Below are 57,671 nucleotides of genomic sequence, written 5' to 3' on the forward strand. Positions count from 1 at the left end.
CCACATGTCGAGGACGTCGCTGATGCTGACCGACATGAAGTGGGCGCCCAGCTCCCCGGCCACGGCGCGCGCGATGAACGTCTTGCCGCAGCCGGGCGGCCCGTACATCAGCAGTCCGCCGCGCAGGCTCTTGCCGTAGAGCTTGCGCAGCTCGGGGTTGCGCATGGGGGCGAGGAAGGCGGCTTCGAGCCGCTGCTTGACCTCGTCCATGCCGCCGACATCGGCCAGGCGCACAGCGGTGCGCTCCACCTCCCACGCGGAGGTCTCACCGGGGTCGTCGGAGCCGTCGGCGGCCATCGGCTTGTGCGGCCCGGGGGCTTCGTCGCGGTTCTCGGGGTCCTCGTCGTCGGCGGCGTCGGTGTCGGTGTCGGTGTCGTCGGGAGATTCGACGAAGCGCGGCGGGACGACGTCCGCCAACTCGCCCTCGGCCCGCCGCCAGTCGTACGAATCGTCACCGGACGCGGGGCCGGAGGCGGCGGGCGGCGTCGCGGGCTGATCCGCCGGGGCGGGGGCCGGGGCCGGGGGCGCCACGGCGCGCGCCATCAGGGCCTGCGCTTCGGCGTTCCCGGGATCGCGCTGAAGAGCGGCGGCGACCTCGGCTATCGCGTCCTGCCCGTGCCCGCCCTCCAGCAACAGCCCGGCCAGGTGCAGCCGCAGGGGTACGTCGTCCGGGGCGGCGGCGACGGCCGCGCGCAGGCTCTTGATCAGCAGTGACTCGTCCGGCATGGTCCACAGCTTATGCGGACCCTATTTCCCGGCTTCGGTGGTCCTCCGGTCCCACGGATGAGAGGCGGTGGCCTCGTCCCAGGGGTGGGTGCGGTCCGCCGTGGGGCCCGCGGTGCCGTCCGCGGGGGGCGCGGTGCCGTCCGTACCGCTCCCGGTGTCGTCGCCGCCGTCGCACTCGCCGATCACCTTGGCCTCGAAGACCGTGGCTCCCGCGATCTTGCCGCTCAGGTCGCCGCGCACACAGTGGTTCTCGCGCACATAGGTGACCTTGCCGCCGACCCCGATCGCCTTGTCGTCCTCGGTCCTGCCGCGGCAGTCCACGGAGGCGTCCGTCGTGCCCGCGTCACCGGCCCCGGAGGCCGAGGCCCCGGCCGTGGGGCGGGCCTTCAGATCCGCGTTGCACGTCATCCAGCGCACCCCGACGCCGCCCCGCTCCAGCGCGGAGGTGGCGACCTTGTCCGTGGTGACCGAGACGGAGATCGCGGTGACCCCGCCGTCCCTCGGCTCGCACCCCGTCATCGCGACGGCCGCGGCCACCGCGGCCACGGCCGCCAGCAGCGGCCGTCCGTGCCGTACATGATGACTCAATACCCCCATAGGGGACAGGTTCCCATCACGCACCGCGAACCGGAAGACCATCGTCGGCCATGAGCGGGTTCCGTCAGCCCCAGCGGCCGGTGCGTCCCAACAGGAGCGCGGCGGCGGCCGTTCCGGCCGTGGAGGTGCGCAGAACGCTCGGGCCCAGCCGGTACGGGCGTGCGCCCGCGGCGGCGAAGGCCGCCAACTCCTCGGGCGAGACGCCCCCTTCGGGGCCCACGACCAGCACGATGTGGCCCTCCTGGGGCAGCTGAGCCGTCGCCAGGGGGTCGCTGCCCTCCTCGTGGAGCACGGCCGCGAGGTCGGCATCGGCCAGAAGTCGAGCAACCTCCTTGGTCGTCATCGCGTCCGCGACCTCGGGGAAGATCAGCCGACGGGACTGCTTGCCCGCCTCGCGCGCGGTCGACCGCCACTTGCCGAGCGCCTTCTGCCCGCGCTCGCCCTTCCATTGGGTGATGCAGCGGGCGGCCGTCCACGGGACGATCGCGTCGATGCCCGTCTCGGTCATGGTCTCCACGGCGATCTCGCCGCGGTCGCCCTTGGGCAGCGCCTGGACGACGGTGATCCGCGGGCTCGGCGCCGCCTCATGGCGTACGCCGTCGACGTCGACCAGCAGCCGGTCCTTCCCCTCGACGGCCGCCACGGTGCCCGATACGCCCGTACCGGCACCGTCCGTGAGGACCACGGCCTCACCGGCCCGCAGCCGCTTCACCGACACCGCGTGCCGCCCCTCGGGGCCGTCGAGCGCGATACGGGCCCCCGTGGCCGCGTCCCGGAGGGAGTCGGCCACGAACACGGGGGCGGTCACGACACCACGCCTCGCGGGTCCTGGAGCCCGTACGCGGACCCCGCCGCGCCCAGCTCCACCGCCAGGGTCTCCACCAGCCGCGCGGCGGGCAGGTCGCGCGCCAGCCGGTGCCCCTGCCCCGCCCACAGCGCCATGGCCTGCGGATCGCCCTCCTTGGCCGCCGCCTTGCGCAGCCCGGAGGTCAGGTGGTGCAGCTGGGGGTAGACGGCCGGGGCGTACGGGCCGTGGTCGCGGATGAACCGGTTGACCAGTCCGCGGGCCGGGCGGCCGGAGAACGCCCGGGTCAGCTCGGTCCGGCCGAACAGCGGATCGGTCATCGCCGCCTTGTGCAGGGCGTTCGCCCCCGACTCGGGGCAGACCAGGAACGCGGTGCCCAGCTGTCCCGCGGCCGCGCCCGCGGCCAGCACCGCGGCGATCTGCGAGCCGCGCATCAGCCCGCCCGCCGCGATGATCGGGATCTGCACGGTCTCGCGCACCAGCGCGACCAGCGACAGCAGCCCGAGCACGGCACCGGGCGCGTCGTCGGCCGGGTCGTTGCGGAAGCCGCCCTGGTGGCCACCGGCCTCCACGCCCTGGACGCAGACGGCGTCGGCGCCCGCCCACTGGGCGGTCTCCGCCTCCACCGGCGAGGTCACGGTGACGATGGTCCGGGTGCCCACCCGGGCGAACGCGTCCAGCACGGCGCGGGTAGGACAGCCGAAGGTGAACGAGACCACCGGGACCGGGTCGTTCAGCAGGATCGCCAGCTTGGCGTCGTACGCGTCGTCGGAGCCGGACTCGGGGTCCCCGAGCATCGTCTGATAGCGGGACGCCTCGCCCGCGAGGCGGTCGGCGTAGACCGCGACGGCGGCCGGGTCGCCGGGCGCCTGCGGCATGAACAGGTTGACACCGAAGGGGCGGCCGGTCAGCCCGCGCAGCTGGTTGATCTCCCCGTGCATCGCCTCCGGCGATTTGTAACCGGCGGCGAGGAAGCCGAGGCCCCCGGCCTCGCAGACGGCGGCGGCGAGCTGGGGGCAGGAGGCCCCGCCCGCCATCGGAGCCTGCACGATCGGGTACCGGGCGAGATCGGTCAGCGCGGAGGACATGGGCACATGGTGCCATGCCCTCCGCGGTGATCCATCACCGGATCAGCGGCCGTCGAAGACGCTCACCATCTGCGCCTACCGACCGTTGAACGCGTCCTTCAAGCGCGAGAACAGCCCCTGCTGCCCCGGCTTGGCCGCATCCCCCGGGGGCCAACCCCCGGACCCCCGGCCGGGCGCCTACCGACCGTTGAACGCGTCCTTCAAGCGCGAGAACAGCCCCTGCTGCCCCGGCTTGAACTCCCCTGTCGGCCGCTCCTCGCCACGCAGCTTGGACAGCCGCCGCAGCAGCTCCTCCTGCTCCGGGTCGAGCTTGGTCGGGGTCGTCACCTCGACGTGCACGATGAGGTCGCCACGGCCGCCGCCGCGCAGATGGGTGATGCCGCGCTGGTGCAGCGGGACCGACTGGCCGGACTGGGTGCCGGGCCGGATGTCGATCTCCTCCAGGCCGTCCAGCGTCTCCAGCGGCACCTTGGTGCCGAGGGACGCCGCGGTCATCGGGATCGTCACCGTGCAGTGCATATCGTCGCCGCGCCGCTGGAAGACCGGGTGCGGCACCTCGTGGATCTCCACGTACAGGTCGCCCGCCGGGCCGCCGCCCGGGCCGACCTCGCCCTCGCCCGCGAGCTGGATCCGGGTGCCGTTGTCCACACCGGCCGGGATCTTCACGGTCAGCGTGCGCCGCGAGCGGATCCGCCCGTCGCCCGCGCACTCCGGGCACGGGGTCGGCACCACGGTGCCGAAGCCCTGGCACTGCGGGCACGGCCGCGAGGTCATGACCTGGCCGAGGAAGGACCGCGTCACCTGCGAGACCTCACCGCGGCCGCGGCACATGTCGCACGTCTGCGCCGAGGTACCCGGCGCCGCGCCCTCACCGCTGCAGGTCGTGCACACCACGGCGGTGTCGACCTGGATGTCCTTGGTGGTGCCGAACGCGGCCTCGCTCAGCTCCACATCGAGGCGGATCATGGCGTCCTGGCCGCGCCGGGTCCGGGACCGCGGGCCGCGCTGCGAGGCGGTGCCGAAGAAGGCGTCCATGATGTCGGAGAAGTTGCCGAAGCCCGCGCCGAATCCACCGGCGCCGCCGCCCGCGGCGGAACCCGACGGGTCCCCGCCCAGGTCGTAGACCTGCTTCTTCTGCGGGTCCGACAGGACCTCGTAAGCGGCGTTGATCTCCTTGAACCGCTCCTGGGTCTTCGGATCCGGGTTCACATCCGGATGCAGCTCACGTGCGAGCCGGCGGAATGCCTTCTTGATCTCGTCCTGCGAGGCATCGCGCTGCACGCCCAGGACTGCGTAGTAGTCCGTCGCCACTTACGACTCCGCCAGGATCTGTCCGACGTAACGTGCCACTGCGCGTACCGCTCCCATCGTTCCGGGGTAGTCCATGCGGGTCGGTCCGACCACGCCGAGTTTGGCGACGGCTTCGTCGCCCGAACCGTAGCCGACCGCGACGACCGAGGTGGAATTCAACCCCTCGTGAGCATTCTCATGCCCAATGCGCACGGTCATACCCGAGTCTTGCTCGCCGAGCAGCTTGAGGAGGACGACCTGCTCCTCAAGTGCCTCCAGCACGGGCCGAATCGTCAGGGGAAAATCATGCACGAATCGCGTGAGGTTCGAGGTGCCGCCGATCATCAGCCGCTCTTCGGTCTCCTCGACAAGCGTTTCGAGCAATGTCGCCAGCACGGTCGAGACCGTCCCCCGGTCCTCCTGTTCGAAGGACTCCGGAAGATCCTGCACCAATTGCGGCACATCCGCGAACCGCCGCCCCACGACCCGGCTGTTGAGCCGGGCCCGCAGATCCGCCAGCGAGTCGTCGCTGATCGGAGCCGGGCAGTCCACCACGCGCTGCTCGACCCGCCCGGTGTCGGTGATCAGCACCAGCATCACCCGGGCCGTGGCCAGCGGCAGCAGCTCCACATGCCGCACCGTCGAACGGGTCAGCGACGGATACTGCACCACCGCGACCTGCCGGGTCAGCTGCGCCAGCAGCCGGACGGTGCGCCCCACCACGTCGTCGAGGTCGACGGCGCTGTCCAGGAAGTTCTGGATGGCGCGCCGCTCCGGGGCGGACAGCGGCTTCACTCCGGCCAGCCTGTCCACGAAGAGCCGGTAGCCCTTGTCCGTGGGGATGCGCCCGGCGCTGGTGTGCGGCTGGGCGATGAAGCCCTCGTCCTCCAGCGCGGCCATGTCGTTGCGCACCGTGGCCGGGGAGACCCCCAGCCGGTGCCGCTCGGTGAGCGCCTTGGAGCCGACCGGCTCCTCGGTGCCCACATAGTCCTGGACAATGGCACGCAGCACTTCGAGTCTGCGTTCGCTGAGCACCCCGCGCACCTCCAGTCCAGCCGTGTCATCAGGTCGTCCGTCTGGCACTCAATGGTCACGAGTGCCAGAACCCCTCAGCCAGTGTACGGCGGGGTGCGGTGGCCACGGCAAGAGCCGCCCCCCGCCGGTGCCCCGGCCACACCTCACGCTATCGCTGTTGGAGCTAGCGTCTCGGTATGAAGACGTGTTGGGAAGAGGCCGGGTGGGAAGAGCTCGCGCCCGATGTCGCCCGCCGCAGGCTGCCGGACTGGGACTGCACGGTCGGCGTGATCGTCGGCCGTACGGACGTCCTCGTGGTGGACACCGGCTCGACGCTGCGCGAGGGCGCGGCGCTGCGGGCCGAGATCACCCGGCTGACCGGCCGACGGCCGACCCGGATCGCGCTCACCCACCCGCACTTCGACCATGTCCTGGGCACGGCCGCCTTCGCGGGCTGCGAGGTGTACGGGGCCACCGGTCTCGACGGTCTGCTGCGCCGCGAACGGGACGCGCTGCGCGAGGACGCGGTACGGCACGGGGTGGCCCCCGGTGCCGCCGCCGAGGCCGTCGACCACCTCGTACCGCCCCATCACGCGGTATCCGGGGAGATCAGCCTCGACCTGGGCGGGCGGTCGGTGCTGCTGGCGAACGTGGGCCCCGGGCACACCGCCCATGACCTGGCCGTTCTGGTGCCGGGCCGGACGGAGGTGGTGTTCTGCGGCGATCTCGTCGAGGAGTCGGGCCCGCCCCAGGCCGGATCCGACGCGATCCCCGCCCACTGGCCCGCCGCCCTCGACCGGCTGATCGCCCTCGGCGGCGAGGACGCGCGGTACGTCCCCGGCCATGGGTCGGTCGTGGACGCGGCCTTCGTACGTGACCAACGCGACGAACTGGCCGCGCGCTTCGGCGTGTCACGGTAACGACCCGTTCCCGTCGGCCGGCCGCGCTATCGTCATCCGGATGCGCAGCCGACAGTACGAATCGGATCTGACACCGCCCTGGAAGCGGCAACAGCCCGCCCCCGAGGTCCCCGCGGACCCGGACCTCGTGGTCGAGGAGGTCACCACGGGGTTCTGCGGTGCGGTGATCCGCTGCGAGAAGACCGCGCAGGGGCCGACGGTCACTCTGGAGGACCGCTTCGGCAAGCATCGCGTCTTCCCCATGGAGCCGCGCGGCTTCCTCCTGGAGGGCCGCGTCGTCACCCTCGTACGCCCGCGCGCGGCGGCCCCCGGCACGCCGCAGCGCACGGCCTCCGGTTCGGTCGCCGTCCCCGGCGCCCGCGCACGGGTCGCCCGCGCCGGGCGCATCTATGTGGAGGGCCGCCACGACGCGGAGCTGGTGGAGCGGGTCTGGGGCGACGATCTGCGTATCGAGGGCGTCGTCGTGGAGTATCTGGCGGGCGTCGACGACCTGCCCGCCATCGTCCGCGACTTCTCCCCCGGCCCGGACGCCCGGCTCGGCGTCCTGGTGGACCATCTGGTGGCCGGGTCCAAGGAGTCCCGTATCGCCGAGCAGATCACCGACGAGAACGTCCTGGTCGTCGGGCACCCCTTCATCGACGTGTGGGAGGCCGTGAAGCCGTCCTCGCTGGGCATTCCCGCCTGGCCGACGGTGCCGCGCGGCCAGGACTGGAAGACGGGCGTGTGCCGCGCCCTGGGCTGGCCGGAGAACACGGGCGCGGCCTGGCAGCGGATCCTGTCCGGCGTCCACTCCTACAAGGATCTGCGGCCGGAGCTGCTGGGGCGGGTGGAGGAGTTGATCGACTTCGTCACGGCGCCCGAGGCCGACTAGTCCACCACGTCCCGCACCACCGCGTCGGCCAGCAGGCGGCCCCTGAGGGTGAGCACGGCCCGGCCCTGCCCGTAGGGCTCCGGCTCCAGCAGGCCGTCCTCCAGCGCCCGCGCCGCGGCCGCCGCACCGGCCGGGCGCAGCAGCTCCAGCGGGCACCCCTCGGCCAGCCGCAGTTCCAGCAGGATCCGCTCCACCCGGCGCTCCTCGTCGGACAGCAGCTCGCGCCCGGCGCCCGGTGAGCGGCCCTCGCTGAGCGCCTGCGCGTACGCCCCGGGGTGCTTGACGTTCCACCAGCGCACCCCGCCGACGTGGCTGTGCGCGCCGGGTCCGGCGCCCCACCAGTCGGCGCCGCGCCAGTACAGCTCGTTGTGGCGGCACCGGCCCTCGGGCGAGGTCGCCCAGTTGGAGACCTCGTACCAGGCGAAGCCCGCCGCCGACAGCGTCTCCTCGGCGATCAGATACCGGTCCGCGTGCGCGTCGTCGTCGGTCATGGGCACCTCGCCGCGCCGGATCCGGCGCGCCAGCTGGGTGCCCTCCTCGACGATCAGCGCGTACGCCGACACATGGTCCGGGCCCGCGCCGAGCGCCGCGTCCAGCGAGGCCCGCCAGTCGTCGTCGCTCTCGCCGGGGGTTCCGTAGATCAGGTCCAGATTCACATGATCGAACCCGGCGGCCCGCGCCTCCGCGACGCACCGCTCGGGGCGCCCGGGGGTGTGGGTGCGGTCCAGCACCTTCAGGACGTGCTGCCGGGCGCTCTGCATCCCGAACGACACCCGATTGAACCCGGCCTCCCGCAGCGCCTCCAGATACCGCGGATCGACCGATTCCGGATTGGCCTCGGTGGTGATCTCGGCCCCGTCCGCCAGCCCGAACTCGTCCCGGATGGCCCCGAGCATCCGCCCGAGGTCCCCGGCCTCCAGCAGGGTCGGTGTCCCGCCGCCGACGAACACGGTCTCGACCGGCCGCGGGTCGTCCCCCAGCACCTTCCGCGCGAGCCGCACCTCCTCCGCGACCTGGTCGGCGTAGTTGTCCCGGGAGGCGAGCACCCCGCCGGAGCCGCGCAGCTCGGCGGCGGTGTACGTGTTGAAGTCGCAGTACCCGCAGCGGGTCGCGCAGTAGGGCACGTGCAGATAGAACCCGAGCGGCCGCCCCGCCGCTCCGGCCAGCGCGCCGGGGGGCAGCGCGCCGTCCTGGGGCATGGGGACGCCGTCGGGCAGTACGGAAGGCATACGCCCCATTGTCCGCCATGCCGAGGCGCGCCCCGCACCTCCGGCGGGCGCCCGCCTCCTACAGCGCTCTGAGCACCAGCATCGCCAGGTCGTCGTCCGGCGGCTCCACCGCGAACTCGTCCACCGCCCGCCGCACCCGCTCCGCGACCTCCCGGGCGCTCAGCCCCGCGCAGCCCGCGAGCACCGCCGCCAGGCCGTCCTCGTCGTCGAACTGGCGGCTGCCGGAGCGGTGCTCCGTCACCCCGTCCGTCACGCACAGCAGCGTCTCGCCGGGCGCCAGATCGAACGTTTCACTCTCGTACGCGGCGTCCTCCACCACGCCGAGGAGTATCTGCGGCACGGCGACCGTTCGTACCGTTCCATCGGGCTGGAGGAGCAGCGGCAGCGGATGGCCCGCGCTCGCCAGCGTGCACCGCACTCCGCCCTCGCTGCCCTGCCCCAGCGGCACCAGCTCCCCGTACAGGAGCGAGAGGAACCGCGCCGGGCCGCCGCCCGGCGGCAGGCCGGCGCCGCCCGGGTCGGCGCCGCCCGCCGCCTCGACCGCCTCGCCGACGGCCTCCTCGCCCAGCAGCTGGTTGAGGCGGTCGAGGACCTCCCCCACGGTGTAGCCCTCGCGGGCCAGCAGCCGCAGCCAGGGCCGCACCAGGCCGGTCACCACGGCCGCTTCCGGACCGTTTCCGCAGACGTCGCCGAGCACGAAGCACCAGCGCCCGTCGGCGGCCGGGAAGACGTCGTAGAAGTCGCCTCCGGCCGAGATGTCGCCGGTCGGCTCGTACACGACGGCCGACTCGACGCCGGGGATCCGGGCGATCCCGGACGGCAGCAGCCCGCGCTGGAGCACCCGGCTGATGGTGGCCTGGCGCGTGTAGCGCCGGGCGGAGGCGAGGGCGAGCGCGACGCGGCGCGTGAAGTCCTCGATCAGGCCGACCACTTCGTCCGGCATGCGGACGAGCCCGGCCCGCCCCAGCAGCAGCGTGCCCAGCGCGCGGCCGCCCGCGATCAACCGGCAGGCGAGCGCCGCGCCGCCGGGCCCGTACGCCGCGGGGTCGGCCGGCCACGGCCAGTCCACGGCGCCGCCGCGCGCGGTCGCGGGCAGTTGCGGCGGCTCCTTCTCCAGCACCTGCCGCAGCCCCTCCATGCGGCTCTCGCTGGCGTGCCAGACCCGGGCCAGCCGCGGCGGCCCGCTGCCGGTGTCGAGCCAGACCGCGCACCAGTCGGCGAGCCGCGGCACCAGCAGCTGTCCGGCGAGCGAGGTGACCATCTCCTCGTCGAACTGCCCGGCGAGCAGGTCGGACGCCTCGGCGAGGAAGGACAGCGCGCCGTGCCGGGTCCATTCCGGATCGGCGCGGCGGGCGGGCACCCGGCGCGGCGCGGGGGCGACGATCTCGGTACGGCGCGTGGCCCACGGGGGCGCCAGGCCCCCGGCTCCGGGCTCCTCGGGCACCGGCTGTTCGGCGGCGGCCGAGACCGACACCTGGAACCACACCGTCTTGCTGGCCCGCCGGTACGTCGTCCCCCACGCTTCGGCGATCTCGGCGACGAGCCGCAGCCCATGGCCGCCCGCGCACTCCGCGCCGTCCGCGTCGGGCGGCGGATCGCCGCGCAGCACCCGGGTGGGGTGGTGGTCGGTCACCTCCACGACGAGGGAGGGCGGTTCGCCCTCGTGGCTGGACACATCGAGCGCGCAGCACACCTCGACCGCGGTGCCCGCGTGCACCACGGCGTTGGTGACCAGCTCGCTCACCAGCAGCACGGCCTCGTCCGCGACCCGGTCGGTGATCCGGTCGGCGGCCGGTACGTCGAGTGCGGCCCATTCGGCGAGCGCGGCACGCACGAACCGGCGTGCCGCGGAGGCCGCGAGCGGGCTGCCGGGCAGGCTCGCTCGGGCCGAGGCGCTGGTACGGACGGGCCCGAATCCCCCGACCGGCAGAGCCACCCCGCCTGCGGATGCAGACGGGGTGGAAGATGACGTCCCCACTGTGCGGCTCCTGAGAAGCTCCGTCATATGCGCCGTAACCCGGCACGGACAGAGTGACAGACGGACCGCAGTTATATGCACCGAGTCACGCAAGTTAACTGTGTTGAGGGGAAAAATCGTGCGTACGCCGGGCCTGTTCCGGTAAGGGACTTCCGGGCCGGACTCGGAGGGGGACGCCCGTCAGCGGCGGCGCTCAGGAGCGTGCGTCAGGCCTCCCGCGTACCGGCGTACATGTCCTCGATCAGGGCCTTGTACTCGCGTTCCACCACCGGACGCTTCATCTTCAGACTCGGCGTCAGCTCGCCGTGTTCCACATCCAGATCACGCGGCAGCAGGCGGAACTTCTTGATCGTCTGCCACCGTTGCAGCCCCTCGTTGAGCCGCCGCACATAGCCGTCGATCAACTCCCGCACCGCCTCGGTGTCCACGACTTCGGCGTAGGACTTCCCCGCCAGGCCGTGCTCTTGCGCCCAGCCCATGAGGGTCGGTTCGTCGAGGGCGATCAGCGCGGTGCAGTAGTTGCGGTCGGAGCCGTGCACCAGGATGTTGGAGACGAACGGGCACACCGCCTTGAACTGGCCCTCGACCTCCGCCGGGGCGACGTACTTTCCGCCCGAGGTCTTGATCAGGTCCTTCTTGCGGTCGGTGATCCGCAGATAGCCGTCGGGGGACAACTCCCCGATGTCGCCGGTGTGGAACCAGCCGTCGGACTCCAGCACCTTCTCGGTCAGCTCGGGCAGCCCGTGGTAGCCCTGCATGATGCCGGGGCCGCGCAGCAGCACCTCGCCGTCGTCGGCGAACCGCACCTCCGTGCCGGGGAACGCCTTGCCGACCGTACCGGTGCGGTAGTCCGGCGGGTTGAGGAAGCTGGCGGCGCTGGACTCGGTGAGCCCGTACCCCTCCAGGATGTTGATACCGGCGCCCGCGAAGAAGTAGCCGATCTCGGGGGCCAGCGCGGCCGAACCGGACACGGCGGCGCGCAGCCGCCCGCCGAACGCCTCGCGCAGCTTGGTGTAGACGAGCTTGTCGGCGGCGGCGTGCTGGGCCCTGAGGCCGAACGGCACGGACGGGGTGCCGGTGCGGCGGAAGTTGTCCTGGGAGACCTTGGCGTAGTCGCGGGCGATCCCGGCCGCCCACTGGAAGATCTTGTACTTGGCGGCGCCGCCCTCGCGGGCCTTCTGCGCCACCCCGTTGTAGACCTTCTCGAAGATCCGCGGCACACCGCACATATAGGTGGGCCGGACCACCGGCAGATTCTCGATGATCTTGTCGACCCGGCCGTCCACCGCGGTGGTGTGTCCGACGTAGATCTGCCCCGCCGTCAGCACCTTGCCGAAGACATGCGCGAGGGGCAGCCACAGGTACTGCATGTCGTCCGGGTAGAGCAGCCCCTCCTGGGTACCGATGGCGATGGCCATGTACGACCAGGAGTCGTGCGCCAGCCGTACGCCCTTGGGGCGGCCGGTGGTACCGGAGGTGTAGATGAGCGTGGCCAGCTGATCGGCGCGCAGCGCGTCCGTACGCTCCCGTACGGCGTCGGGGTGCTCGTCCAGATGCGCCGCACCGCGCTTCTCCAGCTCGGCGAGGGAGAGCACCCAGCCCTCCGGGTCGTCCTCCGAGGGCGCCGCGCCCTCGGCCTCGATCACCACCACGTGGGCGAGGTCGGGCAGCTCGTCGCGCTTCTCGCGGACCTTGGCCAGCTGGGCGGCGTCCTCGGCGATCAGGACCCGGCTACCGGAGTCGGCGAGGATGAAGGCGGTCTCCTCGGCGTTGGTGCTCGGGTAGACCGTGGTGGTCGCCGCGCCCGCGCACAGCACTCCGAGATCGCCGAGGATCCATTCGACGCGGGTCGAGGAGGCGAGCGCCACCCGTTCCTCGGGGCGGACGCCGAGGGCGATCAGCCCGGCGGCGATGGCGAAGACGCGATCCGCGCTTTCGCGCCAGGTCAGCGGCCGCCACTCGTCGGGACCCCGGCCGGAGGCGGGCGGCACGGGATAGCGGTACGCCTCCTTGTCCGGCGTCGCCTCGACCCGCTGGAGGAAGTGCGTCGCCAGGGACGGCGGCCGGTTCTCGAGCAGATTCTGGGTGTCGGTCACGGCATCCTCCGGGGCCCGCCTCAGTGCTTGGTGACTCGCGAGTAACCTTCGCGTGGCGATCAGCGTAAGGGCCGAAACCGTACTGCGTAAGGGGTTCCGGGCCACGTAGTTCAAAAGAGGAAGGGCTGTGGGGACACCCTTACGTATCGAGCGTCACACGAAGACGGGCCCGGCGCTTCCTGCGCACCGGGCCCGCCGACTGCTCCTACTTCTTGCCCTTGCTGTCGCCGCCGCCACCGTCGTCGGAGGACAGCACCGCGATGAAGGCCTCCTGCGGCACCTCCACGCTGCCGACCATCTTCATCCGCTTCTTGCCTTCCTTCTGCTTCTCCAGCAGCTTCCGCTTACGGGAGATGTCACCGCCGTAGCACTTGGCGAGGACGTCCTTGCGGATGGCGCGGACGGTCTCCCGGGCGATCACCCGGGAGCCGATGGCGGCCTGGATCGGCACCTCGAAGCTCTGCCGCGGGATCAGCTCGCGCAGCTTGGCGACCAGCCGGACGCCGTACGCGTACGCCTTGTCCTTGTGGGTGATCGCGGAGAAGGCGTCGACCTTGTCGCCGTGCAGCAGGATGTCGACCTTGACCAGGTCGGACGCCTGCTCGCCGGTGGGCTCGTAGTCGAGCGAGGCGTAGCCGCGGGTCTTGGACTTCAGCTGGTCGAAGAAGTCGAAGACGACCTCGGCGAGCGGGAGCGTGTAGCGGATCTCGACCCGGTCCTCGGAGAGGTAGTCCATGCCGAGCAGCGAGCCGCGGCGGGTCTGGCACAGCTCCATGATCGCGCCGATGAACTCGCTGGGGGCGAGGATCGTGGCCCGTACGACCGGCTCGTGCACCTTGTCGATCTTGCCCACGGGGAACTCGCTGGGGTTGGTCACCGTGTGCACGGCGCCGTCCTCCATATCCACCCGGTAGATCACGTTGGGCGCGGTGGCGATCAGGTCGAGATTGAACTCGCGCTCCAGGCGCTCACGGATGACCTCCAGGTGCAGCAGCCCGAGGAAGCCGACGCGGAAGCCGAAGCCGAGGGCGGCGGAGGTCTCCGGCTCGTAGACCAGCGCGGCGTCGTTGAGCTGGAGCTTGTCCAGGGCCTCGCGGAGCACCGGATAGTCCGAGCCGTCGAGCGGATACAGGCCCGAGAACACCATCGGCTTGGGGTCCTTGTAGCCGCCCAGCGGCTGCTCGGCACCCTTGGTGAACTGGGTGATCGTATCGCCGACCTTGGACTGGCGGACGTCCTTCACACCGGTGATCAGATAGCCCACCTCACCGACGGACAGCCCGTCGGAGGCGGTCATCTCGGGTGAGTTGGTGCCGATCTCCAGCAGCTCGTGGGCGGCGCCGGTGGACATCATCCTGATGCGCTCACGCTTGTTGAGCGTGCCGTCCACGACCTTCACGTACGTCACGACACCGCGGTACGCGTCATAGACGGAGTCGAAGATCATCGCGCGGGCGGGCGCGTCCTTGACCCCCACCGGCGGCGGGACCAGCCGCACCACGGTGTCCAGCAGCTCGTCGACACCCTCGCCGGTCTTGGCGGAGACCTTGAGCACGTCGGAGGTCTCGCAGCCGATCAGATGCGCCAGCTCGGCGGCGTACTTCTCGGGCTGGGCGGCCGGGAGGTCGATCTTGTTGAGGACCGGGATGATCGTGAGCTCGTGCTCCATCGCCAGGTAGAGATTGGCGAGGGTCTGGGCCTCGATGCCCTGGGCGGCGTCGACCAGCAGGACGCAGCCCTCACAGGCCGCCAGCGAACGCGAGACCTCATAGGTGAAGTCCACGTGGCCAGGGGTGTCGATCATGTTGAGGACGTGGGTGACCGGCTTCGGGTTCCCCTGCTCCTCGGTCAGCGCCCAGGGCAGCCGGACCGCCTGGGACTTGATCGTGATGCCGCGTTCGCGCTCAATGTCCATGCGGTCGAGGTACTGCGCGCGCATCTGTCGCTGCTCGACCACGCCGGTCAGCTGAAGCATGCGGTCGGCAAGCGTCGACTTGCCATGGTCGATGTGCGCGATGATGCAGAAGTTACGGAGCAGAGCCGGGTCGGTACGGCTCGGCTCCGGCACATTGGTAGGGGTCGCGGGCACGCAGCGTCCTGTATCTAGGCGGGACTCGGTGTTCTCGGTTCCCCCATGGTCCCATGAACGGCAACCGCTTCCGGGTTTGGGAGGCCACCAGCGCTGCTGGTAATCTGGCGGACTGTGTCTTACGCGCTGCTCTCGCGCGGGACACAAGCGCACGACAGACAGCGAAAACCAACGAACCTGCGAAGGCTCTTACGTGGCGAACATCAAGTCCCAGATCAAGCGGAACAAGACGAACGAGAAGGCGCGTCAGCGCAACAAGGCCGTCAAGTCCGAGCTGAAGACCGCCATCCGCCGGACCCGCGAGGCCGTGGCCGCCGGTGACGCCGAGAAGGCCACCGCCGCCGCCCGCATCGCCGGGCAGAAGCTCGACAAGGCCGTCAGCAAGGGCGTGCTCCACAAGAACAACGCCGCCAACAAGAAGTCGGCTCTCGCGCAGCGGATCGCCGGCCTCAAGGGCTGACCCTTCCGGGCCACCCGCACGGGTGACCCACCGGGGCGACGCATCGCCCCTCACCCCGCCGTGGGGAACGTCCGAGCCCTCTACCTCGGATCACGGACAGCCTTCGTAGTACGCCACGCTACGTTCAATGCCCCCGGGCCCACTCCGGGGGCATTGCTGTGTCCGGATCCGTGTCCCTCCCGTATCCGGATCGTCCCTGCGCAGCGCGGGGTTTTTGGTGTTTCTTCGGGTATGTTCACGTCATGTCGATACCGGGGGAGACACCCAATCCGTACGGGCCGCCGCAGCCACCTCAGCCGCCGCTCCCGCCACAGCAGAACCCTCAGTCTCAGCAGCCTCCTCAGCAGAGCGCGCCGCCGCCCGGCTCCTACGGACATCCTCAGCCTTCGCCGCACGCCCCGGCGTACGCGCAGCCGACCATGCCGGGGGTGCCCGCGGTACCCGCGATGCCCGCGGGACAGCTGGGCGGCGGGTACGGGCCGTACGCCGCTCCCGCGCCGCCCGTCCCGCCGCCGCCCGGCGGCGGGGCCGGAGGCGGAAAGGGCTGGCTGTGGGCGCTCGGCGGGGCCGTGGTCGCCTCGGCCGTCTGGGCGGGTGTGGTGTTCGCGACCGGAGGGTTCGGCGGCGAGCCGAAGGCCGACCTCGCGGGCTACGGCTACACGAGCAATCTGTGCGCCTCCACCGATCTCGAGGCCATCGAGGACGCCGGATACGAGCAGAAGGACACCAGCGGGTCGTCGAATCCGCGGCACAGCGGCTCCCAGGACCCGGCCCTGGACACGATGTCCTGCCAGATCGACTTCGAGCCGACCGACGGGTCCAGCAGCGACTACTCCTCGGAATGGTTCTCCACGACGGCCGGTCTGCACCGGAAGACCGATCCGGAGCCGGAGTTCGAGGCCCAGTACCGGCAGTACGAGGATCAGCGGACCGCCAGCTCCACCTACAAGGTGAGCGAGGTGGACGGCCTCGGCGACGAGGCGTACGTCGTCACGCAGCAGAGCACCGGCAGCAGCAACACCGGGGCGTATGTGATCCTCGGCGTGCGGGAGGGCTGGACGACCTACCAGTCGACGTGGTCGGAGTACGTATCCAGCTCATCGAGCGCCGACGCCATGACAGCGCAGGAGGCCACCGAGATGCTCGAAAAGAGCGCCCGGGCGACCCTGGCGAAGCTGAAGGAAAAGGGCTGAGGCAGGGCTGAGGACCGCGGGGTCTCCAGCCTGTCGACGCTAGGAACGCCCCGCGGTTCTAGGAACGCCCCGCGCGGGCGGCACGGGCGATGGCGACGACGGCCTTCTCCAGGGCGTATTCCGGATCGTCGCCACCGCCTTTGACACCCGCGTCGGCCTCGGCGACCGCGCGCAGCGCGATCGACACCCCGTCCGCCGACCAGCCGCGCATCTGCTGCCGCACCCGGTCGATCTTCCACGGCGGCATGCCCAGGTCACGGGCCAGATCACCGGGGCGGGCGCCGCGCGGGGCGGAGGCGAGCTTGCCGATGGCGCGGACGCCCTGGGCCAGGGCGCTGGTGATCAGCACCGGTGCCACGCCCGTGGCCATGGCCCAGCGCAGCGCCTCCAGCGCCTCGGCCGCCCGCCCCTCGACTGCGCGGTCGGCGACGGTGAAGCTGGACGCCTCGGCCCGGCCCGTGTAGTACCGGCCGACGACGGCCTCGTCGATCGTGCCCTCGACATCGGCGACGAGCTGGGACACCGCGCTGGCCAGCTCGCGCAGATCGCTTCCGATAGCGTCCACCAGCGCCTGGCAGGCCTCCGGCGTCGCGGACCGGCCGGTGGCGCGGAACTCCGACCGGACGAACGCCAGCCGGTCGGCGGGCTTGGTCATCTTCGGGCAGGCGACCTCGCGCGCCCCGGCCTTGCGGGCGGCGTCGAGCAGCCCCTTGCCCTTGGCCTGACCGGCGTGCAGCAGCACCAAGGTGATCTCCTCGGCGGGGGCGCCGAGATAGTTCTTCACGTCCTTGATCGTGTCGGCCGACAGATCCTGTGCGCTGCGCACCACGACGACCTTGCGCTCCGCGAAGAGCGACGGGCTGGTCAGCTCGGCGAGGGTGCCGGGCTGCAGCGCGTCGGGCGTGAGGTCGCGCACATCGGTGTCGGGATCCGCGGCGCGGGCCGCCGCCACGACCTGCTGCACGGCGCGGTCGAGCAGCAGGTCCTCCTGGCCCACGGCGAGGGTCACCGGGGCGAGGGGGTCGTCGGTCGTCGTCTTCCTGGCCATCGCGGACCAGCATCCCACGGACCGCCGACAGCCCGGTCTTCTCCATGGCCGACAATGTTCGGGTGATCGATGGAGGACTGAACGGCGTACGGCATGTGCTGGTGCTCCCCGACCGCGACGCGGCGGAGGAGGTGGCCGAGGCGCTGCCCGAGCGCTTCGGCGTCGCGGAGGAGCCCCAGTTGGTGCGCGACGCCCTCGCGGGTGAGGACGACGCCGAGGACGCCCAGTGGCTGGTGGTCGTCGAGGACCCGGCCGCGCGGCTGGACTCGGCCGCGCTGGACGCCTTCGCCGAGGAACACGAGGGCTGGCTGGAGACCGACTGACCGGCCGGGCGCGACCTGTCCCGGTTGGTCGTCCCCGAAGCGGTCGCCCGCGGTCCGCAGCCCGCCGTCCGCCACCTGGCGCCCGACGCCCGGCGCCCGCTACCCGGTGACCAGTGCCAGTGCGAAGCCGTCGTACCCCTTCTCGCCGACCGTCTGCACCGCCGTCGCCGTCAGCCGGGGCTCCCGCGCGATCAGCTCCGTGAAGCGCCGCACGCCCTGGACGCGGGGATCCGTGCTGGCGGGGTCGGCCACCTCCCCGTCCCGCACCACGTTGTCCCCGATGATGAGACTTCCGGGGCGGGTGAGCCGCAGCGCCCAGGCGAGGTAGTCGGGGTTGCCGGGCTTGTCGGCGTCGATGAAGACCACGTCGAAGGGGCCGTGCCCCTCCTCGGCCAGCCGGGGCAGCGACTCCAGCGCCTTGCCGGTGCGGATCTCGACGACCTCGCCCAACCCCGCCCGCTCCACATTGGCCAGCGCCACCTCCGCGCTCCGGGGGTCGGCCTCCAGGGAGACCAGCCGCCCGTCCTCGGGCAGCGCCCTGGCCAGCCAGATCGTGCTGTACCCGCCCAGGGTGCCGATCTCCAGGACGGTGCGCGCCCCCTGGATCCGGGCCAGCAGATGCAGCAGCTTCCCCTGATTGGGCGCCACCTGATGCGGCGGCAGCCCGGCGGCCGCGCTGTGCTCCAGGGCGGCGGCCAGGGCCGGATCCGACGGTGCCAGAAGGCCGTTGAAGTAGTCATCGACCTTGGTCCACTGTGCGAGCGACATGAGCGAGCTTCCTTTCGGAACCGACTGAGTCCGCACCGGGAACCTACTGCGCACCACGCGGATCGCCGGGCCCGGACGGCGAATTTCCGTCTGCCGCCGCCCCGCGCCCGTCGGCCGCGGCTCCCGCCGACCACCGCCCGCAGCCGAGGGCCGGTCACCGCGACCGGCCCGTCCCGGTCGGTCCGCAGCACGGCGGCGCCCCGGGCCTTCAGCGCCGCGACGGTACGGGGCGACGGATGTCCGTACGGGTTGTCCGCGCCGCAAGAGATCACGGCGATACGCGGGTGCAGCCGGTGGATCAGCCGCGGGTCCTGGTAGGCCGAGCCATGGTGGGCGACCTTGAGCACGTCCACCGGGGGCAGATCCGGATGCGCCGTCAGCAGGGCCTGCTGGGCGGGCGGTTCCAGATCGCCGAGGAGCAGCAGGGTCAGGCCCGCCGTACGGACCAGAAGGGTCACACTCGCGTCGTTCGCGCCCTCCTGTGCCGGGGCGGCGGCCGGGGTGTCGGGCCCCGGCCACAGGACTTCCCAGGACAGCGGGCCCCATCGGCGCCGCTCCCCCGGGCCGGCCGTCACCACGGGCACCCGCGCCGCCGCGGCCCCGCGACGCACGGCCGCGGCCTGGCCCGGTGGCTCCGCCAGCCCGGTCGTCTCGATCGCCCCCACCGAGCGGCCGCGCAGCACCCCGGGCAGCCCGGCCACATGGTCCGCGTGAAAGTGGGTGAGGACGAGCAGCGGGATGCGGACCACACCCAGCGTCCGCAGACAGCGGTCGACGGCCCGGGGCTCGGGACCGGCGTCCACGACGACGGCCGTGCCGGGCCCCGCGGCCAGGACCAGGGCGTCCCCCTGGCCCACATCGCACGCCACCAGCCGCCAGCCGGGCGGCGGCCAGCCGGTGATGACCCGGGTCAGCGGCGCCGGGCGGACCACCGCGAGCAGCAGGAGCAACGCACAGACCGCCCACAGCCACCGGTGCCGCAGCAGGCGGCGCCCCAGGAGGACGGCGACCAAGGTGACCGCCGCCAGCAGCAGCCCACCGGGCCAGCCGCCCGGCCAGCCCGCTTCCGCGCCGGGGAGCCCCGCGCCGGTGCGGGCCACCCCGGCGATCCACTCGGCCGGCCAGCCCGCGGGCCAGGCGATCCACCGGGCGACCGGAAGCGCGAGCGGGGCCACCGCGAGCGCGGCGGAGCCGAGGACCATGGCGGGCCCCACCGCGAGCTCGGCCAGCAGATTGCAGGGGATCGCCACCAGGCTCACCCGCGCGGCCATCATCACCACCACCGGGGCGCACACCGCCTGCGCCGCCGCGGCGGCCGCCAGCATCTCGGCCGGACGCGGCGGGACCCCGCGCCGCCGCAGGGCGGCGCTCCACCCCGGCGCGAAGGTGAGCAGCGCGCCGGTGGCCAGGACGGACAGCAGGAACCCATAGCTCCGGGCCAGCCACGGGTCGTACAGCAGCAGCGCCAGGACCGCGGCGGCCAGGGCCGGGAGCAGGGAGCGGCGACGCCCGGTGCCGATGGCCAGCAGCGTGATCAGCCCGCATGCCGCCGCCCGCAGCACGCTGGGGTCGGGTCTGCAGACGATCACGAACCCGAGCGTGAGCCCGCCGCCGAGCAGGGCCGTCGTCCGGAGCCGCATACCGAGCGCCGCGGCCAGCCCGCGCCGCTCGGCCCGCGCGGCGAGGTGGGGCGGGCCGGTCAGCAGGGCCAGCAGCAGCGTGAGGTTGCTGCCGGAGACGGCCAGCAGATGCGTCAGGTCCGTGGCCCGGAACGCCTCGTCGAGGTCCGGCGGAACCCGTGAGGTGTCCCCCACGACCAGCCCCGGCAGCAACGCCCGGGCGTCCGGCGACAGCCCGTCGGTCGCCGTACGCAGCCCGGCGCGCAACCGGCCCGCCAACCGCTGGACGGAGCTGGGTGCCCCGATGACGCGCGGCGGCCCGCCGCCACCGCGCACCACCGCCGCGACCCGGTCCCCGTCGCGCAGCGGCGGTGCCAGACGGCCGTGCACCCGCAGCCGTGTCGACGGCAGCACCCGGAGCCACGCCGCTCGCTGCCGGACCTCCGGGCGGACCGTCACCAGCACCGGGGCCCGGGTGTCCGTCGCCGTGCCGTCGGGCCCGGTGATCCTGGTGGCCTCCGCCTCGACCACCACCGACACGGGCGCGAGCGCGGCGCCGCGCACCCGGGGTCGGCTCAGCCTCGGATCCCCCGTGACCGTCACCTCGGCGGTCGCCTCGGCGAACTCCCCGGCCAGCGCCGGGACCGGTCCGCGCCGCACATCCGCCGCGTGCAGCGCGGCGACCGCCCCCGCCGTGGCCCCGCACAGCAGGACCGCCGCGACTGCCCCCGCCGTCCGCCGCCGGATCCGCCCCATGACGGCCCGGCGCCGACGGGTCAGGTGGAGCAGGACGGCTGCCGCCAGGCAGGCTCCCGCACAGACCACGGCCGCCGTGCGGCCCGGCGTGCCCAACGCGATCGCCGCCGCGGCCCAGGCCGCCAGCGCGGGCGGCACCAGGCGGAGGTCCGCCGGGCCTTCCTGGCGGGGATCGGACGCCCCGCGCGGTGAGGCGGCGGCCGCGTGCACCGGTGCACGGGGGCGTGCCGTCCCTACGGGCGTCATGGCTGGACCAGCGGGCGGAGATCGGCGAACCGGCGGTCGCCGATGCCGTTGACCTCGCGGAGTTCGTCGATGGAACGGAAACCGCCGTGCTGGGTGCGGTAGTCGAGGATGTGCCGGGCCAGGACCGGGCCGACCCCCGGCAGGGTGTCGAGCTGTTCCGCGGTCGCCGAGTTGAGGCTGATAGTCCCGCCGGGCGGTGCGCCGGGTGCGCCGGAGCCGGGGCCGGGGGCTGGTCCGGTGGGGGCGGGGCCTGCGGAAGCGGGGCCTGCGGGGGCCTGGTTCGCCGGGGCGCCGATCACGATCTGCTCACCGTCCACCAGGGGCCGGGCCCGGTTCAGTCCGCTCGTGTCCGCGCCCGGACGCGCCCCGCCCGCCGCCTTGATCGCGTCGGCGACCCTCGCCCCGGACGGCAGTTGGCGCAGCCCCGGACGGCGGACCTTGCCCGTCACATCGACCACGACGGACCGGCTGCCCGCGGCGGTGCCCGGCCGCTCCCCGGCCGTCGGTGCGGCCGCCGCACGCGCAGGCTCGGGCTCGGGCGCCCGTACGGTCTGTGGGCGGCCGCTCCAGAAGTGGTAGACCGCGAAGGCCAAGGCGACGGCGAGGGCGACCGCCAATGCGGCGACGGTCCGTAACTCCATTCCGCAGCGCAGCTGAAGCCACAGCGGGAGGCGTTCGCGCAACGCCAGCCGCATCCGGTCGCGGCGGCGCAGCGTCTCGCCGTCGGCGTTCGCCGCACCCTCCTCGGTGTCTTTTTTGCCGTCCGTGGCTTCGTCCACGGCTTCCGGCACGGCCCACCGCGGCACCCGCCGCCGGGCCCCGTGCCGGCCGTCGGCGGCCACGGCCTCACCAGCCGCGGGCTTGGCGGCTACCGCGAGCCTGGCCGCAGCGGGAGCCGGTGCCGGGGCGGCAGGCCGCCGGGCGTGAAGCGGCACCGGGGCGGGCGCCGTCCTCATCGCACGGCCAGCGCCGAAGGCGGGTGCCAGGTTCGAGGCGGCGGTCAGGCGCGAGGCGGGAGCTGGTCCCGAGGTCACTGCCACGCCCGCACCGGAAGTCGGCCTCCGGACCGGCACCGAACGCGGTGCGGGCCCCGGGACCCGCACCGGCCCAGTGGCAGGCGCCGCCCTCGGGGCGGGAGCGGAAGCCGATGCGCGAGCTGGGTGTGATTCGCGCGTCGGGCCCGGAGCGGGAGCCCGCCCCCGAACGGGAAGCGGACCCAGATCAGGAAGCGGGCTCGGAACGGACCCCGGACCCGGCGCCGGGGCCGGGTTGGGAGCGGGTAGCGGGGCCGGAACGGGCCCCAGGCCATGAGCAGGCGCGGCGCCCCGAGCGGAGGTCGGGACCGGAACGCGATCCGGAACCGGAGCGGACGCCCGCCTCTGAGCAGGTGCCGCCCCGGGCGCGGGCATTCCGTCCGAGGCCGACGCCGACCCTGGGCCGGGTGTCTGGCTGAGATCAGGCGCCTGCCCGGGGGCGGGCATCGGTCTCGGCGCCCGAGCCGCGCGCCGGGCAGGCGCCGGGCCCGGAGCCGGGGGCGGGGGCGGCGTTGGCGGGAGGGGGGCAGGGGTGTGGGGGTTCGGGCTTCGGATGGGTGGGGTCGGGGCGGGGAAGAGGGCCGCCGCGCGGGTGTGGCGGCTGGCGGCGCGGGGCGCCGCGGGGTGACGGCGGTGGGGGCGGGGCTCGCGGTGGCGGCCTCGGACCAGCCGCGTCGTAACGGTGCGTGATCGTGTGGTCATGGCACCCGACGGTAGGCGCACGCGGCCGACCCCGCTGAGCAGCGTCGATTCCCGGGGATAACCCACCAGTTGTGGAAAACCCCGTCACCCGGACGGGTCCGCTACCGCGGCGAGACCACCGCGCCCAGCAGCCCCGGCCCGGTGTGGGCCCCGATCACCGCGCCCACCTCGCTCACGTACAGCTCCGCGAGCCCCGGTACCCGTTCCCGCAGCCGCTCCGCGAGGGCCGCCGCGCGCTCTCCCGCCGCGAGGTGCTGGACGGCGATGTCCACCGGGCTCTGGCCCGCCCGCTCCACCACGATCTCCTCGAGCCGGGCGATGGCCTTGGAAGCGGTGCGGACCTTCTCCCGCAGTTCGATCCGGCCCTCGTCGAGCTGGAGCAGCGGTTTGACCGCGAGCGCCGAGCCGAGGAGTGCCTGCGCCGCGCCGATGCGGCCACCGCGGCGCAGATAGTCAAGGGTGTCGACGTAGAAGTAGGCGGCGGTGCCGTCGGCCCGCTTCTGGGCCGCCGCGACGGCCTCGTCCAGCGTGCCGCCGCCCTCCGCGGCCTCCGCGGCCGCCAGTGCGCAGAAGCCGAGCGCCATCGCGACCATGCCGCTGTCCACCACCCGTACCGGCACGGGCGCGTCCTGGGCGGCGAGCACCGCCGCGTCGTAGGTGCCGGAGATCTCGGCGGACAGATGCAGCGAGACGATGCCGGTCGCGCCCTCCTCCGCCGCCGCGCGGTAGGCGTCCGCGAACGTCCCCGGGCTGGGCCGGGATGTGGTCACGGGCTTGCGCTTCTGCAGGGCCTCCGCGAGCGACAAGGCCGAGATCTCGGTCCCTTCCTCCAGCGCCCGGTCTCCGAGCACCACGGTCAGCGGCACGGTGGTGATGCGATGCCGCTCCATCGCCTCCTGCGGCAGGTAAGCCGTTGAATCGGTCACGATCGCGACATGGCGGGACATGACAGGGAGATTATCCGGGGAAGCCCCGGGCCGACAGCGCGACCCCACTGATGATCACCGACCCTACCGGTAAGCCCGTGTTCAGGCGGTGTTCTCGGGGCGGGAGGACTCCTGCCAGGGCTTCTGCCACGAGTACGGCTGCGGGCGAGGTGCGCTCTCCAGGGAAGGCGCGGAGGACGGTTCCCACCGGGACGCAGGCCGCTCGCCCACAGGCTCCGGCTCCGGCTCCGCCTTCGGATCCGGCTTCGGATCCGGCTTCGACTCCGGCCGCGAGGCCGACTCGGCCCCCGGGGTCGGCTCCGGCCGCGGCTCCTCCACCGTCCAGTGCCGCAGCGCCCCCGCCTCCACCTCGATCTCGCGTCCCAGCGCGTCCAGCTCGTCGTGGGCGAACCGCTGCGCCCTCTCCCGCACCGCCCAGCGCAGCGAGTCCGCGGAGTGGGTGATCCGCTCCGTACGCTCCCGCAGCTCGGGGAGGAGGGCGGTGAGGCGGGTCTTGTCGGGCTCCCGCTCCAGCCGCTTCAGGTCCTCGTCCAGCTCACGGCCGTGCACGCCGAGCCGCTGGAACAGGTTCAACGACTCCGCCACGGAGCGGTCTTGGCCCGCCACCGCGCGCAGCGCCTGCTCGGTGGCGGACATCGACGTACGCAGCGACAGCCGCAGCTCGGCCAGCTCACCGGCCGCGCCCGGCCGGGAGAACTGGCGGGCCCGCAGCCGGGTGTCCTCGACCGTGCGGCGGGCCTGGTCCACGGTGCGGTCGAGGCTGCGCTTGGCCGTCCGGACCACCCGCACGCTGACATAGGCGCCGGTCGCGATGAACAGGACGAAAAGCAGCAACAGGATCCAGATGGCTTCCATGTGCGCTCCTTCGGGCGGCGGTCACCGCGGTGGCAGCTGTCCTCCCAGCGTAAACGGACCGGGTGGGCCCGGGGTTCCTGACGAACCCCCAGCCCACCCGGACAGCTACCCCCGGAGCGGTCAGGCCGGGACGATGTTCACCAGCTTCGGCGCCCGCACGATCACCTTGCGGATGCCCGCGCCGTTCAGCGCCGCGACCACCGCCGGGTCGCCCAGGGCCTGCGCCTCCAGCTCCTCGTCGGAGACCGACGGGGCGACCTCCAGCCGGGCCTTGACCTTGCCCTTGACCTGGACGACGCAGGTCACCGTCTCGTCCACGACGTACGCCGGGTCGGCGACCGGGAACGGCTCGTGGACGACCGACGACGCGTGGCCCAGCTTGCGCCACAGCTCCTCGGCGATGTGCGGGGCCAGCGGCCCGACCAGCAGCACCAGCCGCTCGGCGATGGAGCGGGGCACCTCGCGCACCTTGGTGACGTGATTGTTCAGCTCGGTGATCTTGGCGATGGCGGTGTTGAAGCGCAGGCCCACCATGTCCTGCCGGACCCCGTCGATCGCCTTGTGCAGGGCGCGCAGCGTGTCCTCGTCGGGCTCCGCGTCGACGACGGTGACCTCGCCGGTGGCCTCGTCCACGACGTTGCGCCACAGCCGCTGCAGCAGTCGGTACTGGCCGACGACCGCGCGGGTGTCCCAGGGGCGCGAGACGTCCAGCGGGCCCATGGCCATCTCGTACAGGCGCAGCGTGTCGGCCCCGTACTCGGCGCAGATCTCGTCCGGGGTGACGGCGTTCTTCAGGGACTTGCCCATCTTGCCCAGCAGCCGGGTGACCTTCTCGCCCTCGTACCAGTACGCCCCGTCGCGCTCCTCGACCTCGGCGGCCGGGACCGCGATGCCACGGCTGTCCCGGTAGACGTACGCCTGGATCATGCCCTGGTTGTACAGCTTGTGGAACGGCTCGACCGACGAGACATGGCCCAGGTCGAACAGCACCTTGGACCAGAAGCGGGCGTACAGCAGGTGCAGCACGGCGTGCTCGGCGCCGCCGACGTACAGGTCGACTCCGCCGTGCGGCTGACCGTCGCGCGGGCCCATCCAGTAGCGCTCGGTGCCGGGGTCGACCAGCTGCTCGCTGTTGTGCGGGTCCAGGTAGCGCAGCTCGTACCAGCAGGAGCCCGCCCAGTTGGGCATGGTGTTGGTCTCGCGGCGGAACGGCCGCGTGCCGCGCCCGTCGCCCAGGTCCAGCTCCACGTTGACCCAGTCCTCGTTCCGGGACAGCGGGGTCTCCGGGGAGGTGTCGGCGTCGTCGGGGTCGAAGGTGCGCGGCGAGTAGTCCTCGACCTCGGGCAGCTCCAGCGGCAGCATCGACTCGGGCAGCGCGTGGGCCACGCCGTCCTCGTCGTAGACGATCGGGAAGGGCTCGCCCCAGTAGCGCTGACGGCTGAACAGCCAGTCGCGCAGCCGGAAGTTGACGGTGCCCTCACCGATGGAGCGGGCCGCCAGCCACTCGGTGATCCGGGCCTTGGCCTCGGTCACGCCCAGGCCGTCCAGGGAGACGCCGTCACCCGCCGAGTTGACGATCTTGGCGTCGTACGAGCCGAACGCGTCGTCCCAGGTCGACGGGTCGGTACCGCGGTCGTCCGAGGGCTCGACGACGCAGCGCATGGGCAGCTCGAAGGCGCGGGCGAAGGCGAAGTCACGGCCGTCGTGTGCCGGAACGGCCATGATCGCGCCGGTGCCGTAGCCCATCAGGACGTAGTCGGCGATGAAGACCGGCACCCGGTCGCCGCTGACCGGGTTGACCGCGTACGCGCCGGTGAAGACTCCGGTCTTGTCCTTGGCCTCGGCCTGCCGCTCGACGTCCGACTTGGCCGCGGCCTGCTTGCGGTACGCGGCGACGGCCTCGGCCGGGGTGGCGTGCCCGCCGGTCCACACGTCGTGGGTGCCCTCGGGCCAGGCGGCCGGGACGATGGAGTCGACCAGGTCGTGCTCGGGCGCCAGCACCATGTAGGTCGCGCCGAACAGGGTGTCCTGGCGGGTGGTGAAGACCGTGATCTTCGCGTCGGGGTGGTCCTGCACCGGGAAGTCCACCCGGGCGCCCTCGCTGCGGCCGATCCAGTTGCGCTGCTGCAGCTTGATGGCCTCGGGCCAGTCCAGCGCGTCCAGGTCGTCCAGCAGCCGGTCCGCGTAGGCGGTGATCCGCATGTTCCACTGGCGCAGCTTGGCCTTGAAGACGGGGAAGTTGCCGCGCTCGGAGCGGCCGTCGGCGGTCACCTCTTCGTTGGCCAGCACGGTGCCCAGGCCGGGACACCAGTTGACGGGCGCGTCCGAGGCGTACGCCAGGCGGTAGCCGCCCAGGACGTCCGCCCGCTCGCCCTCGGTCAGCCCGTCCCAGGGGCGCCCGTCGGGGGTGGCGCGCTCACCGGAGGCGAACTGCTCGACCAGGGTCTCGACCGGGCGTGCCTTCCGCGCCTCCGGGTCGTACCAGGAATTGAAGATCTGCAGGAAGATCCACTGGGTCCACTTGTAGTAGTCCGGGTCGATCGTGGCGAAGGAGCGCCGCGGGTCGTGGCCCAGGCCCAGGCGGCGCAGCTGGCGCCGCATGTTGTCGATGTTGGCCTCGGTGCTCACCCGGGGGTGGGTGCCGGTCTGCACCGCGTACTGCTCGGCGGGCAGGCCGAAGGCGTCGAAGCCCAGGGTGTGCAGGACGTTGTGGCCCGTCATGCGGTGGTAGCGGGCGTACACATCGGTGGCGATGTAGCCCAGCGGATGGCCCACGTGCAGCCCCGCACCCGAGGGGTACGGGAACATGTCCATGACGAACTTCTTCGGCCGGGCGACGACCTCGGTGTCACCGGTCAGGTCGCCGCCCGGGTTGGGCGCGTCATACGTGCCGTTCGCGTCCCAGAAGTCCTGCCAGCGGGCCTCGATGTCAGCGGCCAGCGCGGCCGTGTAGCGGTGCGGCGCGGCCACCTCGGCTGCGGCATTGGTCTCGCTCATGATCCTCAAAGCTCCATTGGTCGTCTCTGCCCGCGGCACAGGCCGATTCCCTCTTGTCCGGTGAAACAAAAAGGCCCCTCGCACAGGAGGGGACGCCGCGCCGATGCCGACCGGAGATGATCGCGGTCGGTACTGATCAGCGCGGCCCGCTAAGCAGAAGGCGTACGGCACGCATGGGGTCAGGTTACCGCAGGGCACCGACGGCCCGCATCGAGGTGGTACGCGGGCGAGGGCAGGCGAGGAAACGAGAAAACGGGCCGTCCGCGCCGGACGACCCGCTCCTGGGATTGTGGAGCTAAGGAGAATTGAACTCCTGACCTCCTGCATGCCATGCAGGCGCTCTACCAACTGAGCTATAGCCCCAGGTCTTGCTGTTCCGCCCGGTTCCCCTCGGCGGCATCGCCTACATTACACGGACGCCCCGGGCTTTAGCCAAATCGATTACCGCGGGGCCGCGACCAGCCCCCGCGCACGCCGCTTCACGCCGTCGCGAACGAGTAGAAGCGCTTCAGCGTGCAGTGCTCTTCGAGGAGGCGGCCATAGATCGGCTCGCCCTCGAGCTCCCGGTACGTCTCGATCGGGTCGCCCTTGATGATCAGCGCCTGGGCGCACTCCGCGCACCAGTACTGGTAGTCGGAGTTGAGCGGCTCCATGTCGCGGACGATGGGTGTGCCGCCGCCACACCAGTCACATTTCCGGCTGTGTGCTCCCATGTCACTCAGCTCCAGCTGTGGCCGCAGGCCGTACACACGTAGGAAACACCGCCGTTGTCGCCGAGCACCTGAGCCACATGGCCGGAACCGCAGGACGGGCATTCGATGCCCTCCCGAGCCGTCTCGGAAAGGTCCTCGAACGCGTCGAGGATGCTGGTCGGCATCCCACCCGTCCCTCCCCATCGGACTATCGGCCTGCGCCCCCGCCGGCTGTCCGATTCTGCCACGGGGCGACGCCCAGGTCAGCGGAGATGCAACAGACGACTCACCAGACTCACAAGCGCCCCGCACACACCGCCACTTCCGCAGAGCGTCGCGCGCTCGGTGCGGTGTCGTCCAACCTACCCAGGAAGATCGGACCGAACCCAGCCACCCCGGCGGCAGGCCGAGTTGAGCCGACGTCAAAAGGCGGCTCCCACCGCGTACAAGCGCGAACGGACACACACAGTCGCGCACAAAAGCGGCGATCCCGCCTCCCGGTGAGGGAGACGGGATCGCCGCCATCTGTGGAGCTAAGGAGAATTGAACTCCTGACCTCCTGCATGCCATGCAGGCGCTCTACCAACTGAGCTATAGCCCCGCTGCTCTCCGCGCCGCTGCGCTTCGAACAAGAAGGAGCTTAGCCGGTGACCAGCCGGAAAAGGAAATCGAGCCGGGAGGCGTCTTCTAGTCGTCGTCGCCGAGGACCGGCTCGGGGAGGGAACCGGCGTTGTGCTCCAGCAGCCGCCAGCCGCGCGCGCCCTCGCCCAGCACCGACCAGCAGCAATTCGAGAGGCCGCCGAGCGCCTCCCAGGTGTGCGGCTCCAGGCCGAGCAGCCGCCCGATCGTGGTGCGGATGGTGCCGCCGTGGCTGACCACCACGAGCGTGCCGCCGTCGGGCAGCTTCTCGGCGGCCTCCAGCACCACCGGCGCCGCCCGGTCGGCGACCTCGGACTCCAGCTCGCCGCCACCGCGCCGCACCGGCTCGCCGCGCTTCCACGCCGCGTACTGATCGCCGAACCGCTCGATGATCTCTTCGTGCGTGAGCCCCTGCCACTCACCGGCGTAGGTCTCCCGCAACCCCGCGTAGTGGTCGATCGTGAGCCCGGTCACGGTCGCCAGCTCGGCGGCGGTCGCCCTGACCCGCTTGAGGTCGGAGGCGACGATCGCGTCCGGCCGCAGTCCGGCCAGCAGCCGGGCCGCGCGGTGGGCCTGCGCGACCCCGGTGTCGGTGAGCTCGATGTCCAGGGAGCCCTGGAAACGGCGCTCGATGTTCCAGGCCGTCTGGCCGTGCCGCCACAGGACTATGCGGCGGCCGCGGCCGCTGATGGTGCTGTTCAGCTCAGCTCACCGCCCGCACCGCCGTCCGGGCCTTGCGCCTGCGCGTGCTCCTCCGCCTTGCCGTGGGTGGCCTTGGCGTCCGCGGGCAGCTCCAGCTGCGGGCAGTCCTTCCACAGCCGCTCCAGGGCGTAGAAGACCCGCTCCTCGCTGTGCTGGACGTGCACCACGATGTCCACGTAGTCCAGCAGCACCCAGCGGGCCTCGCGGTCGCCCTCGCGGCGCACCGGCTTGGCGTCGAGCTCCTTGTTCAGCCGCTCTTCGATCTCGTCGACGATCGACTTGACCTGGCGGTCGTTGGGCGCCGAGGCCAGCAGGAAGGCGTCGGTGATCGAGAGCACGTCGCTGACGTCGTACGCGATGATGTCGTGCGCGAGCTTGTCGGCGGCTGCCTGGGCGGCGGCGTTGATGAGCTCGATGGAGCGGTCCGTGGCGGTCACAGGCGAGGCTTTCCGGTCGGTGGGGACCCTCAGGGTCTGGCAACCCCAAGGGTCTCACGCCCCACTGTCACGGCTCTCGGCCATTCCCCCGTGACTGCCGTGACTCTCCTGACTCTTCCGGCACTCCCGCCCGGAAACCGAAGGCGCCGCGGTCAGCCCTGGGGCTCGTAGTCCGCGCCGAGGACGACCGTTACGTCCGCGTTGGCGGCGCCCTTGCCCTTCTTGACCGAGGTCGCGGGCAGTCCGAGGGTCTTGGCGACCTCCTTGGCCTGCTCCGCCTGCTTGGCGTCCGCGTACGTCACCCGCGAGGTCTGCTGCGGGGTGCCGCCCTCGGTGGCGGCGACGACCGTGAAGCCGCCGTTGACCAGCGCGACCCGGGCGGCGCCCGAGGCGTCCCGGCTCCCGCCCGCGCTGGTCACGCTCACCCGTGCCGCCGAGCCCGGGTCGGTGTTCTTCACCGTGCCGCCGAGGACGTCCTTGACCACCCGGTCGGTCGCCCGCGTGCTGAGCGTGCCGTTGCCCTGGATCGGCAGCATCATCGTGTCGAAGTCGCCGCCCTTGGCCTGCCCCGCGAGCCGCGCCAGCGAGGCGCCGAGCTGCTGCTCGGACAGCGACGGGTCGGGGATCTGCGCCAGCTGCTCGACGGTCTTGGTGGCGCCGCCCGTATCGCTGGAGACCTTCTTCAGGGAGGCGTCCATGACCTGGCCGAACCGCGCGAGCTGCTTGGTCTGCGCCTCGCCCGGGGCCCGGTAGGTGGCGTACGCCACGGCCGCCTGGCCGCTCAGGATCTGCTCCTTGCCCCGCTTGACCAGCGGGTCCTCGCCCTTCCGGGAGGACGGGACGGTGGTGTCGGTGTTCAGGGTGATGCCGCCGACCAGCTCGACGAGGTTCTCCAGATAGGGCGTGTCCAGCCGCCAGGTGCCCTGGATCTTCGAACCCAGCAGGGTGGACAGGGAGTCCCGGGTGGCGTCGGAGCCCTCGTCGGTCACCGACTTGCCGAGCGTGGTGGAGCCGCCGTCCTCGGTGGAGACGGACAGCGCGTTCGGCAGCAGGACGGTGGTGCCCTTCTTGGTGGTCTCGTTGTCCACCAGCAGCGCGGTGGAGGTACGGCCGCCCTTCAGCTCCCGCAGATGGACGACGATCACGTCCCGCTTCTGCGGGCCGCCCGCCGCCTGTGCGTCGCCGTCGGCGGAGAGACCGGGCAGCTTGCCCGCGGACCAGAGGTAGCCGACGCCGCCCACGGCGGCGAGGGCCAGCACCACGACGAGCGCGACGAAGCGGTTGCGGCCCTTGCGGCGGCGCTCGTCACGCCGCTCGGAGCGGGTCTCGGCGAACTTCAGCCAGTCGATGACGTCTTCGGAGTCCTCGTCGGGCTCCTCCACGAAGGAGAACTGCTCAGTGCGGTACTCGGGGTCGTCCGGGTCCGGGGGGCCGGACTTACCCTTACCGGGCCCCTCCGGAGCCGGAGCCGGGGCCGGGGCGCGGTGGACCGGCTCCTGCCGGTCCAGCTCGGCCAGCTCCTCGTACGGGTTCGGCTCGTCCTCCTCCGCCGCGGCGGGCGGGGCGGGCTGGGCGTAGTCGTAGCCCTGCTGGACGTACTGCTCCTGCTGCCCCTGCTGCCCCGGCTCCTGGACGTGCTGCGGATAGTGCTGCTGCTGTCCGTAGTACGGGTCGTACGGCTGCGTCGGTGGATACTGCGTCTGGGCCTGCTGCGCCTGGGCCTGCTGAGGCTGCGCCTGCTGCGCCTGGCCGTACGGGTCGTAGCCGTAGCCATACCCGTCCTGCTGCTGGCCCTGCTGCTGCCCGTAGTACGACGACGGGTCGTAACCCTGCTGCGTCCCCTGAGGCTGGTACACCGGCTGCCCATAGGCGTCGTAGCCGTAGATCTGCGGCTCCTGGGCATACGGATCCCGCGCGTACGGGTCGTACGGGTCCTGTCCGTCGTTCACCGGTACCCCTTCAGCTGTCGTGCCGGTACAGCTCTCGCTTGTCGATGTACCGCACCACACCGTCCGGCACCAGGTACCAGACGGGTTCGCCGTGTGCGACACGCGCCCGGCAGTCCGACGACGAGATCGCCAGCGCCGGAACCTCGACCAGCGACACCCCGCCCTCCGGCAGCCCCGGGTCGGCCAGTATGTGCCCGGGCCGCGTCACCCCGATGAAATGGGCGAGCGAGAACAGCACTTCGGCATCGCGCCAGGTGAGGATCTGGGCGAGCGCGTCCGCTCCGGTGATGAAGAACAGGTCCGCGTCACCGTTCAGCGCGCGCAGGTCCCGGAGCGTATCGGTCGTGTACGTCGCGCCGCCGCGGTCGATGTCGATGCGGCTGACCGAGAACTGCGGGTTCGAGGCGGTCGCGATGACCGTCATCAGATAGCGGTCCTCGGCCGGGGAAACCTTTTTGTGGCTCTTCTGCCACGGCTGCCCGGTCGGTACGAACACCACCTCGTCCAGGTGGAACTGCGACGCCACCTCGCTGGCCGCGACCAGGTGACCGTGGTGGATCGGGTCGAACGTCCCGCCCATCACACCGAGCCGCCGCTTGGCCGGCCCCTTCTCCTCTTCCATGCGTGCAGACCCTACTGGGCCCGGCTCGAAACCGGGGCCCGAAGAGGCAACGGCCCTGGTCAGCGGTCCCGGTTGAAGCGGGTGGTGATCCACAGCAGCAGGAACAGAATGACGAGAGCGGCACCGCCGGTCATGAAGGGGCTGATGCTCGGGTGGGTGTCGGTGTGGTGCTCACCGCCCTCGGCCGCGAGGGTGGTCAGGGCAGCATGGGCGGTGCTGAAAGCGCTCATCGCAGGCGATACCTATCCGGGTCTCGGCGTCACGTCACGTCCGCAACATCGTATGCGAGGCGGAATCCGGGCCTGCTCTCAGTCCGCCCTTGGGCCCGCTCTCAGTCCTGTTTGTACCCGCGCAGCAGGAACCACGCGACCAGGATGGATCCCACGACGCCGACGACGATGACGGTGCGCAGCAGCGCTCCCGGTCCTTGGTCCTTGGAAGTGGCGGCAAGCACGGTGGTGAGGCCAGTCATATCGGGCATGTCTCCACGCTAGCCCCCCGCCGGGCAGGGCCTAAGGTGGGGTCCGCCAGGGGACGGGCACGACCGAAGCGGTACGGCGAACAGTCCGCACGAGGGGGACCAATGAGCGACAGCCACACGCACGGGACCGGCGACGGGAGCGGCGCCGGAGAGGGACGTGAGCACGCGCCCAGCCGCGAGAGGCGGCGGTTTCCGGGCATTTCCTCGCGCGCGTACGAACATCCGGCGGACCGCTCGGCGCTGGTCGCGCTGCGCAAGCTGACCGGCTTCGACACCGTCTTCAAGGCGCTGAGCGGGCTGCTGCCCGAGCGCAGTCTGCGGCTGCTCTACCTGTCCGATTCGGTGCGGGTGAGCGACCGGCAGTTCGCCCACCTCCACGACATGCTGCGGGACGCCTGCTACATCCTCGACCTGGAGCAGGTCCCGGCGATGTACGTCACCCAGGACCCGAAGCCGAACGCGATGTGCATCGGCATGGACACGCCGATCATCGTGCTGACCACCGGGCTGGTGGAGCTGCTCGACGAGGAGGAGATGCGGGCGGTCATCGGCCATGAGGTGGGCCACGCGCTGTCGGGGCACTCCGTCTACCGGACCATACTGCTCTTCCTGACCAACCTCGCGCTGAAGGTCGCCTGGATCCCGCTCGGCAATGTGGCGGTGCTGGCCCTGGTGACGGCGCTGCGCGAGTGGTTCCGCAAGTCGGAGCTGTCGGCGGACCGGGCGGGGCTGCTGGTCGGACAGGATCTGCGGGCCTCGATGCGCGGGCTGATGAAGCTCGCCGGTGGCCACCATCTGCACGAGATGAACGTGGACGCCTTCCTGGAGCAGGCCGAGGAGTACGAGAGCAGCGGCGACATGCGGGACTCCGTGCTCAAGATCCTCAACATGCTGCCGCGCAGCCACCCGTTCACCACCGTGCGCGCCGCCGAGCTGAAGAAGTGGGCCGCGAGCCGCGACTTCCAACGGCTCATGGACGGCCACTACCCGCGCCGCGAGGAGGACAAGGACACCTCGGTCAGCGACTCCTTCCGGGAGTCGGCGAACCACTACGCGGAGTCGGTCCGCGTCAGCAAGGACCCGCTGGTCGCGTTCGTACGGGACGTGGCGGGCGGCGCCGGGGACCTGGGCAGCAAGCTGCGCGACCGGTTCGCGGGCGGCGGCACCGGCAGGCAGGGCGGGGACACCACCGAGGGCGCACCCCCGCGGGACGCCCAGGGCGGCGAGGACGGCAGGGACGGCCAAGAGGGCGGGGAGGGCCGGGAGGGCCGGGAGGGCCGGGACGGTTCCGCGGGGGACGGGCCGGGCTAGGAGCCGGGCTGCGTGCCCGGGGAGAGCACGCCGCACAGGGAGACCGGGGTGCGGCCCGGGGCGTACGGGTCGGTGCCGACCGGGGAGTCGTTCCGGACGCTCTGCCCGGCCACCAGCGGCCGCAGGTAGCCGGAGGCGTTCGCGGCGCACGCCTGCGGGCCCGCCAGCACGGAGCTGTGCACCAGCTCCACCCGGTGGTCGCGCAGATCCCCGCGGTCGAAGCGGAACCGGGTCTCCCGGCGGACCGTGTACAGCGAGGCGTGGTCCGGGGCCCGCTCGTGGGCGCGCTGGACCGCGTAGACGAAGACGTGGTCGGCGCTGACCTCCAGCGTCGAGGGCGTGCGCTCGACGACCGTCAGGGTCCCGCGCACCCGCACGGGCGCGTTGGCCAGCGTGACCTCACCCGGGTTGAAGCGGGTCAGCCAGCCGGTGGCCGCATGGCGGCCGTCGTCGACGGGGTGCTCGAAGCTCTGGTCGAACTGGATCTGCTGGGCGGGGTCGAGCAGCAGCCGCACCGCCTGCACCGGGCCGCCGGTGAGCACGCCCGGATCGAGGGTGGACCTCACCACGTAGTCCTTGGCCGTGGTGAGCGCCGCCAGCACCTGGCTCTCGGAGAAGCCCTGGGTGCGCCGGACGGCGGGCAGGGTGACCCCCTCGGCGCCGGTACGGAACGCGGCGGCCGGGCTCTCCCGGAACAGCTCCACGGGCCGCCCGCCGGGCACCTCACCGCGCGGCGAGAGCGGCACCACGCTGCTGCGCAGCGGCTCGACGGCCTGCGGCGCGGGTGCCTGGTAGGGGTGGCGTACGCCCATGTAGACGGCCGCGGCGAAGGCGAAGGCGATCAGCAGGACGAGAACGACGGCCTGCCGCGACGCCCCGGCGCGCGCCCAGGCGTGGCGGCTGCGCACCGCGCGGGAGTGATCGTCCATGCGCTCCTGGGCGGAGAACTCCTGGAGCCGGGCAGCACGAACGAACGACTCGTCGAACACGACGGAGCGGTACTCGTCCTCACCACCTCCCGGGACGCCCTCTGGTGTCCCCTCGGGAGGGTCTCCACGCCCGGTCATACCTCAAGAGTAGGTCGCCGGGGGCAGCGGTAAACGCGGTGGTACTCCACAACTTCACGCACGGTGCGGAGGAAACGCCGCATAGGGCGCGACGTGCTACGGGGATGCGGCACGGGATGTGACGGACGCCGCTGTCACGGGGAGCGCGGTACGACGGAGGCGGGCGGCACCTCGCGCTCGGCCGAGGTGGACGGTGCGCTGCCCGGCCGCCCCGCGGGCGTGCCGTCGACCCCGCTGGTGGCGGGCGGCGGGGCCGGGTCCTGGCGGTTGCCCGAGCCGCCCCGGTAGACCGCCGTGAAGGCCAGCGCGACCACCCCGATGCCCATCAGGACGGCCAGCAGCCACGCCACCGGGCGGTGCCAGCGGGCATGGCCGCGATAGGGCCGCCCGGCGCTCCCGTAGCGCCCGTACGGGCCGTAGGCGCCGTCCAGCTCCCGGCCGGGGCCGAAGCGGCCGTCCGGGTCGGCATAGTCGTCGTACGGGCCGTCACCGAATTCGCCGTCGCCCTCCGGGCCGTACGCGTCGTCGAACAGCTCGTCCTCGGGGGACGCCCCGGCTCGGCTGCGGCGGGACGCCTCGGCGTCGGCACGCGCCTGCGCGGCGGCCAGCATCCGTTCGATGGCGGTGGGTTCATGGATGACGGCGGACCGTACGAAGTCCTCGTCGAAGACCACGGTGGCGAACTCGTCGTTCGCCTCTCCGTGGCTGCGCTCGTCGGGCTCGTCGCCGTCCGGGAACGGCTTGCCCCCCACGTCGTCCGGCACCCATTCAGAGTAGACCGGACGGGTCAATTTGGGCAGGGCGAAATGGTATTCGGGGGAAGATCCACCCGTTGACCTCCGGGTTCGACCAGCCCCCGAAAGGGTGACTCAGCGGGTGTGTCCGTCGCCGGTGACGATGTACTTGGTCGACGTCAGCTCCGGCAGTCCCATCGGCCCCCGGGCGTGGAGCTTCTGGGTGGAGATGCCGATCTCGGCGCCGAAGCCGAACTGGCTGCCGTCCGTGAAACGCGTGGACGCGTTCACGGCGACCGTCGTGGAGTCCACCAATTGGGTGAAGCGGCGGGCGGCCGCCTGTGACGTCGTGACGATGGCCTCGGTGTGACCGGAGGACCACAGACCGATGTGGGCCACCGCGGCCTCCAGGGAGTCCACGACCGCCGCGGCGATGTCGTACGACAGGTACTCGGTCTCCCAGTCCTCCATCGCCGCCGGGACGACCGTGGCCTTCGACCCCTCGGCCTCGGCCAGCGCCAGCACCCGCTCGTCGGCGTGCACCGTGACACCGGCCGCCGCCAGCGCGTCCAGGGCGCGCGGCAGGAACTCCGCGGCGATGTCCTGGTGCACCAGCAGCGTCTCCGCCGCGTTGCACACACTGGGGCGCTGGGCCTTGGAATTCACGAGGATGTCCACGGCCATGTCGAGATCGGCCTGGGCGTCCACGTACACATGGCAGTTGCCGGTGCCGGTCTCGATGACCGGAACCGTCGACTCCTCGACCACCGTACGGATGAGCGAGGCGCCGCCCCGCGGAATCAGCACATCCACCAGGCCGCGGGCGCGCATCAGCTCGCGCACCGACTCCCGGCTCTCCCCCGGCACCAGCTGAATGGCGTCCGCGGGCAGCCCGGCGCCGCCGACGGCGTCGCGCAACACCTTCACCAGCGCGCTGTTCGAGTGGTACGCCGAGGAAGAGCCGCGCAGCAGGACGGCGTTGCCCGACTTCAGGCACAGCGCGGCGGCGTCCACGGTGACGTTCGGACGGGCCTCGTAGATGATGCCGACGACACCCAGCGGGACGCGCACCTGGCGCAGGTCGATGCCGTTGGGCAGCGTCGAGCCCCGCACCACCTCGCCGACCGGGTCGGGCAGCGCGACCACGTCGCGGACATCGGCGGCGATGGCCCGCACCCGCTCAGGGGTGAGGGTCAGCCGGTCGACGATCGCCTCGCTGGTGCCCGCCTCGCGGGCCCGCTCCACGTCGACGGCGTTGGCCTCGACGATCTCCTTCGTCCGCACCTCCAGCGCGTCGGCCATCGCCAGCAGCGCGTCATCCTTGAGGGCACGCGGCAGCGGGGCGAGGTCGACGGCCGCGGCGCGCGCCCGATAGGCGGTCTGGAGGACCGGGGACTTCGGCCAGGGGTCGGTGAGCGGCGACGTGGGTGCGCTGGTCATGCACGCAGCCTACTGAGCCGAGCGGGGCCACCCCTCCGGTATTCCGCTCTTCGAGATGGCTTTCTCACATCTCGAAGCACTCGAAGCACTCCCGAAGCGCTCTCGAGGCACTCAGAACGGGTGCACACCCACCGGGGAGGCCGGTGGCGGCCCGTATCCCTCCGCGATGCGCTGGTGATACGTCTCACGGTCGATGACCTCCAGCCCCACGATCTCCCACGGCGGCAGGTTGGCCGTGGAGCGGTGCTCGCCCCACAGCCGCAGCGCCACCGCCGCCGCGTCGTGCAGATCGCGCGCCTCCTCCCAGTAACGGATCTCGGCGTGATCGTTGGCGTAGCGGCTGGTCAGCAGGAAGGGGTGGTCATGGGCCAGCTGCTCCAGGGCACGCCTGACCTCCCGCAGCGGCGCCTCGGTACCCGAGACGCTCAGGGTGATGTGCCACAGCCGGGACACCTCGACACGTCGCGTGCCATGCGCCGTCGCGTCTTCCGTCCCGGCATCGCCCGGCCCGGCGCCGTTCGCGCCGACACCGTTCAACCCGACACTGGTCAGGGTGCGCTCCGCCGCCCCTCGGGGCGGCGCCCCCGGGCGCCCTCGTCTCACCGGCGGCCTCCTGTAGCTCGCTGCTCCGCTCACGCGCGGGCGGAGCACTGTGGCGGTGGTGCGTGTACCTCCACCGCGGGCCCGCTGCCCGCGCGACCCCGTTGAACAAAGTTGACCAGTCCTCGCGCGGCCGCGGGGCGTTTTTGCGGAAGGTAAGCCCCCTTTTTTCGGGGGCTCGGCTCGTCTCCGGGGCGCGAAGGCGGCCCCGGCGGAGTGTCATCCGTGGTGGTGGAGCACCACCAGGTCGTCCCGGTGCACGACCTCGCGCTCGTACGCGGGGCCCAGGTCGCGGGCGAGGTCGCGGGTCGAGCGGCCGATCAGCCGGGGGATCTCCTTGGCGTCGAAGTTCACCAGGCCGCGGGCCACCGCGCGGCCCTCGGTGTCGCGCAGCTCGACCGGGTCCCCGGCGGTGAACTCGCCCTCCACCGCCGCGATCCCCGCGGGCAGCAGCGACGTACGGCGCTCCACGACGGCCCGCACCGCCCCGTCGTCCAGGGTGAGCGCGCCGCGGGGCTCCGAGGCGTGGGCGAGCCACAGCAGGCGGTTGGCCGAGCGGCGGCCGGTGCGGTGGAAGTACGTACCCGTGTGGCGGCCCAGCAGGGCGTCCCCGGCGTGGCTGGCGGAGGTGAGCACCACGGGGACCCCGGCCGCGGCGGCGATCCGGGCCGCCTCGACCTTGGTGACCATGCCGCCGGTGCCGACCCCGGCTCGGCCCGCGCTGCCGATCGTGACCCCGGCGAGGTCCTGGGGGCCCTTGACCTCGTCGATCCGCGAGGTGCCGGGGGTCCTGGGGTCGCCGTCGTAGAGCCCGTCCACGTCGGAGAGCAGCACCAGCAGATCGGCCCGTACGAGATGGGCGACCAGGGCCGCGAGCCGGTCGTTGTCCCCGAACCGGATCTCGTCGGTGGCCACGGTGTCGTTCTCGTTGACGATCGGCAGGGCGCCCATGGCCAGCAGCTGGTCCAGGGTCCGGGTGGCATTGCGGTAGTGGGCGCGGCGGCTGGTGTCGTCCGTGGTGAGCAGCACCTGGCCGACCCGGCGCCCGTAGCGCGCGAAGGAGGCGGTGTAGCGGGCCACCAGCAGGCCCTGGCCGACGCTCGCGGCGGCCTGCTGGCGGGCGAGGTCGCGGGGGCGCCGGTCCAGCCCCAGGGGGGCGAGTCCGGCGGCGATGGCCCCGGAGGAGACCAGGACTATCTCCTTGCCGTCCCCGGCCCCGCCCACGTCCTGGCCGAGCACCTTCGCGAGCACGTCGACGAGCGCGTCAACCCGGTCCGCGTCCAGCCCCCCTGCCGCGGTGGTGAGGGAGGACGAACCGACCTTGACCACGATCCTGCGGGCCGCGGCCACCTCGTCCCGTACCGCCGACCCGTCCTGCTTCGCCACGCCTCTCCCCTGCTCATCCCGGGATGGTCCCGGCTCTCACGCGCACCTCGCGGAACGCGTGTCCCGCACACTCACATCATGACAAGGGGGCAATCTACGTGAGGCGGACCCCGGCTCACCCGGCCTTTTCGTGGCGCCGTGAAGCCCCGGCGGATCGTTTGGGCCCGTTTCGGGGCGGTTGGCGCCTGCGCGGATTGTCACCGGGCCAGACGGCGGCATACGGTCAGGGGTCCCCCCACTCGTCCACCGCCCTCCCGCCAGGAGCCCATCCCGTGCCCTCTGCCGGATTCGCCCCACGCCGGGTCGTACAGCTCACGGCGTTGCTCGCCATGGTGGTGTTCTTCACCACACAGCTCGTCGGCGCCGTGCTTCCGAACGTACCGCTCTTCATCGCCGCCTCGGCGTGCGGCCTCGCCCTCGATCTTTTCCTCCAGCACAAGCAGCCCGGTCTGCTGTCGCTGCTGGGCAAGGTCCGCTTCGACATCACGGTGCGCCAGCTGTTCCGCGACATGCTCATCATGGTCGGGCTGCTGCGGATCGAGGGAATCAATCCACTGCACGAGCAGGCACCGCTGACCGTGGGGCTGCTGCTCTTCTACGTGGTGCACTTCGCCTGCCAGGCCGCGGCCATAATGGTGCGCCGCACGCGGCAGCTGCCGTTCGTCACGCGCAACATCGACGCCTCGGCGCTGCGGCTGAGCGAGGCCCCGCCGCGGCTGTTCGCCCGCCAGCACGGCCGCCGGATGCTGCGGCTCGCGGCCCCGGCCACCGCCGGACTGCTGCTGACGGCCGGTACCAAGAACGGCGTCTGGGGGGCCGTCGGCCTCTCGATCGCCCTGCTGATCGGCATCGCCGGAACCGTCCACCTGGCCACCTGGCTGCTGCCGCGCAAGCGGGTGGCGAACGAGGCGAAGGCCCTGGAGTGGCTCGACACCTGGCTGGCCGAGTACCAGCCGACCGTCGGCATGTACTTCTCCGGCGGCACCAGCTCCGCGTACCAGGCGAACATGTGGCTCTCCACGCTCGCCGCGCTCGACGGCAACCCCATCATCGTGCTGCGCGAGCGGTTCATGGTGCAGAAGATCGACGCGACGGACATCCCGATCGTCTGCCTCCCCAAGGTCGCCCACCTGATGCGCATCGAGCACTCGACGCTCAAGGTGATGCTGCACCCGGCCAACTCGGGCAAGACCTCGCAGGTGCTGCGCATCCCCTCGATCAAGCACGCGTTCATCAACCACGGGGAGAGCGACAAGCTCTCCAGCTGCAACCCGTACGCCAAGGCGTACGACGAGGTGTGGGTCGCGGGCCCGGCCGCGCGCGACCGCTACCAGCTCGCCGACATCGGCGTCGAGGACAAGGACGTCGTGGAGGTCGGCCGCCCGCAGCTGACGCCGATCCGCCCCTACGCGGGCGTCCCCACCGGTGAGTACACCAGCGTGCTGTACGCGCCGACCTGGGAGGGCTGGGACGGCAACCCCGGCAACACCTCGGTCATCCTGGCCGGTGAGAACATCGTCCGCGAGCTGCTCGCCGACCCCAAGGTGCGGCTGCTGTACAAGCCGCACCCGATGACCGGCTCCGTCGACCGGCGGGCGGGCCGCGCCAACGACCGCATCAAGGCGATGATCGCCGAGGCGAACGCCAAGCGCGGCGGGGCCCGGCCGCCCGCCGAGGCCGCGGCCGAGCTGAACCGGCGCGCCGAGGAGCTGAACCAGCTCACCAGCACGTCCTTCCGCCGCAGCGCGGACGAGATCGAGCGCATGAAGCTCCAGGGCACCCCGGACAACAACCGCGCCGCGGGCGTGGCCGCGGCCACCGCCGCCTGGGAGAGCGCCTACTGGCTGTCGCTGCCGGACTGGGAGCACCAGGTCGTCACCGGCCCGCGGCCCGCGATCTTCACCTGCTTCAACCAGGCCGACGTGCTGATCAGCGATGTGTCGAGCGTCGTCTCGGACTACCTGACGAGCGAGAAGCCGTACGCGGTGGCGAACACCAGCGGGCTGACCGAGGAGGAGTTCCGGGCGAACTTCCCGACGGTGCGCGCCGCCACGATCCTCACGCCCGAGGCGTCGGAGGTTCCGGAGCTGCTGGAGGCCGTCCGCGACCCCGAGCAGGACACCCTCGCGGCCGCCCGCGCCGAGCTGAAGGTGCACCTGCTCGGCCCGTCCGACCCGCCGTCCCTGGTCCGCTTCGACCAGGCCGCCCAGACGCTCTGCCAGAAGGCCGACGAGCGGCGGGCGCGGATGGCGACGCGGCTGGCCGACGAGATCCCGGCGCAGCGGGAGGCCCGGGACGCGGCCGAGGAGGCGGAACTGGAGGCCGGACCGTCGGAGCCGGAGGAGACGGCGACGGTCTGACGACGACGGCGTCGCAGCACGCGTAAGGGCCCGGGAGCATCGCTCCCGGGCCCTTTCCCGTCGTACCGTCCGTCGCGGCCGAGGAGGGCCGTCAGGGGCGCGTGACGGGGGGCCTGCAGCCCCCGCCCCGGCCCCGGGACACCCCCTAGAACGGCTTGAACGACTCGTACTCCTCCTCCGCGCCGTCCCGCTCCGCGTCCCGGTCGCGGCGCCGCTGCGCCGCCGGGCGGGGGGCCTCGAAGCGGTGGTCCTCACCACGGCGGCCCAGCATCTCGGCACCCGCCGCGAGCGTCGGCTCCCAGTCGAAGACGACCGCGTTCTCCTCGGGGCCGATGACGACCTCGTCGCCCGCCTGGGCACCCGCCTTCACCAGCTCCTCCTCGACGCCGAGGCGGTTCAGCCGGTCGGCGAGGTAGCCGACGGCCTCGTCGTTGTTGAAGTCGGTCTGGTGGACCCAGCGTTCCGGCTTCTCGCCGACGATGCGGTAGAAGCCGTCCTCGACGACGACCTTGAAGCCCGCGTCGTCCACGGCCTTCGGGCGGATGACGATCCTGGTCGCCTCGTCCTTCGGCTTGGCCGCCCGCGCCTTCCCGACGATGTCCGCGAGGGCGAACGACAGCTCCTTGAGGCCGAGGTGGGCGATGGCCGACACCTCGAAGACCTGGTAGCCGCGGGCCTCCAGGTCCGGCCGGATGATGTCAGAGAGGTCCTTGCCGTCGGGGATGTCGACCTTGTTGAGGACGACGAGCCGGGGCCGGTCCTCCAGACCGCCGTACTCGGCGAGTTCGGCCTCGATGACGTCGAGGTCGGTCAGCGGGTCCCGCTCGGACTCCAGGGCGGCGGTGTCCAGCACGTGCACCAGCACCGAGCAGCGCTCGACATGGCGCAGGAACTCCAGGCCGAGGCCCTTGCCCTGGCTGGCGCCGGGGATCAGACCGGGCACGTCCGCGATGGTGTAGACGGTCGAACCGGCGGTCACCACGCCGAGGTTGGGCACCAGGGTGGTGAAGGGGTAGTCGGCGATCTTCGGCTTGGCGGCCGAGAGCACCGAGATCAGCGACGACTTGCCGGCGCTCGGGTAGCCGACGAGCGCCACGTCCGCGACGGTCTTCAGCTCCAGGACGACGTCCCCGGCGTGGCCGGGCTCGCCCAGCAGCGCGAAGCCGGGGGCCTTGCGGCGGGCCGAGGCGAGGGCCGCGTTGCCGAGGCCGCCGCGGCCGCCCTGGGCGGCGATGAAGGTGGTGCCCTCGCCGATCAGGTCGGCGAGCACGTTGCCCCGCTTGTCGAGGACGACGGTGCCGTCCGGGACCGGCAGGATCAAGTCGCTGCCGTCCTTGCCGGAGCGGTGGCCGCCCTCGCCGGGCTTGCCGTTGGTGGCCTTGCGGTGCGGGCTGTGGTGGTACTCGAGCAGCGTGGTGACCGACTGGTCGACGACCAGGATCACATCGCCGCCCCGGCCACCGTTTCCGCCGTCCGGGCCGCCGAGCGGCTTGAACTTCTCGCGGTGCACGGAGGCGCAGCCGTGGCCTCCGTTACCCGCGGCGACGTGCAGCTCGACGCGGTCCACGAAGGTGGTCATGACGGGTGCCTCCAGTTACGTACGGGGTAGGTGTGCGTCGTTACCTGGGTAACGCGCCGAGGGCGGACCCGCTTCCCCGTCACGGGAAAGAGCGGTCCGCCCTCGGAAAGGTGTGTGGCGTCGTGCCGGAGCCGGAATTACTGGGCGACCGGAACGATGTTCACGACCTTGCGGCCACGGTGGGTGCCGAACTGCACCGCACCGGCGGCCAGCGCGAACAGCGTGTCGTCGCCGCCGCGGCCGACGCCCGTGCCCGGGTGGAAGTGCGTGCCGCGCTGGCGGACCAGGATCTCACCCGCGTTGACGGCCTGGCCGCCGAAGCGCTTGACTCCGAGCCGCTGGGCATTGGAGTCGCGACCGTTCCGAGTGGACGATGCGCCCTTCTTGTGTGCCATGTCTCCTCAGTCCCTTACTTCGCAGCCTGGTCGATGCCGGTGATCTTCAGCGCGGTGTGCAGCTGGCGGTGGCCGATCCGCTTCCGGTAACCGGTCTTGTTCTTGTACTTCAGGATGTCGATCTTGGCACCCTTGTGGTGGTCAACGACCTCGGCGTGAACCTTCACACCGGCCAGGACCCACGGATCGCTGGTGACGGCATCGCCGTCGACAACGAGCAGAGTCGAGAGCTCGACGGTGTCGCCGACCTTGCTGGTTCCGATGCGGTCGACCTCGATGACATCGCCCACGGCTACCTTCTGCTGGCGGCCGCCGGTGCGCACGATTGCGTACACGCGGTTCTCACTCTCTCGCTAGTAAACGGGACCTCTGATGCCAGCCGCTCCACATGACCCCATGAAGGTCATGACAACCGAGTGATTCCTCGCGGTGAGCGTGGTTCAGCATCGGCCGAGCGGCCTCTCCCGCGGAACGGGAGGGATGTGCTCAGGGGCTTGGCGTACAAACGCCGAGGGTCAAGGCTACCAGAGCCGGGAGGGCACCTACGCACGTGCGTAGGTGCCCTCCCGGCTCTCGTGACGTCCGGCTCAGTCGTCGGCTGCGGCCGAGACCGACTGCGGCGTCTGCTGCTCCGCCGCCGCGGTCTTCTTCGACGCCGTCTTCTTCGTGGTCGTCTTCTTGGCCGTCGTCGTCTTCTTCGCGGTGGTCTTCTTCGCCGCCGTCGTCGTCTTCTTGACCGCGGTCTTCTTCGCCGCGGTCTTCTTGGCGGCCGTCTTCTTCGCCGGCGCCTTCTTGGCCGTCTTACGGGCCGTCTTCTTCGCCGGGACCTCGGCCTCGCCGTCCTCCGCTACGGCCTCGCCGTCGGCGGAAGCCGCCACCGGCTCGTCGGCCTCCTCGGGCGTCGCCTCCTGGGCGGGAGCGCTGACGACCACCACGGCGGCGTCGTCGGCACCCGTGGGCGAGCCCGCGGGAGCGGACACCTTACGGGTCGCCCGGCGGCGCGTACGCGGCGCGGGAGCGGCCTCCGGCTCAGCGGCCGGAACGGCGGCCTCGGGCTCGGCGGCGGGAGCGGCGGCCTCGGGCGCCTCGGCGGGCACCTCCGGCTTCGGCTCGTCCGCCACGACGACCACGGCCTCCGGCTGCTCGGCGCTCTTCGGGGCGCCCGCCGGGGCGGACACCTTGCGCGTCGCCCGGCGCCGGGAACGCCCACGGCCCGCGGCGGCCTCGGCCTCCGCGGCGCTGCTGTACAGCTCCTCGTCGGCCGCGAAGGCGGGCTCCGGCAGCGCCTTCGGCTCCGCGACCTCCGCCGCGACCTCCTCGGCGCCCTCGGTGACCGTCTCGGCCTCGGCCGCGGAGGTCTCCTCCGGCGCGGGCGCCTGCTGGCCGCCCTTCTTCTTCTTGCGCTTGCCGCCGCCACCGCCGCCGGCCACCGTCGGCTGTTCCATGTGGACGATCACGCCGCGGCCGTTGCAGTGGACGCAGGACTCGGAGAACGACTCCAGCAGGCCCTGGCCGACCCGCTTACGGGTCATCTGGACCAGGCCGAGCGAGGTGACCTCCGCCACCTGGTGCTTCGTACGGTCGCGGCCCAGGCACTCCAGCAGCCGCCGCAGCACCAGATCGCGGTTGGACTCCAGCACCATGTCGATGAAGTCGATCACGATGATGCCGCCGAGGTCGCGCAGCCGCAGCTGGCGCACGATCTCCTCGGCCGCCTCCAGGTTGTTCCTGGTGACCGTCTCCTCCAGGTTGCCGCCCTGGCCGGTGAACTTGCCGGTGTTGACGTCGACCACGACCATCGCCTCGGTCCGGTCGATCACCAGGGAACCGCCGCTGGGCAGCCAGACCTTGCGGTCCAGCGCCTTCATCAGCTGCTCGTCGATCCGGTACGTGGCGAAGACGTCGACGTCCGAGTTCCACTTCTGGAGCCGGTCGGCGAGGTCGGGCGCGACGTGCGAGACATAGCCGTGGATGGTCTGCCAGGCGTCCTCACCGCTCACGATGACCTTGGAGAAGTCCTCGTTGAAGATGTCGCGGACGACCCGGACGGTCATGTCCGGCTCCCCGTAGAGGAGCGTCGGAGCGTTGCCGCTCTTCGCCTTCTTCTTGATCTCTTCCCACTGCGCCTGCAGCCGCTGGACGTCACGGGCCAGCTCGTCCTCGCTCGCGCCCTCCGCGGCGGTGCGGACGATCACGCCCGCGTCCTCGGGGACGATCTTCTTGAGGATCTGCTTCAGCCGGGCGCGCTCGGTGTCGGGCAGCTTGCGGCTGATCCCCGTCATGGAGCCCTCGGGGACGTACACCAGGTAGCGGCCGGGCAGGGAGACCTGGCTGGTCAGCCGGGCGCCCTTGTGGCCGATCGGGTCCTTGGTGACCTGGACGAGCACGGACTGCCCGGACTTCAGGGCGGTCTCGATGCGGCGCGGCCCGTTGGAGAGCCCCAGCGCCTCGAAGTTGACCTCGCCCGCGTACAGCACGGCGTTGCGGCCCTTGCCGATGTCGACGAAGGCGGCCTCCATCGACGGCAGCACGTTCTGGACCTTGCCCAGGTAGACGTTGCCGACGTAGCTGGTGGCCTGCTCCTTGTTGACGAAGTGCTCGACGAGGACGTTGTCCTCCAGCACGCCGATCTGGGTGCGCTCGCCGTTCTGCCGGACGACCATCACCCGCTCGACCGCCTCGCGGCGGGCCAGGAACTCGGCCTCGGTGATGATCGGCACCCGGCGGCGGCCCTGCTCACGGCCCTCGCGGCGGCGCTGCTTCTTCGCCTCCAGACGCGTCGACCCCTTGATCGACTGCACCTCGTCGGAGCTGGTGTCTTCCTTCTTGCGGGGCTCGCGGACCTTGACGACCGTACGCTCCGGGTCGTCACCGCCCGACTCGCCCTCGCCGGCGTCCCCGCTGCGACGGCGACGGCGACGGCGGCGACGGCTGCTGCTGGAACCGCCACCGGAGGACTCACCGGCGTCGGCGTCCTCCTCGTCGGCGGCGCCCTGCTCGTCACCGGTCTCGCCCTCGGACTGCGCCTCGTCCTCGTAAGCCGCGCCGTCCTCGCCCTCGGAACGGCCCTCGCCGCCCTCGGCGTCGGCGGCCTCGCCCCGGCGGCGGCGACGGCCACCCCGGCGACGGCGGCGGGACGGGCGGTCGCCCGACTCCTCGTCGCCCTGCTCACGGTCGGCCTGACGGCCGTCCTGCTCGGCCTCCTCGGCGGCAGCGGGCTCCTCGGCCTCCGCCGGGCGCTGCTCCTCGACGGGCTCGCCCCGGCGGCGCCGACGGCGGCGGCCACCCGCGGCGGGGGCCACCGGCTCGGGGGCCGCGGCCTTGTCCTGCTGCTCGGTCTCCTCCGGCTCGTCCGCCTCGTCGGCCTCTTCCAGGGCGGACGCGGCGGCCTCGGCGGCGGCGCTCTCCGGGGTCTGGAAGACCGGCTCGGTGAAGACCGGAGCCTGGAAGACCGCTGTCGGCGGGCGCACGGCCCGGCGGCGGGAACCACGCGGCGCGGGCTCCGGCTCGGCCTCGGGCTCGGCGGCCTCGGCGGCGGCCTGCTGCTCGGGCTGTTCCTCGGCCGCGGCCGTCTTGCGCGCGGTACGGCGGCGGGAACGGGCGCGCGGCGCCTCCTCCGTGCTCTCCTCCGCGGCGGGGGCCTCGGGCGTCGCCTCGGCGGCTTCGGCGGCAGGCTGCTCGGTGGCCTCGGCCTCGGCGGCCGCCGTCTTACGGGTCGCGCGGCGGCGGGTACGCGGCGCCGGAGCGGCATCCGCGGGGGCCTCGGCCTCGGCGGCAGCGGGCTCGGCCGGAGCCGTCTCCTCGGCCACGGCCTCGGCGGTCGCCTTACGGGCGGCACGGCGGCGCGTACGGGCACGGGGCGCCTCGTCGGCCGGGGCGTCGGCTGCGACTGCTGCTGGGGCGGTGTCCTCGTCGCCACTGCCACCAGCGGCCGCCGCAGACGACGCGTCCACGTCGGCGGGCTCCGCCTGCGGGTCGCCACCCTCCGGGGCGGCGGTCTTGCGCGTCGCCCGGCGGCGGGTACGGGCAGGCGGGGCGGGCTCGGCGGCGGCCTCCGCGGGCTCGGCCGATTCCGCGGGCGCGGCGGACTCCTCCACCGGCACCACCGTCTCGGCGGCCTGCGGCGCACCGGCCGGGGCGGTCGCCTTGCGGGTGGCCCGACGGCGCGAACGGGCGGGCGGAGCGGGCTCGGCGGCGGGCTCCGGCTCGGCGGCCGCGATCTCGGCGGGCTCGGCGGCACGCGGGGCGGCGTCCGCCGGAACCACGGTCTCCGCGGCCTCCGGCGCACCCGCCGGAGCGGTGGTCTTACGCGTCGCCCGGCGACGCGAACGGGCGGGCGGAGCGGCGGAGCCGTCGCTGTCGGAGACGGCGGACGCCTCCGCGGCGGCCATGGCGGCGCCCGCGGCGATCGACTCGGCCGGTATGGCCGGTACGGCGGGCGTGGTCACCTCGGCGGCACGCACGGTGCCCACCGGCGGACCGGCGGGCCGGGAGGCCGCACGGCGGCGGCGCGGCGGCAGGGTGTCGCTGGGTGAGGTCGGATCCCCGGAAGCGGCGGCGCTCGGCGCGGCTTGTCCCTGGGGCTGGATAGGTTCGGTCGGCTCAATGGGCTCGAGCATGCGGGCGGTTCTCCCGTCACGCTCCCGGGCGCCGCGCCTGCTTCCGGCCGAACCTCACGCGCTGCGCGGGTTCCGCCGTCCGGGGCGCGGGCGCCGCACGGGAGCTGTCGTATCGCTCGCCGGGCCGGTTTTCAGGGCCGGGACCGGCGAAAGTCTCCTGGTCAGTGCGCCTGCCGGACCCGGGTGGCTCCCAAGTGCCTGGGCGGCGCATCGACGGCGGTCCTTACGCGGAACCTTCCGGCGCCGCCATCGCGGCGGTCAGCTCGGCGGCCGTGGGTGGGGCGGCCTGAACTGCCTCGCGATCGGGCGCGAGCGGGTCGGTCACCGTGCCGGACTCCTCATCGAGCAGCCCCTGCGCCAGCCTGGTCACCGCTGCGGGGACCGGCGGCGCCAGGTCGGCCGTGGCGCGGAGACCGGACAGGACGTCGTCGGGTCGCACGGCAGGTGTCAGATGCCGTACTACCAGCCGCAGTATCGCACAGCCATCGTCGCCTGGCCTATCGCCCCGACCTGCGTCCGCTTCCAGGCGGGCCACCGCGGCGCGGGCGTCGAAGGTGCGCATGCCGTTTTTCGTCCGGCGCTCGACCTCGACCGTCTCGGCCTCCAGGAAGGCGGCCACGGCCCGCTGGGCCTCCGCCGGGTCGACCCGGTCGAGCCGGATCTCCCATACGGACGCCTGGAGCCGGTCGGCGAGCCCGGAGGTGCGGGCCTCGACGGCGTCGGTGACGTCGAGCCCGGTGGGCAGCGACTCGTTGAGCAGCGCGCGCAGCTTCTCGGGGTCCCGCACCTCGGTGAGCTGGATCTCCAGGTACTCGGCCTCACTGCCGGTGCCGGTGGGTGCGGCATTGGCGTACGACACCTTGGGGTGCGGGGTGAAGCCCGCCGAGTACGCCATGGGCACCTCGGCGCGGCGCAGCGCCCGCTCGAAGGCGCGCTGGAAGTCGCGGTGGCTGGTGAACCGGAGGCGGCCGCGCTTGGTGTAACGCAAACGGATGCGCTGCACCGCGGGTGCGGGCGGCGGGCCTTCGGGCTGTCGCTTGCCCAGGGGACTGCTCCTTGTGCTTCTTCGCTTGTCGCGCACGGGCCTGTGCGGCCCGTGCGCCTTCCAGCGTACTTTGTGACCGGCCGGTTGCCCGAGGGCTACTTCACGACCGACAGCGGGAGGAGCTTGCGGCCGGTGGGGCCGATCTGGATGGACGTGTCCATCTGCGGACAGACGCCGCAGTCGAAGCACGGGGTCCAGCGGCAGTCCTCGACCTCGGTCTCGTCGAGCGAGTCCTGCCAGTCCTCCCACAGCCAGTCCTTGTCGAGACCGGAGTCGAGGTGGTCCCAGGGCAGGACCTCCTCGTAGGTGCGCTCGCGGGTGGTGTACCAGTCGACGTCCAGCCCGAAGTCGGGCAGGGCGCGCTCGGCGCACTCCATCCAGCGGTCGTACGAGAAGTGCTCGCGCCAGCCGTCGAAGCGGCCGCCGTCCTCGTAGACGGCACGGATGACCGAGCCCACCCGGCGGTCGCCACGGGAGAGCAGGCCCTCGACGATGCCGGGCTTGCCGTCGTGGTAGCGGAAGCCGATCGAGCGGCCGTACTTCTTGTCGCCGCGGATCCGCTCGCGCAGCTTCTCCAGCCGTGCGTCCGTCTCCTCGGAGCTGAGCTGCGGCGCCCACTGGAACGGGGTGTGCGGCTTGGGGACGAAACCGCCGATCGAGACGGTGCAGCGGATGTCGTTCTTACCGGACACCTCGCGGCCCTTGGCGATCACCTTGGTCGCCATCTCGGCGATCTGGAGCACGTCCTCGTCGGTCTCGGTCGGCAGACCGCACATGAAGTACAGCTTCACCTGCCGCCAGCCGTTGCCGTACGCGGTGGACACCGTACGGATGAGGTCCTCTTCCGAGACCATCTTGTTGATGACCTTACGGATGCGCTCGGAGCCGCCCTCGGGGGCGAACGTGAGGCCCGAGCGGCGGCCGTTGCGGGTCAGCTCGTTGGCCAGGTCGATGTTGAACGCGTCCACCCGGGTCGACGGGAGGGACAGACCGATCTTGTCTTCCTCGTACCGGTCGGCGAGGCCCTTGGCGATGTCGCCGATCTCGGTGTGGTCGGCGGAGGAGAGCGACAGCAGGCCGACCTCCTCGAAACCGGTGCTCTTGAGCCCCTTGTCGACCATGTCGCCGATGCCGGTGATGGAGCGCTCGCGCACCGGGCGGGTGATCATGCCCGCCTGGCAGAAGCGGCAGCCGCGGGTGCAGCCGCGGAAGATCTCCACCGACATCCGCTCGTGCACGGTCTCGGCGAGCGGCACGAGCGGCTGCTTCGGGTACGGCCACTCGTCGAGGTCCATGACGGTGTGCTTGGAGACGCGCCACGGCACGCCCGAGCGGTTCGGTACGACGCGGGAGATCCGGCCGTCGGCCAGGTACTCCACGTCGTAGAACTTCGGCACGTAGATGCTGCCGGTGCGGGCGAGGCGGAAGAGCAGCTCGTCCCGGCCGCCCGGACGGTCCTCGGCCTTCCAGGCGCGGATGATCTCGGTCATCTCCAGCACGGCCTGCTCGCCGTCGCCGATCACCGCGCAGTCAATGAAGTCCGCGATCGGCTCCGGGTTGAACGCGGCGTGGCCGCCCGCGACGACCACCGGGTGGTCGACGGTGCGGTCGGCGGCGTCCAGCGGGATGCCCGCGAGATCGAGCGCGGTGAGCAGGTTGGTGTAGCCCAGCTCGGTCGAGAAGGAGACGCCGAAGACGTCGAAGGCGCTCACGGGGCGGTGCGCGTCCACGGTGAACTGCGGCACCTGGTGCTCGCGCATCAGCTCTTCGAGGTCCGGCCAGACGCTGTACGTGCGCTCGGCGAGCACGCCCTCGCGCTCGTTGAGCACCTCGTAGAGGATCATTACGCCCTGGTTGGGCAGCCCGACCTCGTAGGCGTCCGGGTACATGAGCGCCCAGCGGACGTCGCAGGAGTCCCACGGTTTGACCGTGGAGTTGAGCTCGCCGCCCACGTACTGGATCGGCTTCTGCACATGGGGGAGCAGGGCCTCAAGCTGTGGGAAGACCGACTCGACAGACATCAGTAACCTTCGTGCGCGGACAGGGGTGACCCTCTAGCGTACCGGTCCCGCCCGGGCCGCTACGCCACGGTCAGCTCTCCAGCGCCGCCCGGTGCTCCCGGCGGGAGACCTCGGCCCACAGACCGGGCAGTTCGCGCTCGCGGGCGGCCGCGCGGGACTCCTCACGGCCGTAGAGCAGGCCGATGGTGAAGGTGGACTCCCCCGCCGCGTGCGCCTGGATGGCCAGCTCGCGCAGTGCCTCCCGCGCGACCACGCTGTCCTGGTGGTCGCCGAGCAGTTCCTGCACCTCGGTCATGAGCCCCGCGAACGCCTTCGCGGGCGCGCCGAGCGCCGGGCGGGCGGCCTCGGCGGCGTAGCGGGCCCGCTTGGCGTCCTTGCGGGCCTCGTGCAGGACGACGTCGCGCTCGGGCCCCGAGGGGGCGTCCAGGACCGGCTCCAGGCGGTCCGCGAGCCGTTCGTAGTCGCGCAGCACGGCCTTGCGGATCACCTCGGCGGCCGGACGGTCGGCGGCCCCGCGCAGCGGCGGGGCGGCCAGGAGCGCGTCGAGGGTGTCGAGCAGCGCGAGATAGCGCTCGCCGTCGAGCACGCCGATCAGCCGGTCGCGCGAGCCGGTGCGGCTCTTGTGCGACCAGATCTCCAGCCGGGCGGCGACGGGACCGAGCCGCAGTTCGACGGGGACCTCGCCGAGCCGTTCGCCGATGCGCGCGGTGAGCACTTCGCGGTCCCGGTCGATGCCCAACTCGGCGGCCAGCCACTTCAGCTCGGCGCCGATGGGGTCGGTGACGGTGCGGTCCAGCACCTTGCGGTACGAGCGGAAGGCGCTGCGCAGCCGCCGGGTGGCGACCCGCATGCGGTGCACGGAGTCGGGGGTGTCCAGGCGCACGGCGGGGTCGAGGGTGACGATCGCGGTGATCTGGCGGCGTACGTAGTCCAGGACGATGTCACCGGCGGTGGCCTTGGCCGCGGCCTTCTTCTTGCCGGGCTTCTTGGTGAGCTTCTTGCCGGACTTCTTGCCGCCGCGCCGCGGGTCGGTTTCGGCCAGGGCCCGGGCGAGCTTGGAGGGGAGATCGGCACGGCGCAGCCCGGCGTCCGTCAGACGCGGTTCCAGGGCGTCGAGCAGCGCGGGGTCGCCGCCCTCGGCCAGTTCCACCTCGACCTCGGTCCAGCCCACCGGATCGCCGGGGGCCGGGGCCAGGCGGCGCGCGGTGACCCGGTCGGCGGACAGCTCGGCGAGCAACGTGCCCTCGCCGTCCACGAGGTGGCTGACGTTCCGCTCCGACAGCAGGTGGACCAGCGGCACGAGGCCGGTGCCGCGGATGCGGGAGCGTACGAGGCCCGCGAGGTGGGCGGGCAGCACGTCCGAGAGCGGGGCCCGGATCTCGTCGCGCACGTCCGGACCCACCGGCAGCTTGAGGTGCCATCCGGCGTCGTCGCCCCCGGTGCGGCGGCGCAGGGTGACGCCGTCGGCGGCGAGCCGCTGCCCGGGGGTGTCGTAGTACGTGGCGTCGAGCGTGACCATGCCCTGGTCCCTGACCTGCGCGATTCCGGCGACCCCGGCCAGCTCGGGGAGGCCGCCGGTCGCGGCGCCGTCATCGGTGGTCTCGTACTTGCGTTCGATCTCCCGCATGATGTCCACCATGACGTGAATGTAGTCGCCCGGGAGGCCCAGCGGGAGTCCCTGGAGTCCGGATCAGGCCGATACGGGCCTTTGCACCCGGATGGACTGGAGCAGCCCGATCCCGATCCATACGGCGAACATCGACGAGCCGCCGTAGGAGACGAACGGCAGTGGCAGACCGGCCACCGGCATGATGCCCAGCGTCATGCCGATGTTCTCGAACGACTGGAACGCGAACCAGGCGATGATCCCGGCCGCGACGACCGTCCCGTACAGCTCCGTGGTGCCCCGGGCGATCCGGCAGGCGCGCCACAGGACGACGCCCAGCAGCACGATGATCAGACCCGCGCCGAGGAAGCCCAGCTCCTCCCCCGCGACCGAGAAGACGAAGTCCGTCTGCTGCTCGGGCACGAACTGGCCGGTGGTCTGGGTGCCGTGGAAGAGCCCCTTGCCGGTGAGACCGCCCGAGCCGATCGCGATGCGCGCCTGGTTGGTGTTGTAGCCGACGCCCGCCGGGTCCAGGGCGGGGTTGGCGAAGGCGGCGAAGCGGTCGATCTGGTACTGGTCGAGGATGTGCAGCTGCCAGATCAGCAGCGCACCGACCACCGCGGTGGCGATCAGCCCGGCGATCCAGCGGTTGGACGCGCCGGAGGAGAGGAGCACCGCGAGCACGATCACCGCCATGACCATCACCGAGCCGAGGTCCGGCATCAGCATCACGATCGCGATGGGCAGCGCGGCCAGGCCGAGTGCCTGGACGACGGTGCGGTGGTCGGGAGTGAGCCGGTCGCCCGCGTCCACGCGCGCGGACAGCAGCATCGCCATGCCCAGGATGATCGTGATCTTGGCGAACTCGCCGGGCTGGAGGGAGAACCCGCCGCCGACCACGATCCAGGCGTGCGCGCCGTTGATGGTCGAGCCCAGCGGGGTCAGCACGGCGAGGACGAGGATGACCGACAGGCCGTACAGCACGGGCACCGCGCCGCGCAGGGTGCGGTGGCCGAGCCAGATGGTGCCGATCATCAGCAGCAGCCCGATGCCGGTGTTCAGGGCGTGCCGGACCAGGAAGTAGTACGGGTCGCCCTGGTTCAGCTCGGTGCGGTTGCGGGTCGCCGAGTACACCAGGAGGGTGCCGATGGCGGACAGGGCGAGGCAGCTGACGAGCAGCACCCAGTCCAGACGGCGCACGAGCGAGTCGCGCGCCATGAGCTTGCGCCAGGTGCCGCGCTCGGGGGTGAAACGGGGGACGGAGTAGCCGTGGGTCGACGCGCTCACTGCTGCGCACCTCCCCGCCGCCTGGTGTCGCCCAGCAGGGAGAGCGGCTTGCCCACCGGCTGGGACTCGATCGAGCCGTCGGAGGAGATCTTGGGCAGGTCGGCCTGCGGCTTGGGCAGCAGCGCCTTCTTCTCGTTGATCTTGCCCTTGCCGTCGACCCCGTACAGCGCGTTGTAGATCTTGCGCACGGCCGGGCCGGAGGCGCCGGAGCCGGTGCCGCCCTGCGAGATCGTCATGACGACCGAGTAGTCCTTGGTGTACGTCGCGAACCACGAGGTGGTCTGCTTGCCGTAGACCTCGGCGGTACCGGTCTTGGCGTGCATCGGGATCTTGTCCTGCGGCCAGCCCTGGAACCGCCAGGCGGCGGTGCCCCGGGTGGCGACGCCCGCGAGCGCCTGGTCGATCTGGTCGCGCGTCTGGCCCTTCATCGGCAGCTTGCCGTGGGACTTGGGCTTGATCTCCTGGATGTGCTTGCCGTCCGGGCTGACGATCGCCTTGCCGACGGTCGGGTCGTAGAGCGTGCCGCCGTTGCTGATCGCCGCGTAGATGGTGGCCATCTGCATCGGGGTGACGAGGGTGTCGCCCTGGCCGATCGAGTAGTTGACGGAGTCACCGGCGCGCATCTTCATGCCTTCGAGGCAGTTCTCGTAGGAAAGCCGCTGGGTGTAGCTTCCGTTCTTCTTGCCGTTCTTGCACCAGGCGTCCTTGTTGGCCTTCCAGAAGTCCTTCTTCCACTGGCGGTCCGGGACCCGGCCGCTGACCTCGTTGGGAAGGTCGACGCCGGTCTTCTTGCCCAGGCCGAACTGGTGGGCGGTCTTGTAGAACCAGTCCCCCGGGTTCTTCTTGGGCTTGTTGCCGCCGTCCTTCTTCCACTCGTCGTAGGCGAGGCGGTAGAAGACGGTGTCGCAGGAGACCTCCAGCGCGCGGCCGAGGCTGATCCCGCCGAAGTTCTCGGACTCGAAGTTCTTGAAGACCTGGCTGCCGATGTTGAACGAGCTGGTGCAGGGGTAGGGCCCGCCGAAGTCGTACCCGGCGTTGACCGCGGCGGTCGTCGGGATCACCTTGAAGATCGAGCCGGGGGCCGCCTGGCCCTGGATCGCCCGGTTCAGGAGCGGGTAGTTGCTGTCCTTGCCGGTGAGCTTCTTGTAGTCCTTGCCGGAGATACCGCCGACCCACGCGTTGGGGTCGTACGACGGGTTGGACGCCATCGCCACCACGCGGCCGGTCTTGGCCTCCATGACCACGACGGAGCCCGAGTCCGCCTTGTACTTCGTGCCGGTGTTCCGGTCGTACTGCTTACGGGCGTCCTGCATCGCCTGGTCCAGCTCCTTCTCCGCGACCGCCTGGACGCGTGAGTCGAGGCTGGTGACGACGTTGTCGCCGGGCCGGGCCCGCTGGCTCTCCCGCTGACCGATGACGCGGCCGAGGTTGTCGACCTCGTAGCGGGTCACACCCGCCTTGCCGCGCAGCTTGCTGTCGTACTCGCTCTCCAGCCCGTTGGAGCCGACCTGGTCGGAGCGGAGCAGCGGCGACTTGGTGTGCTCGGCCTTCTTGATCTGCTCGTCGGTGACCGGCGAGAGGTAGCCGAGCACCTGGGCGGCGTTGGAACCGGCCGGGGCGGCGTAGCGGCGCACGGCGGTGGGCTCGGCGCTGATCCCGGGGAAGTCCTCTTCGCGCTCGCGGATCTGGAGCGCCTGCTTGGCGCTGGCCTCGTCGGTGATCGGGATGGGCTGGTACGGGGAGCCGTTCCAGCAGGGCTGCGGGGTCTCGGCGTCGCACAGCCGGACCTTGTCCTTGACGTCCTTGGCCTTCAGGTGGAGGACGTCCGCGAGCCGGGTGAGGACGGCCTCGCCGTCGTCGGGCTCCTTCATCAGCGCGGTGCGGCTGGCGGAGACGACGAGCCGGGTCTCGTTGTCGGCGATGGGCACCCCGCGGGCGTCCAGTATCGAACCGCGGACCGCCGGGTGGACGACCTGCTGGACGTGGTTGTTGGCGGCCTTCTCGGTGTATTCGTCGCCGTTGCGGATCTGCAGGTACCAGAGACGTCCGCCGAGGGTGAGCAGGAGCGAGAAGACGATGATCTGGATGGCGACGAGGCGGACGGTGACCCGGGGAGTCCGTCCGGTCTCCGGGATATTGCTCATGGCGCTCCGTCGAGGGTGGAGGCGGGAGACGGGAGGGCGGGGCTCACAGCGGGGCGCGCGGCGGTACTCACAGGCGCTTGACCCCCTTGAGCTTGACGCGGCCATCCTTCGTCCGGCCGGACCGCTTCGTCGCCTTCGACAGCAGGCTGCCGCCCAGGCCGCCGCCGAGGCCACCGCCCAGACCGCCGAACCGGGCGGCGCGGCCGGTGCGGCGGAACCGGCTCATCCGGCCCGCTCGGACGCTGCCCGCCGAGGTGATCCAGCGGGTGCCGCTCTCGGCGCCGGTGCCGCCGGAGCTGTCGGCCATCCGGTCGTTCTCCCCGCGTCTGGCCAGCCCCATGATCAGCGGCACCGCGAAGGGCGCCAGCAGCAGGTCGTAGACGGCGGCCGTGAACAGCAGTTGGCCCAGGCCCACATGGCGGGCCGCGTCGTCGCCGACGAGGATGCCGACCCCCGCGTACAGCAGCGTGGCGCCGATGGCCGCCGCGACGACCACCACCATCGGCCCGGTGGCCGACCGGAGCTGGCCGCTCTCGGGCTTCGCGAGCCCCGCCAGATAGCCGATGACGCACAGCACCAGGGCATAGCGCCCGGCGGCGTGATCGGCGGGCGGGGCGAGGTCGGCGAGCAGACCGGCGCCGAAGCCGACCAGCGCGCCGCCGGTGTGGCCGTAGACCAGCGCGAGGCCGAGGACGACGAGCAGCAGCAGATCGGGTACGGCGCCGGGCAGTTGGAGGCGGGCGAGGACGCAGATCTGGACGACGAGCGCGACGACGACGAGCACGGTGGACAGGAGGACACGGTTGAGGCGCAGCATCGGTCAGCTCCTGTTGGCCGGGTTCGTGGCGGTGGCGGAGGGGGTGGCCGTGACGGTGACCGTGGGCGCCGGCTTGGGCTTCGCGGG

47 protein-coding genes, 2 tRNA genes and 1 pseudogene (2 of these 50 running past the window's edge) are annotated in these 57,671 nt (G+C 72.1%); 7 read left to right on the plus strand and 43 right to left on the minus strand.

Annotated features, from left to right (window positions below):
• From ACZ59A_RS04740 to hrcA, 6 genes are all read right to left on the minus strand, one after another.
• Positions 1-726, minus strand: partial view of an ATP-binding protein gene (locus ACZ59A_RS04740; protein WP_470953493.1) — the 5' portion only. 624 nt of this gene lie to the left of the window's left edge; only the first 726 of its 1,350 coding nucleotides appear in the window; it begins with the start codon at positions 724-726; the stop codon falls past the left edge of the window.
• 21 nt (positions 727-747) lie between these two features.
• Positions 748-1,323, minus strand: a complete 576-nt coding sequence (locus ACZ59A_RS04745) for a hypothetical protein (protein ID WP_470953496.1) — start codon at positions 1,321-1,323, stop codon at positions 748-750.
• A 64-nt stretch (positions 1,324-1,387) separates the two neighbouring features.
• Entirely contained in the window at positions 1,388-2,131 is a 744-nt protein-coding gene (locus ACZ59A_RS04750) for a 16S rRNA (uracil(1498)-N(3))-methyltransferase (protein ID WP_470953499.1), read from the minus strand.
• Positions 2,128-3,216: a nitronate monooxygenase gene (locus tag ACZ59A_RS04755; protein WP_470953502.1), complete on the minus strand. Its 1,089-nt coding sequence runs from the start codon at positions 3,214-3,216 to the stop codon at positions 2,128-2,130. Before ACZ59A_RS04755 ends, ACZ59A_RS04750 begins: the two co-directional genes overlap by 4 nt.
• 177 nt (positions 3,217-3,393) lie before the next feature.
• Complete coding sequence (dnaJ, locus tag ACZ59A_RS04760) at positions 3,394-4,527, minus strand: molecular chaperone DnaJ (protein ID WP_468050149.1); 1,134 nt, start codon at positions 4,525-4,527, stop codon at positions 3,394-3,396.
• Complete coding sequence (hrcA, locus tag ACZ59A_RS04765; protein ID WP_470953505.1) at positions 4,528-5,541, minus strand: heat-inducible transcriptional repressor HrcA; 1,014 nt, start codon at positions 5,539-5,541, stop codon at positions 4,528-4,530.
• 176 nt (positions 5,542-5,717) lie between these two features.
• On the opposite strand from hrcA, the gene ACZ59A_RS04770 reads away from it, so the two are divergent.
• Complete coding sequence (locus ACZ59A_RS04770; protein ID WP_470953508.1) at positions 5,718-6,440, plus strand: MBL fold metallo-hydrolase; 723 nt, start codon at positions 5,718-5,720, stop codon at positions 6,438-6,440.
• Positions 6,441-6,480: 40 nt separating this feature from the next.
• On the plus strand, positions 6,481-7,311 hold the full coding sequence (locus ACZ59A_RS04775) for a DUF3097 domain-containing protein (RefSeq protein ID WP_470953511.1): 831 nt from the start codon (positions 6,481-6,483) through the stop codon (positions 7,309-7,311).
• Here ACZ59A_RS04775 and hemW read toward each other — a convergent pair.
• The 4 genes from hemW to lepA form a co-directional block, all read right to left on the minus strand.
• Positions 7,308-8,540, minus strand: coding sequence for a radical SAM family heme chaperone HemW (gene hemW, locus ACZ59A_RS04780; protein WP_468050145.1), 1,233 nt, complete (start codon positions 8,538-8,540; stop codon positions 7,308-7,310). The genes ACZ59A_RS04775 and hemW overlap by 4 nt on opposite strands.
• 58 nt (positions 8,541-8,598) lie before the next feature.
• Complete coding sequence (locus tag ACZ59A_RS04785) at positions 8,599-10,545, minus strand: SpoIIE family protein phosphatase (protein ID WP_470953514.1); 1,947 nt, start codon at positions 10,543-10,545, stop codon at positions 8,599-8,601.
• A gap of 179 nt (positions 10,546-10,724) precedes the next feature.
• Positions 10,725-12,614 carry an AMP-dependent synthetase/ligase gene (locus tag ACZ59A_RS04790; protein WP_470953517.1) on the minus strand — a complete coding sequence of 630 codons (1,890 nt, stop codon included), beginning with the start codon at positions 12,612-12,614 and terminating at the stop codon, positions 10,725-10,727.
• Positions 12,615-12,819: 205 nt separating this feature from the next.
• A complete protein-coding gene (gene lepA, locus ACZ59A_RS04795) occupies positions 12,820-14,703 on the minus strand; it encodes a translation elongation factor 4 (protein WP_470953520.1) in 1,884 nt (627 codons plus the stop codon).
• Positions 14,704-14,896: 193 nt separating this feature from the next.
• Between lepA and rpsT the strand changes: the two genes are divergently transcribed.
• A complete protein-coding gene (gene rpsT, locus ACZ59A_RS04800) occupies positions 14,897-15,163 on the plus strand; it encodes a 30S ribosomal protein S20 (protein WP_468050141.1) in 267 nt (88 codons plus the stop codon).
• A 428-nt stretch (positions 15,164-15,591) separates the two neighbouring features.
• Complete coding sequence (locus ACZ59A_RS04805; RefSeq protein WP_470953522.1) at positions 15,592-16,356, plus strand: hypothetical protein; 765 nt, start codon at positions 15,592-15,594, stop codon at positions 16,354-16,356.
• Positions 16,357-16,414: 58 nt separating this feature from the next.
• Here ACZ59A_RS04805 and holA read toward each other — a convergent pair whose 3' ends face one another.
• A complete protein-coding gene (holA, locus tag ACZ59A_RS04810) occupies positions 16,415-17,404 on the minus strand; it encodes a DNA polymerase III subunit delta (protein ID WP_470953525.1) in 990 nt (329 codons plus the stop codon).
• Between the two features lie 77 nt (positions 17,405-17,481).
• Between holA and ACZ59A_RS04815 the strand changes: the two genes are divergently transcribed.
• A complete protein-coding gene (locus ACZ59A_RS04815) occupies positions 17,482-17,727 on the plus strand; it encodes a hypothetical protein (protein ID WP_470954644.1) in 246 nt (81 codons plus the stop codon).
• A gap of 99 nt (positions 17,728-17,826) precedes the next feature.
• Here ACZ59A_RS04815 and ACZ59A_RS04820 read toward each other — a convergent pair whose 3' ends face one another.
• The 16 genes and pseudogenes from ACZ59A_RS04820 to ACZ59A_RS04895 form a co-directional block, all read right to left on the minus strand.
• Positions 17,827-18,495 carry an O-methyltransferase gene (locus tag ACZ59A_RS04820; protein ID WP_470954645.1) on the minus strand — a complete coding sequence of 223 codons (669 nt, stop codon included), beginning with the start codon at positions 18,493-18,495 and terminating at the stop codon, positions 17,827-17,829.
• A gap of 128 nt (positions 18,496-18,623) precedes the next feature.
• A pseudogene (locus ACZ59A_RS04825) lies at positions 18,624-21,116 on the minus strand (ComEC/Rec2 family competence protein); the annotation flags it as partial.
• On the minus strand, positions 21,113-21,958 hold the full coding sequence (locus ACZ59A_RS04830; protein WP_470953527.1) for a ComEA family DNA-binding protein: 846 nt from the start codon (positions 21,956-21,958) through the stop codon (positions 21,113-21,115). The gene ACZ59A_RS04830 and the pseudogene ACZ59A_RS04825, both read right to left, overlap by 4 nt.
• Positions 21,959-22,953: 995 nt before the next feature.
• Positions 22,954-23,799: a DegV family protein gene (locus ACZ59A_RS04835; protein WP_468050138.1), complete on the minus strand. Its 846-nt coding sequence runs from the start codon at positions 23,797-23,799 to the stop codon at positions 22,954-22,956.
• A gap of 81 nt (positions 23,800-23,880) precedes the next feature.
• Positions 23,881-24,654 carry a hypothetical protein gene (locus ACZ59A_RS04840; protein ID WP_470953530.1) on the minus strand — a complete coding sequence of 258 codons (774 nt, stop codon included), beginning with the start codon at positions 24,652-24,654 and terminating at the stop codon, positions 23,881-23,883.
• 120 nt (positions 24,655-24,774) lie between these two features.
• On the minus strand, positions 24,775-27,651 hold the full coding sequence (leuS, locus tag ACZ59A_RS04845) for a leucine--tRNA ligase (RefSeq protein WP_470953532.1): 2,877 nt from the start codon (positions 27,649-27,651) through the stop codon (positions 24,775-24,777).
• Between the two features lie 290 nt (positions 27,652-27,941).
• A tRNA-Ala gene (locus ACZ59A_RS04850) sits at positions 27,942-28,014 on the minus strand.
• Positions 28,015-28,130: 116 nt separating this feature from the next.
• Positions 28,131-28,364, minus strand: a complete 234-nt coding sequence (locus tag ACZ59A_RS04855) for a hypothetical protein (RefSeq protein WP_009717962.1) — start codon at positions 28,362-28,364, stop codon at positions 28,131-28,133.
• Between the two features lie 5 nt (positions 28,365-28,369).
• Positions 28,370-28,528, minus strand: coding sequence for a hypothetical protein (locus ACZ59A_RS04860; RefSeq protein ID WP_358617751.1), 159 nt, complete (start codon positions 28,526-28,528; stop codon positions 28,370-28,372).
• A gap of 343 nt (positions 28,529-28,871) precedes the next feature.
• Positions 28,872-28,944, minus strand: a tRNA-Ala gene (locus tag ACZ59A_RS04865).
• 86 nt (positions 28,945-29,030) lie between these two features.
• Complete coding sequence (locus ACZ59A_RS04870) at positions 29,031-29,684, minus strand: histidine phosphatase family protein (protein WP_470954647.1); 654 nt, start codon at positions 29,682-29,684, stop codon at positions 29,031-29,033.
• Complete coding sequence (gene rsfS, locus ACZ59A_RS04875) at positions 29,681-30,121, minus strand: ribosome silencing factor (protein ID WP_470953535.1); 441 nt, start codon at positions 30,119-30,121, stop codon at positions 29,681-29,683. The genes ACZ59A_RS04870 and rsfS overlap by 4 nt, the downstream gene beginning before the upstream one ends.
• A gap of 152 nt (positions 30,122-30,273) precedes the next feature.
• On the minus strand, positions 30,274-32,070 hold the full coding sequence (locus ACZ59A_RS04880) for an LCP family protein (RefSeq protein WP_470953538.1): 1,797 nt from the start codon (positions 32,068-32,070) through the stop codon (positions 30,274-30,276).
• Positions 32,071-32,080: 10 nt separating this feature from the next.
• Positions 32,081-32,692: a nicotinate-nucleotide adenylyltransferase gene (gene nadD, locus ACZ59A_RS04885; protein WP_468050133.1), complete on the minus strand. Its 612-nt coding sequence runs from the start codon at positions 32,690-32,692 to the stop codon at positions 32,081-32,083.
• Positions 32,693-32,751: 59 nt separating this feature from the next.
• Positions 32,752-32,922: a hypothetical protein gene (locus tag ACZ59A_RS04890; protein ID WP_039938999.1), complete on the minus strand. Its 171-nt coding sequence runs from the start codon at positions 32,920-32,922 to the stop codon at positions 32,752-32,754.
• 101 nt (positions 32,923-33,023) lie between these two features.
• The gene (locus ACZ59A_RS04895) at positions 33,024-33,173 is read right to left on the minus strand and encodes a hypothetical protein (protein WP_468050173.1); all 150 of its coding nucleotides are present in this window, start codon (positions 33,171-33,173) and stop codon (positions 33,024-33,026) included.
• A gap of 102 nt (positions 33,174-33,275) precedes the next feature.
• On the opposite strand from ACZ59A_RS04895, the gene ACZ59A_RS04900 reads away from it, so the two are divergent.
• Positions 33,276-34,484 (plus strand): M48 family metallopeptidase, encoded by a 1,209-nt coding sequence (locus ACZ59A_RS04900; RefSeq protein ID WP_470953541.1) that lies wholly within the window; start codon positions 33,276-33,278, stop codon positions 34,482-34,484.
• On the opposite strand, the gene ACZ59A_RS04905 is transcribed toward ACZ59A_RS04900, so the two are convergent.
• The 5 genes from ACZ59A_RS04905 to proB form a co-directional block, all read right to left on the minus strand.
• Positions 34,481-35,551: an SCO2583 family membrane protein gene (locus ACZ59A_RS04905; RefSeq protein WP_470953544.1), complete on the minus strand. Its 1,071-nt coding sequence runs from the start codon at positions 35,549-35,551 to the stop codon at positions 34,481-34,483. The genes ACZ59A_RS04900 and ACZ59A_RS04905 overlap by 4 nt on opposite strands.
• Positions 35,552-35,685: 134 nt before the next feature.
• The gene (locus ACZ59A_RS04910; protein ID WP_470953547.1) at positions 35,686-36,315 is read right to left on the minus strand and encodes an SCO2584 family spore wall biosynthesis protein; all 630 of its coding nucleotides are present in this window, start codon (positions 36,313-36,315) and stop codon (positions 35,686-35,688) included.
• Between the two features lie 105 nt (positions 36,316-36,420).
• Positions 36,421-37,725 carry a glutamate-5-semialdehyde dehydrogenase gene (locus ACZ59A_RS04915; protein ID WP_470953550.1) on the minus strand — a complete coding sequence of 435 codons (1,305 nt, stop codon included), beginning with the start codon at positions 37,723-37,725 and terminating at the stop codon, positions 36,421-36,423.
• A 111-nt stretch (positions 37,726-37,836) separates the two neighbouring features.
• A complete protein-coding gene (locus tag ACZ59A_RS04920; RefSeq protein ID WP_470953552.1) occupies positions 37,837-38,328 on the minus strand; it encodes a hypothetical protein in 492 nt (163 codons plus the stop codon).
• Between the two features lie 216 nt (positions 38,329-38,544).
• Positions 38,545-39,675 carry a glutamate 5-kinase gene (proB, locus tag ACZ59A_RS04925; RefSeq protein WP_468050167.1) on the minus strand — a complete coding sequence of 377 codons (1,131 nt, stop codon included), beginning with the start codon at positions 39,673-39,675 and terminating at the stop codon, positions 38,545-38,547.
• A gap of 308 nt (positions 39,676-39,983) precedes the next feature.
• On the opposite strand from proB, the gene ACZ59A_RS04930 reads away from it, so the two are divergent.
• Positions 39,984-42,071 carry a hypothetical protein gene (locus tag ACZ59A_RS04930; RefSeq protein WP_470953555.1) on the plus strand — a complete coding sequence of 696 codons (2,088 nt, stop codon included), beginning with the start codon at positions 39,984-39,986 and terminating at the stop codon, positions 42,069-42,071.
• A gap of 145 nt (positions 42,072-42,216) precedes the next feature.
• Here ACZ59A_RS04930 and obgE read toward each other — a convergent pair whose 3' ends face one another.
• The 11 genes from obgE to mreC all read right to left on the minus strand — a co-directional run.
• On the minus strand, positions 42,217-43,650 hold the full coding sequence (obgE, locus tag ACZ59A_RS04935; RefSeq protein WP_470953558.1) for a GTPase ObgE: 1,434 nt from the start codon (positions 43,648-43,650) through the stop codon (positions 42,217-42,219).
• A 137-nt stretch (positions 43,651-43,787) separates the two neighbouring features.
• A complete protein-coding gene (rpmA, locus tag ACZ59A_RS04940) occupies positions 43,788-44,045 on the minus strand; it encodes a 50S ribosomal protein L27 (protein ID WP_470953561.1) in 258 nt (85 codons plus the stop codon).
• A 14-nt stretch (positions 44,046-44,059) separates the two neighbouring features.
• Positions 44,060-44,380 carry a 50S ribosomal protein L21 gene (rplU, locus tag ACZ59A_RS04945; protein ID WP_470953564.1) on the minus strand — a complete coding sequence of 107 codons (321 nt, stop codon included), beginning with the start codon at positions 44,378-44,380 and terminating at the stop codon, positions 44,060-44,062.
• Between the two features lie 252 nt (positions 44,381-44,632).
• On the minus strand, positions 44,633-48,664 hold the full coding sequence (locus ACZ59A_RS04950) for an Rne/Rng family ribonuclease (RefSeq protein ID WP_470953567.1): 4,032 nt from the start codon (positions 48,662-48,664) through the stop codon (positions 44,633-44,635).
• A gap of 223 nt (positions 48,665-48,887) precedes the next feature.
• Entirely contained in the window at positions 48,888-49,667 is a 780-nt protein-coding gene (locus tag ACZ59A_RS04955; RefSeq protein ID WP_470953570.1) for a TIGR03936 family radical SAM-associated protein, read from the minus strand.
• A gap of 137 nt (positions 49,668-49,804) precedes the next feature.
• Positions 49,805-51,730: a TIGR03960 family B12-binding radical SAM protein gene (locus ACZ59A_RS04960; protein ID WP_470953573.1), complete on the minus strand. Its 1,926-nt coding sequence runs from the start codon at positions 51,728-51,730 to the stop codon at positions 49,805-49,807.
• 70 nt (positions 51,731-51,800) lie between these two features.
• Entirely contained in the window at positions 51,801-53,369 is a 1,569-nt protein-coding gene (locus ACZ59A_RS04965) for a CYTH and CHAD domain-containing protein (protein ID WP_470953576.1), read from the minus strand.
• 51 nt (positions 53,370-53,420) lie between these two features.
• The gene (gene rodA / locus ACZ59A_RS04970; RefSeq protein WP_468050166.1) at positions 53,421-54,554 is read right to left on the minus strand and encodes a rod shape-determining protein RodA; all 1,134 of its coding nucleotides are present in this window, start codon (positions 54,552-54,554) and stop codon (positions 53,421-53,423) included.
• 65 nt (positions 54,555-54,619) lie between these two features.
• Complete coding sequence (gene mrdA / locus ACZ59A_RS04975; RefSeq protein WP_470953578.1) at positions 54,620-56,767, minus strand: penicillin-binding protein 2; 2,148 nt, start codon at positions 56,765-56,767, stop codon at positions 54,620-54,622.
• Between the two features lie 67 nt (positions 56,768-56,834).
• On the minus strand, positions 56,835-57,581 hold the full coding sequence (mreD, locus tag ACZ59A_RS04980; protein WP_470954648.1) for a rod shape-determining protein MreD: 747 nt from the start codon (positions 57,579-57,581) through the stop codon (positions 56,835-56,837).
• A 6-nt stretch (positions 57,582-57,587) separates the two neighbouring features.
• Positions 57,588-57,671, minus strand: the end of a protein-coding gene (mreC, locus tag ACZ59A_RS04985) for a rod shape-determining protein MreC (RefSeq protein ID WP_470953581.1). Its footprint extends 858 nt past the window's final position; only the last 84 of its 942 coding nucleotides appear in the window; its start codon lies off the right edge, out of view; the stop codon is at positions 57,588-57,590.

The organism is Streptomyces sp. NPDC040405, from assembly GCF_055595765.1.

Coding starts and splice junctions, on each gene's coding strand:
- ACZ59A_RS04890 (WP_039938999.1), bottom strand. CDS start 32,922: ATGAGCGCTTTCAGCACCGCCCATGCTGCCCTGACCACCCTCGCGGCC.
- ACZ59A_RS04770 (WP_470953508.1), top strand. CDS start 5,718: ATGAAGACGTGTTGGGAAGAGGCCGGGTGGGAAGAGCTCGCGCCCGAT.
- ACZ59A_RS04900 (WP_470953541.1), top strand. CDS start 33,276: ATGAGCGACAGCCACACGCACGGGACCGGCGACGGGAGCGGCGCCGGA.
- ACZ59A_RS04960 (WP_470953573.1), bottom strand. CDS start 51,730: ATGTCTGTCGAGTCGGTCTTCCCACAGCTTGAGGCCCTGCTCCCCCAT.
- ACZ59A_RS04775 (WP_470953511.1), top strand. CDS start 6,481: ATGCGCAGCCGACAGTACGAATCGGATCTGACACCGCCCTGGAAGCGG.
- ACZ59A_RS04860 (WP_358617751.1), bottom strand. CDS start 28,528: ATGCCGACCAGCATCCTCGACGCGTTCGAGGACCTTTCCGAGACGGCT.
- hemW (WP_468050145.1), bottom strand. CDS start 8,540: ATGCCTTCCGTACTGCCCGACGGCGTCCCCATGCCCCAGGACGGCGCG.
- ACZ59A_RS04755 (WP_470953502.1), bottom strand. CDS start 3,216: ATGTCCTCCGCGCTGACCGATCTCGCCCGGTACCCGATCGTGCAGGCT.
- rodA (WP_468050166.1), bottom strand. CDS start 54,554: ATGGCGCGCGACTCGCTCGTGCGCCGTCTGGACTGGGTGCTGCTCGTC.
- mrdA (WP_470953578.1), bottom strand. CDS start 56,767: ATGAGCAATATCCCGGAGACCGGACGGACTCCCCGGGTCACCGTCCGC.
- ACZ59A_RS04915 (WP_470953550.1), bottom strand. CDS start 37,725: ATGACCAGCGCACCCACGTCGCCGCTCACCGACCCCTGGCCGAAGTCC.
- ACZ59A_RS04895 (WP_468050173.1), bottom strand. CDS start 33,173: ATGCCCGATATGACTGGCCTCACCACCGTGCTTGCCGCCACTTCCAAG.
- ACZ59A_RS04745 (WP_470953496.1), bottom strand. CDS start 1,323: ATGGGGGTATTGAGTCATCATGTACGGCACGGACGGCCGCTGCTGGCG.
- ACZ59A_RS04820 (WP_470954645.1), bottom strand. CDS start 18,495: ATGTCGCTCGCACAGTGGACCAAGGTCGATGACTACTTCAACGGCCTT.
- ACZ59A_RS04840 (WP_470953530.1), bottom strand. CDS start 24,654: ATGGAAGCCATCTGGATCCTGTTGCTGCTTTTCGTCCTGTTCATCGCG.
- ACZ59A_RS04905 (WP_470953544.1), bottom strand. CDS start 35,551: ATGACCGGGCGTGGAGACCCTCCCGAGGGGACACCAGAGGGCGTCCCG.
- ACZ59A_RS04785 (WP_470953514.1), bottom strand. CDS start 10,545: ATGACGGAGCTTCTCAGGAGCCGCACAGTGGGGACGTCATCTTCCACC.
- obgE (WP_470953558.1), bottom strand. CDS start 43,650: ATGACCACCTTCGTGGACCGCGTCGAGCTGCACGTCGCCGCGGGTAAC.
- ACZ59A_RS04965 (WP_470953576.1), bottom strand. CDS start 53,369: ATGGTGGACATCATGCGGGAGATCGAACGCAAGTACGAGACCACCGAT.
- ACZ59A_RS04950 (WP_470953567.1), bottom strand. CDS start 48,664: ATGCTCGAGCCCATTGAGCCGACCGAACCTATCCAGCCCCAGGGACAA.
- rpmA (WP_470953561.1), bottom strand. CDS start 44,045: ATGGCACACAAGAAGGGCGCATCGTCCACTCGGAACGGTCGCGACTCC.
- ACZ59A_RS04835 (WP_468050138.1), bottom strand. CDS start 23,799: ATGTCCCGCCATGTCGCGATCGTGACCGATTCAACGGCTTACCTGCCG.
- nadD (WP_468050133.1), bottom strand. CDS start 32,692: ATGGAAGAGGAGAAGGGGCCGGCCAAGCGGCGGCTCGGTGTGATGGGC.
- holA (WP_470953525.1), bottom strand. CDS start 17,404: ATGGCCAGGAAGACGACGACCGACGACCCCCTCGCCCCGGTGACCCTC.
- ACZ59A_RS04855 (WP_009717962.1), bottom strand. CDS start 28,364: ATGGGAGCACACAGCCGGAAATGTGACTGGTGTGGCGGCGGCACACCC.
- leuS (WP_470953532.1), bottom strand. CDS start 27,651: ATGAGCGAGACCAATGCCGCAGCCGAGGTGGCCGCGCCGCACCGCTAC.